The organism is Agaribacillus sp. DX54 (assembly GCF_056858335.1).
The window spans coordinates 1-57,671 of sequence record NZ_JBXEQE010000006.1; the positions used below are offsets into that span (position 1 = coordinate 1).

At 39.3% G+C, this 57,671-nt stretch carries 47 protein-coding genes and 1 pseudogene (1 of these 48 running past the window's edge); 35 read left to right on the forward strand and 13 right to left on the reverse strand.

What is annotated here, in order from left to right; translation table 11 throughout:
* The 21 genes from AC04NP_RS08800 to AC04NP_RS08900 form a co-directional block, all read left to right on the forward strand.
* A partial coding sequence (locus AC04NP_RS08800) for a hypothetical protein (protein ID WP_482859223.1) occupies positions 1-446 on the forward strand: 446 nt, incomplete at its 5' end.
* Positions 447-473: 27 nt separating this feature from the next.
* Entirely contained in the window at positions 474-806 is a 333-nt protein-coding gene (locus AC04NP_RS08805) for a hypothetical protein (RefSeq protein WP_482859224.1), read from the forward strand.
* Positions 807-944: 138 nt separating this feature from the next.
* Complete coding sequence (locus tag AC04NP_RS08810; protein ID WP_482859225.1) at positions 945-1,952, forward strand: 6-bladed beta-propeller; 1,008 nt, start codon at positions 945-947, stop codon at positions 1,950-1,952.
* A gap of 260 nt (positions 1,953-2,212) precedes the next feature.
* Positions 2,213-3,748, forward strand: a complete 1,536-nt coding sequence (locus tag AC04NP_RS08815) for a hypothetical protein (protein ID WP_482859226.1) — start codon at positions 2,213-2,215, stop codon at positions 3,746-3,748.
* A 59-nt stretch (positions 3,749-3,807) separates the two neighbouring features.
* The gene (lepB, locus tag AC04NP_RS08820) at positions 3,808-4,974 is read left to right on the forward strand and encodes a signal peptidase I (RefSeq protein ID WP_482859227.1); all 1,167 of its coding nucleotides are present in this window, start codon (positions 3,808-3,810) and stop codon (positions 4,972-4,974) included.
* A 13-nt stretch (positions 4,975-4,987) separates the two neighbouring features.
* A complete protein-coding gene (locus AC04NP_RS08825; protein WP_482859228.1) occupies positions 4,988-5,392 on the forward strand; it encodes a hypothetical protein in 405 nt (134 codons plus the stop codon).
* Positions 5,393-6,273: 881 nt separating this feature from the next.
* On the forward strand, positions 6,274-6,582 hold the full coding sequence (locus AC04NP_RS08830) for a hypothetical protein (protein ID WP_482859229.1): 309 nt from the start codon (positions 6,274-6,276) through the stop codon (positions 6,580-6,582).
* Between the two features lie 646 nt (positions 6,583-7,228).
* Positions 7,229-8,212 carry a glycosyltransferase gene (locus tag AC04NP_RS08835; RefSeq protein WP_482859230.1) on the forward strand — a complete coding sequence of 328 codons (984 nt, stop codon included), beginning with the start codon at positions 7,229-7,231 and terminating at the stop codon, positions 8,210-8,212.
* A 9-nt stretch (positions 8,213-8,221) separates the two neighbouring features.
* A complete protein-coding gene (locus tag AC04NP_RS08840) occupies positions 8,222-9,547 on the forward strand; it encodes a hypothetical protein (protein WP_482859231.1) in 1,326 nt (441 codons plus the stop codon).
* A gap of 53 nt (positions 9,548-9,600) precedes the next feature.
* Positions 9,601-10,017 (forward strand): glycosyltransferase, encoded by a 417-nt coding sequence (locus tag AC04NP_RS08845; protein ID WP_482859233.1) that lies wholly within the window; start codon positions 9,601-9,603, stop codon positions 10,015-10,017.
* Positions 10,018-10,021: 4 nt separating this feature from the next.
* Positions 10,022-10,375, forward strand: coding sequence for a hypothetical protein (locus tag AC04NP_RS08850; RefSeq protein ID WP_482859234.1), 354 nt, complete (start codon positions 10,022-10,024; stop codon positions 10,373-10,375).
* Between the two features lie 203 nt (positions 10,376-10,578).
* On the forward strand, positions 10,579-11,088 hold the full coding sequence (locus AC04NP_RS08855) for a hypothetical protein (RefSeq protein WP_482859235.1): 510 nt from the start codon (positions 10,579-10,581) through the stop codon (positions 11,086-11,088).
* A gap of 60 nt (positions 11,089-11,148) precedes the next feature.
* Positions 11,149-12,330, forward strand: coding sequence for a 6-bladed beta-propeller (locus AC04NP_RS08860; protein ID WP_482859237.1), 1,182 nt, complete (start codon positions 11,149-11,151; stop codon positions 12,328-12,330).
* Positions 12,331-12,431: 101 nt separating this feature from the next.
* Positions 12,432-12,764 carry a DUF2304 family protein gene (locus AC04NP_RS08865; protein ID WP_482859239.1) on the forward strand — a complete coding sequence of 111 codons (333 nt, stop codon included), beginning with the start codon at positions 12,432-12,434 and terminating at the stop codon, positions 12,762-12,764.
* Positions 12,765-12,811: 47 nt separating this feature from the next.
* Positions 12,812-14,296, forward strand: a complete 1,485-nt coding sequence (locus tag AC04NP_RS08870) for a hypothetical protein (protein ID WP_482859240.1) — start codon at positions 12,812-12,814, stop codon at positions 14,294-14,296.
* Positions 14,297-14,310: 14 nt separating this feature from the next.
* On the forward strand, positions 14,311-15,798 hold the full coding sequence (locus AC04NP_RS08875; protein ID WP_482859241.1) for a hypothetical protein: 1,488 nt from the start codon (positions 14,311-14,313) through the stop codon (positions 15,796-15,798).
* Positions 15,795-16,976: a signal peptidase I gene (gene lepB / locus AC04NP_RS08880; RefSeq protein ID WP_482859242.1), complete on the forward strand. Its 1,182-nt coding sequence runs from the start codon at positions 15,795-15,797 to the stop codon at positions 16,974-16,976. Before AC04NP_RS08875 ends, lepB (AC04NP_RS08880) begins: the two co-directional genes overlap by 4 nt.
* Positions 16,977-16,991: 15 nt before the next feature.
* The gene (locus AC04NP_RS08885; RefSeq protein WP_482859243.1) at positions 16,992-20,141 is read left to right on the forward strand and encodes an efflux RND transporter permease subunit; all 3,150 of its coding nucleotides are present in this window, start codon (positions 16,992-16,994) and stop codon (positions 20,139-20,141) included.
* Position 20,142: 1 nt separating this feature from the next.
* Positions 20,143-21,219, forward strand: a complete 1,077-nt coding sequence (locus AC04NP_RS08890) for an efflux RND transporter periplasmic adaptor subunit (protein ID WP_482859244.1) — start codon at positions 20,143-20,145, stop codon at positions 21,217-21,219.
* A gap of 40 nt (positions 21,220-21,259) precedes the next feature.
* Positions 21,260-24,292 (forward strand): efflux RND transporter permease subunit, encoded by a 3,033-nt coding sequence (locus AC04NP_RS08895; protein ID WP_482859246.1) that lies wholly within the window; start codon positions 21,260-21,262, stop codon positions 24,290-24,292.
* A gap of 2 nt (positions 24,293-24,294) precedes the next feature.
* Positions 24,295-25,809: a TolC family protein gene (locus AC04NP_RS08900; protein WP_482859247.1), complete on the forward strand. Its 1,515-nt coding sequence runs from the start codon at positions 24,295-24,297 to the stop codon at positions 25,807-25,809.
* A 76-nt stretch (positions 25,810-25,885) separates the two neighbouring features.
* Here AC04NP_RS08900 and AC04NP_RS08905 read toward each other — a convergent pair whose 3' ends face one another.
* The 6 genes from AC04NP_RS08905 to AC04NP_RS08930 all read right to left on the reverse strand — a co-directional run bounded on the left by AC04NP_RS08905 (position 25,886) and on the right by AC04NP_RS08930 (position 33,220).
* Positions 25,886-26,509 (reverse strand): RNA polymerase sigma factor, encoded by a 624-nt coding sequence (locus tag AC04NP_RS08905; RefSeq protein ID WP_482859248.1) that lies wholly within the window; start codon positions 26,507-26,509, stop codon positions 25,886-25,888.
* A gap of 303 nt (positions 26,510-26,812) precedes the next feature.
* Positions 26,813-27,976, reverse strand: a complete 1,164-nt coding sequence (locus AC04NP_RS08910; protein ID WP_482859250.1) for an alpha-hydroxy acid oxidase — start codon at positions 27,974-27,976, stop codon at positions 26,813-26,815.
* Between the two features lie 82 nt (positions 27,977-28,058).
* The gene (locus AC04NP_RS08915) at positions 28,059-28,811 is read right to left on the reverse strand and encodes an SDR family NAD(P)-dependent oxidoreductase (RefSeq protein ID WP_482859251.1); all 753 of its coding nucleotides are present in this window, start codon (positions 28,809-28,811) and stop codon (positions 28,059-28,061) included.
* 86 nt (positions 28,812-28,897) lie between these two features.
* Entirely contained in the window at positions 28,898-31,225 is a 2,328-nt protein-coding gene (locus AC04NP_RS08920) for a glycoside hydrolase family 95 protein (RefSeq protein WP_482859253.1), read from the reverse strand.
* 154 nt (positions 31,226-31,379) lie between these two features.
* A complete protein-coding gene (locus AC04NP_RS08925; protein ID WP_482859254.1) occupies positions 31,380-32,252 on the reverse strand; it encodes an AraC family transcriptional regulator in 873 nt (290 codons plus the stop codon).
* A gap of 692 nt (positions 32,253-32,944) precedes the next feature.
* A complete protein-coding gene (locus AC04NP_RS08930; protein ID WP_482859256.1) occupies positions 32,945-33,220 on the reverse strand; it encodes a hypothetical protein in 276 nt (91 codons plus the stop codon).
* A gap of 462 nt (positions 33,221-33,682) precedes the next feature.
* Between AC04NP_RS08930 and AC04NP_RS08935 the strand changes: the two genes are divergently transcribed.
* Positions 33,683-34,165 carry a Fur family transcriptional regulator gene (locus AC04NP_RS08935; protein WP_482859257.1) on the forward strand — a complete coding sequence of 161 codons (483 nt, stop codon included), beginning with the start codon at positions 33,683-33,685 and terminating at the stop codon, positions 34,163-34,165.
* A 19-nt stretch (positions 34,166-34,184) separates the two neighbouring features.
* On the opposite strand, the gene AC04NP_RS08940 is transcribed toward AC04NP_RS08935, so the two are convergent.
* Complete coding sequence (locus tag AC04NP_RS08940) at positions 34,185-35,816, reverse strand: M1 family metallopeptidase (protein ID WP_482859259.1); 1,632 nt, start codon at positions 35,814-35,816, stop codon at positions 34,185-34,187.
* A gap of 213 nt (positions 35,817-36,029) precedes the next feature.
* On the opposite strand from AC04NP_RS08940, the gene AC04NP_RS08945 reads away from it, so the two are divergent.
* From AC04NP_RS08945 to AC04NP_RS08955, 3 genes are all read left to right on the forward strand, one after another.
* The gene (locus tag AC04NP_RS08945; RefSeq protein WP_482859260.1) at positions 36,030-36,521 is read left to right on the forward strand and encodes a Spy/CpxP family protein refolding chaperone; all 492 of its coding nucleotides are present in this window, start codon (positions 36,030-36,032) and stop codon (positions 36,519-36,521) included.
* 628 nt (positions 36,522-37,149) lie between these two features.
* Positions 37,150-38,874 carry a GMC oxidoreductase gene (locus AC04NP_RS08950; protein WP_482859261.1) on the forward strand — a complete coding sequence of 575 codons (1,725 nt, stop codon included), beginning with the start codon at positions 37,150-37,152 and terminating at the stop codon, positions 38,872-38,874.
* A 12-nt stretch (positions 38,875-38,886) separates the two neighbouring features.
* Positions 38,887-39,522 carry a gluconate 2-dehydrogenase subunit 3 family protein gene (locus AC04NP_RS08955; protein WP_482859262.1) on the forward strand — a complete coding sequence of 212 codons (636 nt, stop codon included), beginning with the start codon at positions 38,887-38,889 and terminating at the stop codon, positions 39,520-39,522.
* Positions 39,523-39,787: 265 nt separating this feature from the next.
* Here the strand turns inward: AC04NP_RS08955 and AC04NP_RS08960 are convergent, their stop codons facing one another.
* From AC04NP_RS08960 to AC04NP_RS08970, 3 genes are all read right to left on the reverse strand, one after another.
* Positions 39,788-40,801: a hypothetical protein gene (locus AC04NP_RS08960; protein WP_482859263.1), complete on the reverse strand. Its 1,014-nt coding sequence runs from the start codon at positions 40,799-40,801 to the stop codon at positions 39,788-39,790.
* Positions 40,802-41,042: 241 nt separating this feature from the next.
* Positions 41,043-42,359: a tRNA (N(6)-L-threonylcarbamoyladenosine(37)-C(2))-methylthiotransferase MtaB gene (mtaB, locus tag AC04NP_RS08965; protein WP_482859264.1), complete on the reverse strand. Its 1,317-nt coding sequence runs from the start codon at positions 42,357-42,359 to the stop codon at positions 41,043-41,045.
* 67 nt (positions 42,360-42,426) lie between these two features.
* Positions 42,427-43,086 (reverse strand): HAD-IA family hydrolase, encoded by a 660-nt coding sequence (locus tag AC04NP_RS08970; protein ID WP_482859265.1) that lies wholly within the window; start codon positions 43,084-43,086, stop codon positions 42,427-42,429.
* Positions 43,087-43,234: 148 nt separating this feature from the next.
* Here AC04NP_RS08970 and AC04NP_RS08975 point away from each other — a divergent pair, with 148 nt between their 5' ends.
* On the forward strand, positions 43,235-45,397 hold the full coding sequence (locus AC04NP_RS08975; protein WP_482859266.1) for a glutamine synthetase III family protein: 2,163 nt from the start codon (positions 43,235-43,237) through the stop codon (positions 45,395-45,397).
* Between the two features lie 45 nt (positions 45,398-45,442).
* Here AC04NP_RS08975 and AC04NP_RS08980 read toward each other — a convergent pair whose 3' ends face one another.
* The gene (locus AC04NP_RS08980; protein ID WP_482859268.1) at positions 45,443-46,162 is read right to left on the reverse strand and encodes a hypothetical protein; all 720 of its coding nucleotides are present in this window, start codon (positions 46,160-46,162) and stop codon (positions 45,443-45,445) included.
* Between the two features lie 320 nt (positions 46,163-46,482).
* Here AC04NP_RS08980 and AC04NP_RS08985 point away from each other — a divergent pair, with 320 nt between their 5' ends.
* Together AC04NP_RS08985 and groL are read left to right on the forward strand one after the other, a co-directional pair.
* Positions 46,483-46,761 carry a co-chaperone GroES gene (locus tag AC04NP_RS08985; protein WP_482859270.1) on the forward strand — a complete coding sequence of 93 codons (279 nt, stop codon included), beginning with the start codon at positions 46,483-46,485 and terminating at the stop codon, positions 46,759-46,761.
* A 51-nt stretch (positions 46,762-46,812) separates the two neighbouring features.
* A complete protein-coding gene (gene groL / locus AC04NP_RS08990; protein ID WP_482859272.1) occupies positions 46,813-48,450 on the forward strand; it encodes a chaperonin GroEL in 1,638 nt (545 codons plus the stop codon).
* Between the two features lie 80 nt (positions 48,451-48,530).
* Here the strand turns inward: groL and AC04NP_RS08995 are convergent, their stop codons facing one another.
* Positions 48,531-48,920, reverse strand: coding sequence for a DUF1987 domain-containing protein (locus AC04NP_RS08995; protein WP_482859273.1), 390 nt, complete (start codon positions 48,918-48,920; stop codon positions 48,531-48,533).
* Positions 48,921-49,218: 298 nt separating this feature from the next.
* Here AC04NP_RS08995 and AC04NP_RS09000 point away from each other — a divergent pair, with 298 nt between their 5' ends.
* The 6 genes and pseudogenes from AC04NP_RS09000 to AC04NP_RS09025 all read left to right on the forward strand — a co-directional run bounded on the left by AC04NP_RS09000 (position 49,219) and on the right by AC04NP_RS09025 (position 56,012).
* The gene (locus AC04NP_RS09000; protein ID WP_482859275.1) at positions 49,219-50,700 is read left to right on the forward strand and encodes a sodium:solute symporter family protein; all 1,482 of its coding nucleotides are present in this window, start codon (positions 49,219-49,221) and stop codon (positions 50,698-50,700) included.
* Positions 50,701-50,829: 129 nt separating this feature from the next.
* A complete protein-coding gene (pckA, locus tag AC04NP_RS09005; RefSeq protein WP_482859277.1) occupies positions 50,830-52,446 on the forward strand; it encodes a phosphoenolpyruvate carboxykinase (ATP) in 1,617 nt (538 codons plus the stop codon).
* Positions 52,447-52,754: 308 nt separating this feature from the next.
* Entirely contained in the window at positions 52,755-53,087 is a 333-nt protein-coding gene (locus tag AC04NP_RS09010) for a hypothetical protein (RefSeq protein ID WP_482859278.1), read from the forward strand.
* Positions 53,088-53,171: 84 nt separating this feature from the next.
* Positions 53,172-53,342, forward strand: a pseudogene (locus AC04NP_RS09015) (fused response regulator/thioredoxin-disulfide reductase); the annotation flags it as partial.
* Between the two features lie 152 nt (positions 53,343-53,494).
* On the forward strand, positions 53,495-53,659 hold the full coding sequence (locus AC04NP_RS09020) for a UBP-type zinc finger domain-containing protein (protein ID WP_482859279.1): 165 nt from the start codon (positions 53,495-53,497) through the stop codon (positions 53,657-53,659).
* 112 nt (positions 53,660-53,771) lie between these two features.
* Positions 53,772-56,012: a M1 family metallopeptidase gene (locus tag AC04NP_RS09025; RefSeq protein ID WP_482859281.1), complete on the forward strand. Its 2,241-nt coding sequence runs from the start codon at positions 53,772-53,774 to the stop codon at positions 56,010-56,012.
* A 55-nt stretch (positions 56,013-56,067) separates the two neighbouring features.
* Here the strand turns inward: AC04NP_RS09025 and AC04NP_RS09030 are convergent, their stop codons facing one another.
* Positions 56,068-56,613, reverse strand: coding sequence for a DUF192 domain-containing protein (locus tag AC04NP_RS09030; RefSeq protein WP_482859282.1), 546 nt, complete (start codon positions 56,611-56,613; stop codon positions 56,068-56,070).
* A gap of 182 nt (positions 56,614-56,795) precedes the next feature.
* On the opposite strand from AC04NP_RS09030, the gene AC04NP_RS09035 reads away from it, so the two are divergent.
* Positions 56,796-57,671, forward strand: partial view of a DNA polymerase III subunit alpha gene (locus tag AC04NP_RS09035; RefSeq protein ID WP_482859283.1) — the 5' portion only. 2,169 nt of this gene lie beyond the right edge of the window; 876 of the gene's 3,045 nt are visible here — the first part of the coding sequence; its start codon is at positions 56,796-56,798; the stop codon falls past the right edge of the window.

Here is a 57,671-nt window from a genome sequence, read left to right on the forward strand (position 1 = left end):
ATATTGCAAAATTGGCAGATTACGAAAAAAAACAGGGATTTACCGGGTTAAATGAAAAAGGCGAGTCAACAAGGACCTTTGGTAATTATGAGGGGATGTGGGGAATACATAATTATCATGAAACAAATAGCTTTATTTATTTCCAATACATTACACTTAAAACTGCCGTTGTAAGCGTTTTTGTTAATAAATCAACCTTAAAGGCAAAGAAGGCATATCTTAAACAGGATATTCATGCAAACCTGTTGTTTCCCAATTTTCTTAGTTCAAACCAGTCATATTTTATCAAGCAATTTCATCCCGGCAGCGGTTTGGATAAAATAGAAGATTTTAAAAAAATGGTAGAATCTTATACGGGAGTATGGCAAAATCATGATATAAAAAAACGGCTTATGGCAATAGATGCCGAAAGCAATCCCGTATTGATTTTTTATAGGGTGAAATGATCCATATCAGATTTAAACAATTAGAAAATGAAAACTAAATTTAAAAACAAGCTGAGGTATGTTGCAGCTGGTATATTCCTGCTCGGTCTGATTGCCAATGTAAGCCTTTCGCTTACCGATCCTTTTGTACATGTAGGTGCTGATTTACTGGCACAAGCATCGAGTAGTAGTAGTAGCAGTGGTACCAGTGGTACCGGTCAAGTTGAACTTTGTTCAGCTACAGTAAGCTGTTCTCCCCACCCACTACCTGCTTCAGTATCATGTAAGGGTTATGACCGAAGGTTTTCATGCATAGCAAACCAACTTCAGCTTTTTGTTGAATGTGATGGTAATAGAAGCTATTGTCAAGTATTACGTTAAAATTTAAATAAAATGAGGCAAAGTAAAGCCTAGGCCCTGAAAATTTTTAAAACAAAAATCTCATATAAGACGCCCAAATAGTCGCATACTGTTTAGGCTTTGACTGCCTCATTTTATCAACATTAAAAGCAAATAATAATGGAAACATTAAAGAAATATTTACCTGTGCTGCTTATTTTTTTTTCCTGTAGCAACAACAAACCCAAAGAAAAAATATCTCAGATAAAAATAATTGATATACAACCAACTTTTGTTTTATCGAAATTAAATGATAGCACCTTTTTGTCCAATAATATCGGCGCTGTCAGAAAAATAAACGACACTTATATCATTTCAGATGTCGGCTCTCAGAAAATATACATTCTGAATGAACATTTAAAACTGATACAAACTATTTCAAGTTATGGTAAAGGGCCGAAGGAATATATCAACCCAACAGGCATGTGCTTATGGAATTCCAAATTATTTATTCTAAGTTCGGGGACATCCACATTGAAAGTATATGATTTTAACATGGAAAAGGGGGAATGGAACCACCATAATAATATTTCCTTCACCAGTCAAGATTATGGTTATAGAAACAGCATGTTTGTCAACGACAGCACTATTTATCAAACATCTGTTGGGGATGATATCCTCCAAAAATCAGATTTTGATAACAATATTATTGAAGAATTCGGCCGTTTTGAGATTGATAATATCAGCAGAAAATTCATGCACATAATCAGGGGAGAAGATTTTTACTATCTTATTGGAATTTCAGAGCCTGTAATTTTTAAATATGATTATAATGATTCTTTAATTAATAAAAAACAATACTATGATCATCTTGTGTTTAAAAACTCGTTAGAGCAACAGCATAAAATATATCGGGAACGATCTCAAAATACCACCGCGATTATGACAAGCGATGCATTTGTGTTAAACGATAAACTTTTCATTCTTTTTTGGGATAGAAATAAAAACATCATCAAATCAAAAATAATTGTGATAGATAAAAGTGATCTGATCATTACTCATTTGTTAGAGCTTCCAACAAGGCCGCACGTTAGCTTTTGCCCTTCAATAGACAGTAATCATATTATTACTTACAATAGTAACAAAACAACGTTGGAAAAATACAATATAGAGGCTCTCTTTGACTGATGGGTTGATAGTTTTTTCTAAAACGGTCGCTTCTTCTCATAGAAGATCATTAAGTTGCCTTTAGATTTACAAAATATAACAAACCAAACGGATGGCAATTAAAAATATTATCAATAACCGAAAAGATAGGCAAAATATCTGGGTTCATAACATGAAAATGGAATATTATGAACAGAAATAATAACGTATTACAACTAGAGTACCAGGCAATCATTTAACCATTAAAAATTTTGGCTTGATCCTAAACAACCTGTTCATCTATGAAAAAGCACCTTGAAGAAGCGCCGGTTCACGCAGAACAAACCACAGAGAAACTTTCCCATAATCCGAGATCTAAATTGGCTTTAAATTGGCTTTTACCGTTTATTATAGCGTTTTTTTTACTTGCTACATTTTTTATCATCGCAAATGATTACCACGACTGGGGAGGTGATTTTTCACTGTATATTAACCAGTCAAAAGCTTTACTCAATGGAAGCGTAGCTCAAATACATGCTATCAATAAGTTTGGACTGGAAAACTCCACACTTGCCGACCGTTCATACACGCCTGAGATGTTTCCCTGGGGTTGGCCAATATTGCTAACTCCAGCCATAAAATTGTTTGGCCAGGATTATTTTTGGCTGAAATTGTACATGATGTTCTTTTTAGTGGCAATAATTGGAGCTTCTTACGTCTTGTTTCGAAAAAAAATAGGTACAATGTACAGTTTGATAATTGTCCTATGTATTACTCTGAATCCGGTATTGATCAACCAAACTAAGCAAGTACTTTCAGGCTTTCCTTATCTTTTTTTCGTCTTGGTTTCATTAATCCTGCACAAACAAGTAACCAAATCTCAAAATTGGGGTTTTTGGAAGCTTTTGTTAATGACTTTTGTTTTTTTTCTCGCATCCATCATTCGCACAGAGGGCATTTTACTGGTGGGAGCCGTCTTTGTAACCTATTTCGTTAACTGGGCCAAAACCCGTTTCAACAAAGCATATTTGATCGGAAACCAGTGGATACTTATTTTTTTTAGTGGATACTTATTTTTTCAAATTATTTATCAGTACACGCTACCTTCCGGTACCCCCTCACATGCCGAACATTTGAGGTTTGTTTCCATAAATCGTGTTCATAACAACTTCCTGGCGTGTTTAAACAGTGTTTCAAACTGCTTTAGTTCATTCCTGGGTACAACATTTGCGTTCATATCACTTCCTTTTGCTTTTCTGGGAGCCTACAAGCGAAGAAAAAAGGATTTGTTGTTAGTAATTTATTTCTTCATGCACCTGATTATACTATTGATTTGGCCCTATCACGATTCAAGATACATTTATATGATCATTCCATTTTACTTTTATTTTTTAATGGTGGGGCTTCTTAGCTTGAAACTGGATATTCAACTTAGAAACACCAAAGTTTCATTAGCTACTATTTCATTCATTGCCATAATTTCCCTGTTGTGTATTGATTATTATAACAAAATCATCCCACAGGCATGGCAATCGGTAATTGTAGAAGGACCGGAGACTGGCGATGCAAAAGAAATGTTTCAATACATTAATACCCACACAAAGAACAAAGACATTATCGTATTTTTCAAGCCGAGGGTTATGAGCCTATATACAGGAAGAAAATCCTTAATTGTACATGACAATCCTAAAAAAATAAAAACACTGGGCGACTATCTTATCCTACATAAAATGTTTGGAGATTATCTCCAGCAATCATCTTTATTGTTCAGAACCCCTGAATGGCTTAATCTAAAATACGAGAACAGTCGGTTTCTGGTATATAAGGTTGAAAAATGATTTGATAAAATCCCAAATAATGAACCTTTAATACGTCAAAATAAAACCTCATGACCAACATGAAAAATAAATTTCTCCTGCTTACCGCCATCTCAATATTCCTACTGGTACTTACATTGTATTGGTTGGCTATGGGCTTTTGGGTCATAGGATGCATCTTCTTATTGTTCAGATCTGACCTTCGCACTTTTGTATGGATCAGGGAAAGGGCCTGGATCTACTTGATTTGTTTGATCATCGGATTTGTTTCACTGGCCATTGTCATTCGTGTTTTTGTTTTTGAGGTTTTCAGCATCCCTAGCGGATCTATGGAAGACAGTCTGTTGACAGGCGACAAGGTGTTTGTAAGCAAGCTGCACTATGGTCCTAAAATTCCCGGATCACCATTTGAAATCCCCTGGGTAAACTTGCTGTTTTACATAAACAAAGAAGCCAGGGCAGGTATGGATTCCACCTGGTGGCATTACCGAAGATTAGAGGGGTTGTCTGAAATAAAATCGAACGATGTAGTAGTATTTAATCACCCGGATCAAAGTAAAATATTTTATGTCAAACGTTGCGTTGGCTTGCCAGGAAGCATCCTCACAATGCAAAAAGGGATAATATACAATCATGGGAAAGAACTGCCTTCTCCGCTGTCTGTTAAAAATGAATATACCTTCTGGCCGGGAAATACAGATGTATTTCAAACCTTGCTGGATAGCCTGGAAATCAATAGTGCGCTGCTAAACGATAAGCCTAGCGTTTTGAAAACAAAACTGGTACTCAACGGGATTCAATTCAAGGCTTTGTCAGAATCCAAAAGTGTGGATTCTACAAAAGTTTCCCATTATCCGGCAGATTCGGTTCCCCGGTCTTTTCCCTACCACGAATCTATGTTGTGGTCTATCGATAACTGGGGGCCTGTATTGGTCCCTAAAAAAGGAAAAACGATACGAATTAACCCCCGAAATTATGCACTTTATGAAGGCATTCTGAAAAAATTTGAAAAAGTTGATATCCGGGAAACCAATAATAGATTTTTGCTTCATGAAAAAGAAATAACACATTATACTTTCAAACATAATTACTATTTCATGATCGGGGATAATCGGCACAACTCAATCGATTCAAGGTATTGGGGATTTGTACCTGAGCAATACATTGTGGGAAAAGCATTTGTGGTGCTCTATTCTTTTCATAAAGGCCATGTAAGATGGGCAAGGATGTTAAAATCCGTGGAATAAAAATATTAGAAAATTGAAAGCTTCTTCTTTTTCCATATTAATTATATTCGCCGTAGCCAACATGCTAGGTATTTTTGTTGCCCCAAGACTAGCGGTAAAGATCAATCCTTCTTACCAGGAATTTCCCGGGATTCCTGTGTCGGTGGGCATTATTACCGATAACAGCATTGTAATGGTGGATCACCTGTCTCACCAGCGTAACCGCAAAGTATTTCTGGCACTGCTAGCATCAACCGTTACTACTATTGGCGCATTGAGCATTATCTTTTTCTTAAGCGAAAAACTCGTTCTCAACATGCTTGACTTTGCCCTGGTCATTGTAATGAACCTGTCGACTTCCTTGTTTATAGCGCTGTTCCTGATACCTGCCCTTATGGAAAAATTACCCCTGAAACAAACGGGCAAATACAAAATTTAGCGCAAAAGAAAAAAACGCATTGTTCGGATTTCTTCCTAGTATTTGAGGAGTATGATGTTTGTACGACGGTTTAAAAAGTATAATAATGAATTTTTGTATTTGACTATAGCGGCAATCTTAAAGGCCATTACACTTTTGATATATCTTTAGCAAGCATCACTGTGGATGAGCAGACAAAAAAGTTTTATGGGATAACCTTCGTAGATAAATATCCAAATATCGTCGAATTTGACTTTTAACTTCTTAAATTGATTCTGTTTAGAGCTTCTTGAAATGCTGTTATTATCCTTGAAAAGCCATTTCACAGTGACTTGGGAAAAAAGAAATACAAGTAGATAAAATAATGTTGAATCCGGGTTAAATTTAGTATTCCTGAAGTTTGACAAAACTTGTAAATTACGGAAGATTATCAGCTTAATTATAAAACTCATAATGTTTTTTTGTTAACTTTAGTAAGAATAGCTTATCCAATCTGGCAGCGAATATTAGCAATAATAAGTTTGGAGAGATGAGATGATAGACAAAAAAACACTTCAATGGTATGTTTTTCGATTTAGAAAATTGTGCTTTATTCTATTTTAGTTTTTCTGGAGAAGGTATTTTACCCATATTCTATTCCAAAGAGAAACAAAAAATTATAAAGTTATAAGAGTTCACGATTACCTGTTAAATGGTTTCTTTTCTTTATTGACAAGTATTGAGGGCAAAGAACCAGTTACTGTGATTAGTCCAACTGAAACTATTTCAGATAGTCGTTTTCTTCAAAAAAATGGTGACCTACAAAAGACCAAAGAGCTTTTTGAAGGGTCGACATCTAATGGCATTCCTGTAGTCTCTTCACATACAATTAAATATATAAAACTATCATGAATTTTTATACAATGAAAATCAATTCCCCCAAAAAATTGCACACCTTAAGAAATAAGATTTTTCTTTGTCTATTAGCCTTATTATTTCTGATGGGGTGCAATCAATCACCAAAAAGAATTTATGAATATAAGAAGGGTTATATTCTATTAGATCTTAAAAAAGCTGGAATGTTTAAAATTTCTAAAGGACATATAAAGATAAAAGTCTATGATGATTGGGTAGAGTTCGAACAATTGAATGTGATAGAAAATGAAAAAGCTAAGCATCGGCCAACGCATTGGGTCATTCCGAAGGAACAGGTTGTTTATTTTGGAGAATAAAGCATTTTATGAGATCCATTCCCTTATTGGGTTATTCACAACATGTTAAAATCGACAAATAAAGTTTAAAAATATTTTCTTGTTATGACCATATCAAAACAAATTAGTCGTAAGGAAATCAATTTTGAAGTTAAGGCAAATGATTCATCTGATATGGAAGACACCATAGAGAAAATTAGCTTTGATTATTTTATGTTCTCCCAAGTTAAATTATTAAGACGGGATCAGATGAATAAAATTATGAACCTCTAATTTTTGTGGTGCAAATTTATAGGCATCAATTGTAAAAATTGTATTGGTTTAAATTATCCAAAAGAAGTATATTTGATCTTTGGTGAGGATCGATCGGCTATTTTGCAAATTAGTTCATCAGCATAGGATGAGGACAAGCAATATATAAATTATACTTGCTCTAATTATTTATCTGGTCTTGCTAGGTATCGCTGTGAGTCAATACAGAAATTAGTAGAGTTGAATTGACTATTGATCTTTGATATACAAATTTTGAATTTAATGAATCTTACGCAATATCTGTGTAAACGCAATCAACATTTTTATCCAATTTGTTTGTAGAAACTGTGCCAATTTTTAAATGAAAAGAACCGGCTTAATAAATCGATTTTTAAAGAATTATTAAAGAAACGCTGTGGTTCCTGGAAGTTCAATACTGGAGTTAGGTTGTGGAACGGAAGAACTGCTGCATGCCATGCAGCCTGCCATTGGAATAGGAATTGATTTTTCGAAGGAAAAGATAGAAAAAGCGAAGCAAAAATACCCACATCTTTCTTTTCAATATGCTCATGAAGAAAACATTTCGCTCAATGGTAAGTTTGATTATGTAATACTCTCCCACTTGTCTGGATTATCAGTAGACATTCAAAATGTTTTTAAAACTCTGAAAAAGTATGTTCACCGACGTACTCGTATCATTATTTCCTCCTATAATCACCTGTGGCAACCAGCATTCGAAATGATGGAGAAATTTGGTTTTAGAAAAAGTAGCTCGAAATATAACTGGCTTTCTATTCAAGATATGGAAGGGTTGCTAGGCCTGGAGAGTTTCGAATTAGTCAAAATCGACCGAAAGCTATTATTTCCATGGTATTTCCCATTTGTTCACTTTGGGCTGAATAAGTTTTTGGCAAATCTGCCTGGGATTCGAAGATTAAACCTGATCCAATTCACCGTAGCCAGATACATGGCTCATAAGAATTCAGAATATTCGGTTTCGATAGTTATACTTGCCCGTAACGAAAAAGGGAATATAGAAAATGCAATACTTCAAACACCGGTATTTGGCTCTCATCAAGAGTTTATATTTATAGAGGGTGGTTCTTCTGATGGAACCTATCAGGAAATGCTCAGAATATTAGACAAATACTCTGATAAGGATATCAAAATATTGAAGCAAACCGGCAGAGGAAAGGGTAATGCAGTAAGAGAAGCTTTTGATAAGGCTTCTGGTGATATATTAATGATCCTGGATGCAGCTAAGCTCAACCTAAAAATAGTAGAAGTGATAGTACGTTACAGAGGAAGGCGCTATGGTAGTACTCAAATCAACCGATTCAAAGATAGATTTCTTCTTCTGAAAATGAGTTATAAGGCTGCCTTTAAAAATCAAATTTAATGGTTAAGAATGAAAATTGTAATTAAATACCCTCTTTTTGTACTTTTGGCTATTACAGTTATCTGTTTTTCTCCAACATTATTCAATGGTTTTCAAAAGGAATGGGATGATACCTGGCAGGTATTGGAAAACCCTTTCATTTCTGACCAATCATTTCCAAACATGTCTTTTCACTTTACTAATTTCTACCGTGGACAATATTCCCCAGTTAATACCTTGATGTATATGCTGGTTTATAGATTATCCGGATTTGACCCACTTATCTTTCACTTAGCCGGCCTATTGATCCATCTGACTAATGTTTCAATGGCCTTTTATCTCATTCGCAACATTGTTAAAACCGCAAAACAATCTTTTAACTTTGATCGAGTACAGTTGTATGCTTTTTTTTGTGCGTTGATTTTTGCCATACATCCATTACAGGTAGAGTCAGTGGCATGGATAAGTGCCTCAAAGGTGTTAATGTTTTCATTTTTCTTTTTTCTTTCCTTTTTATGCTATATCAAGTACATACAAACAAGCAAAATTCTTTGGATGATTATCGTTTCAATCTTGTATTGCTTAGGGTTCGCCTCCAAAGAACAGGCTATTATTCTACCACTTAACCTATTAGCACTGGATTATATCTATGGTAGATTAAAATGGAAGAAGTCACTTTTATCATTTTTTAAAGAAACTGCACTATTGGAAAAAGTGCCTTTTATTTTGATGGCTTTATGTTTTTGGTATTTTTCCTCGTCCAACAATCTTGGACTTATAGATCTGGGCAGTTATCCCACACACCACAGGATCATGTTTGGGTTTCATAGTGTAATGGAGTATATTTTTCGAGCCGTTGCTCCAGTCAAACTTTATTTTTTTTATTTTTTCCCCATGCGTATTGGTGCTCCATTGCCATGGTTTTACTGGGGATATCCCATTTTGGTTTCGATCTTAGTTCTATTCGGCTGGTACAATATCAGTCGGCATAACAGACTCGTAATTTTTGGCCTTCTTATTTTCATCATCAACTTACTTCTGGTGTTGCACATTTTACCTTTGCCAAGGCCAAATATCACTGCAGATAGATATATGTATATAAGTATTATTGGCTTGGCCTTAATAGCGATAAGGCGTGTTGATTATCTGCTAATCAAGTTTAAATCCTATAGAAACCCAATTCTGTCAGTTATAATCGTTTATTTCCTTTTTTATAGTGGACATACTTTTTATAGGACCATGCAATGGAAAGATAGTAAAACTATGAAAAAGAATGTAACAAATCTAATAGAAGAAAGATTAGATGTGAGAGATTTCGCAGAAGAATACTTGTTAATTAAGAAGCATGAAAAATGATTTTTTGCTGACTGTTGTAGCGCCTTGCTTTAATGAGGCAGAAAATATTCCATATGATAGCAATACAGCTAAAAAAGGTCTCTAGGGATATCGAATATGAAGTTATCCTGATAAATGATAGAAGCACTGATCATACTCAGCAAATGATCGAATTAGCAGCAATAACTTACAAAAATATTGGGTATATCGGACATCAGGTCGCCATCAAAGCAGGTATAGACTATGCCAAAGGAGATCGTATGGTCACCATGGATGCTGATCTTCAACATTCTCCAGCGACCATAAATGAAATGATCCATTTATTTAATATTGTAATAGCTATACGCAAAAGTACAGGAAAAATCAGTTGGCTTAAAAAAAGCACTCCTACATTATTTTATTGGCTGTTATCTAAGCTATCGGATATTAATATTGTCCGTTATGGGGCCGATTTCAGGCTTATAGATAGGAGAATAACTGATATAATATAGGAGCATGAATGAGCAGGATTTGTATCTACGAGGTATTTTTTCTTGGATTGGTATCAAACAAACCACATTAACCTACGAAGAGCAAGATAGGGACTCCTTTGGTAGGATGCTTCAGCTTGCTTTAAGTGGCATTACTTCATTTAGCACTAAACCTCTAAAGTTGTCTCTGCTGGTAGGTGTGTTTTTTGCAATACTTGCTTTTATGTACGGTATCTATGCTATTGTGGTACTAGCTCTGGACCTTGCACTATTTGGATGGACTTCCATCATTGCCAGTGGACTTTTTTTATCTGGTGTCCAATTAATTGTTGTGGAAGTTATGGGAGAATATTTAGGGAAAATGTATATATCGCCCTAATTACATTGTAGACATTGCTTCTCTAGGATTGAGAGAAAAAATAGAATACATGTGTCACTGAAAAACAAAATTTGCCTATGGATTAAATCACAAAAAGTATCTAAAAATTCCCCGTTCTGGTCAATTGTATATCGACACAGAACAGGGGGCGTGAGCCTTTAAGGCCACGACAAACAATTATTTAAGACAAAATTAAAAAGAAAATGCAAATTAAATTTAAAAACAAATTTAAGTATATCGCAATTGGTGTATTTATGATTGGATTAGTAGCAAACGTGAGCCTGTCACTTACTGATCCATTTGTAGAATTAGGAAAAGAAATGCTAGCTCAAACATTCCCTACAGGGAAGTGGATCGTAGATTTTCAGTCAGGAAAAATCTCTTTCTCAACAGGTGAATCATCACAAAATGACCATTGGGGATTTAATGATCAAGGTCAATTTGCTCAAAGGTACTGGCAACAAAACCCTGTTATGTGTGGTGAAATAACAAGTATGTCTTTTGATAATAATCAACAAACTTCATGGAATAATACTATTGAGGCAGGAGGATCAGTTTCTATGACCGGAGGCGAAGTACATCTTAATGCAAGTAATAGTCAAGGTGGTCAAACTGCAACTGGCAGAAGTGTTAATACTATACCAGCAACTAAATTTGAATGTGAGCAAACACCGACAGGAACAACAACTTGCTTAAGCAGAGATTGTCAATAATTTAAAAAAATGGTTGGGCCGGTTTTGGTCTGACCATTTTAAAACTAAATAACAATTAGAATGAGATTGAACCATATATTAATTGTGGTGATAGGATTAATGAGTTGCTCAAAAAAGGACAATATTATATATGTGTCCAAAGATACCATTAGAACCATTTCTGTCGATTTATCTAATGCTAAACCCATATGGACATCAGAATTAATAGATTCTGTAAAATATATACCACTGGAAACTACACCAGAATCTCTTCTATCAGAATTAAAGAATGTATATGTACATGAGGGTTTTGTATACTTACTTGATGATAACTATTCTTTGTTGAAATTTGATGTAACTGGTAAATTCATTTGTAAAATAGGGGGACAGGGCAAAGGACCAGGGGAATACTTGTCGTTGCAGGACTTTACCATTTGGGATAACAAAATTTGGGCTCTCAATAATGGCGTTGTTTATATCTATAATTTAAATGGGGATTTCATAAAAAAAATTGGGACAATAGCAGAACGTAGTTTAAGTGGGTCTGGTATTGAAGTGACTACGGATGGAATATATATTTATAACATATACAAAGATTATAAAAGTGAGACAGGTCAAAATGGATATATTATGTTCCTGGATCACGATGCCAATATCAAGCATGGATACATAAAACACAATCCTGAGATTGATTTTAATTTAATGCTTTCAACAGGTAATACATTAAACAGATATGGAGAAAATATCCTTTTTGGCAAACTTTTCAGTGATACCGTTTACCTGATAAATTCAGAAAAAATAATAAGGAAGTATGCCTACGATTTTGGAGATAAATCGATGACCATGGATGAAAGGATCAAATTGCAAGAAGCCAATATCAATGTTGGAACTGAAGCAATGCCGTTTACACCTCCTGAGGGAGACATTCTGAAAATAAGGAGTAAAGTACAGGGGGTTGTAAAATCATTTCTTTTTGATAACTCAATTTTAACTTGCTTTTTATATAATGGACAGCCCATATTTCACTATAAGAGTTTCACAACCAATGAAGAATTATTATTTGATAAAGTAATAGATAACAAAGGCTATGGGATGAATTTCTACAAATTCTTCGCTAGTGATGGTAAATTTATATCATACATTCCTGGTTTGATTCTACACAAACATTTGCCAAATGGTAATGTAGAGTTGGCTGAATTACAACGCACAAGAACTATTGATGATAATCCTATTATTTTGGTTTATAAATTAAAACTTGAATAAAGATTTGAAATGTATCATTCAATTAATTATTGCATGATATTTTGAAAAAACAGATATGGTAAGTAATAAACAGATTTGATCTTGAATAAAATCATGAAGCAATGACACCGATTCAAATTCTTTTAATCATAGCTCTATCATTTTGCATTCTTCTATTTTTTGTAAGAATGAAGCACACTTGGGTATTAGCTATTATTGTTACATGCTCATATATTTTTGGAATCACAATTATTATAAAACCATCTATTACTCAAGTAATTGCAGGTTATATGGGGGTAGGAAGAGGTGTTGATTTAATCTTTTACCTTAGATTTGTTTTTTTTATGATACTTCATCTCCTACTATACTCACGCTATAAATCTTTGAAACAGATTGTTACGGATTTAGCCAGAGAGATTACACTAATGAAAGCTAAACAACCCGATCAAAAATAACTGCTTTAATTATAAAGTTGTCACTCCTAAAATAAGCCGATATCTTAATGAAAAAGATTCCAGAAAGTAAAAAATTTGCTACAGTTTCAAACTATTTTATCCATATTGGATTTGCTTTCATTTTACTTGTCACATCACATCACATTGTCAATAAATATCATGATTGGGGGGGAGATTTTTCACTTTATATTAGTCAGGCCAGGGCACTTATTGATCATAATCTCGAACAAATCCTAAAGATTAACGGCTACGGAGTAAAAAATTCCACTTATCCTTATTATTCACCGGTTTTAGCTCCCTGGGGATGGCCTATTTTACTTGCATTACCAGTGAAAGTAGTAGGGTATAATTATGTCTGGCATAAGTTTTATGTAATGTGCTTTTTTATTGGGATTGTGAGCTTATCATTTGCTCTACTCAAAAAGAAGATAGGTGTAATTCCTGGTTTTCTTATATCTCTATGTTTAGGTTTAAATCCTATATTGATATTCCATACACAAAGTATACTTGCAGGATTCCCATATTTATTTTTTTTATTACTTTCAATACTCCTATATGAATATCTTGAACAAAGAGCAGGGGTTAAAATCTGGATGTCAATTCTGGCTGCATTCGTATTTTTTTTCACCTCTATTATTAGGTCAGAAGGAGTTTTATTAATTGGAGCAGCAACTATAGTATTCATTCTTGGATATATAAAAAGTGGTTATAACAAGCTTTATTTTAAGAAGAATAGTTGGTTTTTGATACTAGGTTTGGCATTCTTTGTTTATCACACCATTTATAGTATCATATTTCCCACAACTCCCACCTCCCATATTGAACATTTCAAGCTTGTTAATTTAAATACCATTCTTTCAAATGTAATGAACTGTGTTAATAGTATATCACATTGCCTAAGCTCTTACCTCGGTTTTTTATTTACTTCTTTATCTATCCCACTTGTGCTAGTCGGTTTGTATACTCGTCGAAAAAAAGACGTTTTGATTGTAATTTATTTAATAATGCATTTGACGCTTTTAATAATTTGGCCACATCATGAACCTCGATATATTTATATGCTCATACCATTCTATTTTTATTTTTTGTATGTGGGACTTCTATCATTAAAGATGAAGATCAAATTCAAAGATTTCAAAATTTCCTTTGCTGTTGTTTCGCTCATCATTTTGTCCTCGTTGTTAAGCATTGATTATTACAAAAACATCATTTCAAAATCATGGAAATCAAAAATTATTGAAGGGCCTGAGACCAAACATGCAATAGATATGTTCTCCTTCATCAATGCCAATACAAGCATGAATGATGTCATAGTATTTTTCAAACCCCGCGTAATGAGTTTGTATACCGGAAGAAAATCATTGATTGTTCATAACGAAGTTTCAAAAATAAAAGAGAAAGGAAACTATGTTGTAATACACAAAGGAATGGGGGATAATCTTCAACTATCAACTTTAATAAACTCTCCTCCAGATTGGCTTAATATGAAATATGAAAATAATCAATTTCTAGTGTATAAGGTGGAATTATAAAGATTAAAAAGTTTATGATAAATAAATTAAAGATAATCAACTATAGGAAGTTAATCCCTTACATTTTATTTATCGTTCTCACGATATTTATAATTGCTACGTTTTTAATCATTTCCAACGGTTATCATGCTTGGGGAGCAGATTTTGCATTGTATATCAATCAATCTAAGGCTCTTTTAAATGGTAATGTATCAGGAATTCATGCCTTAAATAAGTTTGGGTTAGATAATTCAACGTTAATCAATTATTCATATACACCAGAAATGTTTCCCTGGGGATGGCCAATACTGTTGATGCCAGCTTTGCAGCTCGTTGGTCAGGATTTCCACTGGTTAAAATTATATGTGATTCTTTTTTTTCTAGGTGTAATTTTTCTTGTTTATTTTCTTTATTCAAAGAAAATTAGTAAAGCTCAATGCTTAATGATAGCTGCGTGCATCGGTATAAACCCAATATTAATAAATTATACAAAGCATATTTTATCCGAATTTCCTTATATCTTTTTCGTTTTAATCTGTTTGATTTTACATGATTCTATCATTAAATCCAGAAATAAGGGTTTTGGAAAATTAATGTTAATGACCTTTTTATTCTTTTTTGCATCCATAATCCGGACAGAGGGAATTTTGCTCGTGATAGCGGTCTTTATAACTTATTTTATTCACTGGATTAGGCAAAACAATAGAAGGGAATATTTAACCAAAAATCAATGGATTTTCACCTTCTTTCTAGGATACTTATTTTTTCAATTGATCTATCAAATTGCCCTTCCATCTGGTATTCCTTCACATTCGGAGCACCTAAAATTTGTTTCACTTCAACAGGTATATAATAATTTCAAGGCTAGTGTAAATAGTCTTTCATACTGTTTTAGCTCTTTTTTTGATCATATATTTATTTTTTTGACTATTCCTGTCGTTATATTTGGAATAGTTTCTAATATAAAGAAAGATACATTAATTGCGATCTATCTTTTATTGCACCTGGCTATTCTTTTAATTTGGCCTTATCATGAGTCCAGGTATGTGTACATGATCATTCCTTTCTATTACTATTTTTTAGTAGTCTCACTATCAAAACTAAATATTCAGATATCCAAAATAAAAACATCTTTTGCAACTGTATTTCTTATTATTCAACTTTCCTTTTTAGGTATTGATTATTACAATACAATTATTCCACAAGTGTGGCATCAAATTGTTAATGATGGTCCGGAGACACCTGAAGCACAGGACATGTTCTCTTTTGTCAGAGGTAAAACCAAGAAGGAGGATGTTATCGTTTTTTTTAAACCAAGGGCAATGACTCTGTATACCAACAGGAAATCTCTAATTGTTCATCTTGATATGAATAAAATTAAATCAAAGGGTAATTATCTTGTTTTACATAAGGAATTTGGAGAATATCATCAAATGTTATCATTATCGAGTAATCCTCCTGAATGGTTAGAACTCCAATTTGAAAATAGTAAATTCCTTATATACAAGGTTCAAGGATCATGATTAGAAAAAATAATAAATTCAAACTTATTGGTCTTTTAACGATACCAATATTTCTATTTGTTTTCACCTTATATTGGCTAAGTTTAGGTTTTCTTTTAATAGTTGGAATATTTTTCCTGTTTAATTCCAGATTTCGTTTCTTCGTGTGGTTAAGAGCTAAAACCTGGCCTTATTTATTTTTTATTATTGTAGTTTTTGTTTCTCTAGCCATTCTTGTTCGTGTTTTTTGTTTTGAGATTTTTAGCATTCCTAGCGGATCCATGGAAAATAGTTTGCTGAAAGGAGATAAAGTATTAGTAAGCAAATTACACTATGGGCCTAAATTGCCTCAATCACCATTTGAAATTCCTTGGATAAATCTTTTTTTCTACATCAATAAAGAAGCCAGGGCAGCTATCGATTCTACATGGTGGGACTACCAGAGGTTGGAAGGTTTTTCCAAAATTAAAACCAATGATGTGGCAGTCTTTAACCCTCCCCATCAAAACAAAGTGCATTATGTGAAACGCTGTGTAGGCTTACCAGGAAGTAAGTTAAAACTGGAAAAAGGAATATTATTGAATATGGGAAAATTGACAAAAGTATCTGGAACTGTTAAAAACCCTTATAGAATATGGGTAAATGACATTGATTCATTTAATAATTTACTTAATGATATTAGGTTAGAAAAAATATCAGAAAATACAGCAAAAAATCAATTAGATATAGATCTTCTATTGACAGTTGAGCAATATGAAATATTAGCTGAGGCAAATTGCTATGATTCTATAAAACTGTTAGATTTACCAATTAATACGATTCCAAGATCATTTCCAAATCATCAATCAATCCTATGGTCCATAGATAACTGGGGGCCAATACATGTACCCAAAAAAGGAGAAACCATAATACTAAACCAGTCCAATTTAATCATCTTCAATAATATTCTAAAAAAATATGAAAATATTCATATTGAAGAGAGAAACAACCAATATTGGTCTGAAAACAGCCCTATCACTCATTATACCTTCAAACATAGCTATTATTTTATGCTAGGAGATAACAGACACAATTCTATCGATTCCAGATATTGGGGTTTTGTACCAGAACAGTACATAGTAGGAAAAGCGGCAGTGGTGCTGTATTCTTTTCACGCGGGCAGTATGAGGTGGGCAAGAACCTTAAAATTAGTGAAATAAAAAAATATTAGAAAATTGAAGCCTTCTTCTTTTTCCATATTGATCATATTCACCGTAGCCAGCATGCTAGGCATTTTTGTTACCCCCAGACTAGCGATAAAGATCAATCCCTCTTACCAGGAGTCCAATATTTATGTCAACTGTTCCTGGAGCAACTCAAATGCCGAAACCATTGAAAAACAAGTAACTTCCGTATTAGAAGGCGCATTCAATACCATCAAGGGCATCAAATCTATGGCTTCCCAAACCCGTAAAGACGCCTGTGGCATCACCCTGACTTTCAACAAGCACACCCATATGCAAACGGCCTTATATGAAGTCAATTCGGTCATTCGCAATATTTATCAGTCATTGCCCAAGGAGGTCTCTTACCCCAATGCTTACATAGGGGGACAGAGCACCGAGCATATCCCATTCCTGACTTATTCGCTTGTTTCATCATTACAGCCTTTTCAAATTCAAAAAATGGCACAAGATGAGCTATTACCCCGACTGACCGATCTGCAGGGTATTCATGATGTCCGGATTTATGGCGCCAACGGAAAACAATGGCATGTTAAGTTCGATCAACAAAAACTTAAGTCATTAAACATTGACTACAATGAACTGATCCAGGCTATCTACAGCCTGGAAAAAAAGGAAAAGATGGGGATAGGAAGTTACAAGGAAAACGAATACAGTGTAGTTATCAGCAATTTTAATCCTGAAGAATGGAAATGGGAGGATATTCCAATAAAAAAAAGCGGTGAAAAAATAATTTACCTGAAGCAAGTGGCCAAAGCAACCCTGGAAGATATAGCACCCGGAAGCTATTATCGAATCAATGGACTGAATACCATCAATCTTACCATCACTCCTTCGGAAAAAAGTAACCAGGTAAAACTGGCCAAACAAGCGAAGGCCATTATCGAGCAGGTAGAAAAAAAATGGCAGGGCCAGGTCAGGTTTGTTTTGAAAAAAGATGATAGCAAATTCATCCAATCCGAAATAAAGAAAATTGTTTCACGATCAGTTCTTACTTTCTTCATGCTCCTTTTATTTGTCTGGCTGGTCTCCTTAAATTTCCGCTACCTTTTTATCATATTTCTTAGCATTCTGGCTAATTTATCTATTGCATTTTTGATCTATTACTTCTTAGGTGTGGAGCTGCATCTGTATTCCTTTGCAGGTATTACCGTGTCGATGGGTATCATCATTGACAATAGTATTGTCATGGTGGATCATCTGTGGCACCAGCGTAACCGTAAAGTATTTCTGGCATTACTGGCTTCAACCGTTACCACAATTGGCGCATTGAGTGTCATCTTTTTTTTAAGTGAAAGGCTGGTTCTCAACATGCTTGACTTTGCGTTGGTCATTGTGGTGAACCTGTTGACTTCCCTGTTTATAGCGCTGTTCCTGATACCTGCCCTCATGGAAAAAATACCACTTATACAAGGCGGAAAGCACAAAATATGGCGCAAAAGAAAAAAACGCATTGTTTGGGTTTCTTCATGGTATTTGAGCGGTATTGCTTTTGTGAGTCGATTCAAGTGGGCTTTTGTCGTAGCGCTTATCCTGGCATTTGGCCTGCCGGTACAGTATTTACCTGACAAACTTGGCAAGTCTGATGAAGAACTTAACCTTTGGCAAAGCATATATAATAACACCATCGGTAGTGAGTTTTATGCACAACATTTAAAAAAATATGTCAATTATACCTTGGGCGGTACGCTAAGGTTGTTTACCGACGAAGTAAATCATAGTAACTACTATCAAAGCAATGAACGGACTAATCTGGTCGTTTCAGCGCAGATGCCAGTCGGAGCCAGGACCGGTCAAATGAACGATGCCTTTATCCTGCTCGAAAAATACCTTCAGCAATTTAAAGAAATTGAGCAATTTGAAACCTTTGTCTATGGGTATAACAATGCACGTATGGTTATTTATTTCAAAAAAGCATATGAGTCTGGCTATTTCCCCTACTTATTGAAAAACCTGCTTATCAGCAATGCTTTAAGTGTCGGTAGCGCCGACTGGCAGGTGTATGGTTACGGACAGGGATTCAATAATTCACTGAAGGAACAAATCGGCTCTTACCGTATCAACCTGTATGGATACAACTATCAACAATTGTACCGGTATGCCGAACAACTCCGCGATACCCTGCTCCGAAATCTACGGGTAAAAGAGGTAAACATCATGGGGCATAATGCATGGTACAGAAGTGACAATTTTCAGTACGTGTTAAAGGAAGATCCGGAAAAAGTTAATTTGTCCGGTGGTAATTTAATCAACACGTACAATGAAATGAAAGCTATGTCTCTGACCCGGCAGCAATTGACATATATCAACCAAAGTGACAAAAGGTATCCGGTAGTTATTTCGGCGCAATCAGCTCCTGTATTCAACATATGGGATCTCAAACACAGTCCACTCACTGCCTTCCAGAAAAGCTACAAACTGAATCATCAGGCCGGAATACAGAAGGAAAGGCTGCCTTCTGCTATTTCCAGGATCAACCAACAATACTACCTGCTGCTCGAGTATGATTTTATTGGTTCCTGGCAACTGGGCAGACATCACTTAAAAAAGACCATAGAAGCCTTTTCGGAAAAACTGGCCGTAGGTTACCAGGCAAAAACAAGGGAGTACGATTTTTCAAGTTCGGGAAAAGAAAAAAATGAACAAATATATATGATATTGGTGGTTATTCTCATTATTTATTTTGTTTGCGCCATTTTGCTGGAATCACTTTGGCAGCCCCTGGCAATCATTTTCATGATCCCTATTAGTTTCATGGGCGTGTTTTTATCCTTTTATCTTTTTGAATTAAACTTTGATCAGGGAGGGTTTGCGGCTTTCATCTTATTAAGTGGACTTACAGTGAATGCCGCATTATTTATCATCAACGATTTCAATAACCTGAAAATCAGAAAGGGTATCGGTAGGTCGGATGCGATGGCACGGCATTATATCAAAGCTTTTAACACCAAAATTATTCCTATATTACTGTCAATATCATCAACCATTATAGGGTTGTCGCCATACCTGTTTTCAGGACAAAAAGAAAACTTTTGGTTTTCATTGGCAGTAGGTTCCAGTGGTGGACTGGCATTTTCATTGATTGCTATTTATGTGTACCTACCCATTTTTTTTGTAAAAAAAACAATCAAACAGCGTTAATATGAACTTCATCAATATGAATCAACCCCGCTTTTTAATGTGCTTGCTGTTTTTTCTAATATGTTGCAAGTCCGAGAAAGATCCACAGGATCAGAACCAGGATGAGACCACTATCCGAGAGGAAATTCCACCGATTGAAGTAGGCATTGAGGTGTTGGACTCGATAGATTTTTATCAGGAAATTATCAGTAATGGAAAGTTAGAAGGGCACAAAAAGTCTGAAATGCGGTTTAAGATCAATCAAAAAATAACAAACATATACGTCAGTAACGGGCAATATGTTCAAAAAGGCCAACTACTGGCCCGCCTGGATAATTACGAATTGGAAAACAGATTATTGCAAAGCAAGGTAAGTCTGGAAAATGCCAAGCTTACACTTATGGATTACCTTATCGGGCAGGGTTATGCTCTGAAAGATTCTGTCGATATACCTGAGAACATTCTTTCTATTGCAAAAATAAAAAGCGGGTATACCAAAGCGGAAATGGAATTGGCTTTGGCACAATTCAATATGGAACAAACCATCCTGAGAGCAGCCAGTAATGGTTTCATCGCTAATCTCACCGTTAAAGAAAGCAATTATCCTGACGGCGAGAAGCCTTTTTGCCTTATTATTGATAATTCAAAATTGGAAATCAGGTTTCCGGTTATGGAACCGGAGGCCCATCTGGTGGAAAAAGGTCGACCTGTAAACATTGTACTTTATTATAACGAAAAAGAAATCAGTGGCAGGGTAAGCGCTATTAACCCTTTTATAGATGAAAACGGGCAATTGGAAGTCACTGCCATTATAGCGCAACCCGGGACAGGTTTATATGAGGGGATGAATGCCAAAGTATACTTAAAAAAGAATATTGGTAAAGCGCTGGCTGTTCCTAAAGAAGCTGTTACACTCAGGAGCGAACGGCCCGTCGTCTTTGTTTACGAAAATGGGCTGGCTAAGTGGAATTATGTGGAACTTGGAGAAGAAAACAGTAGTCAGGTAGTCGTCAAAACGGAACTGGTTCAAGGAGACTCAATTATTGTAAAAGGAAACCTTCATTTGGCCCATGAGTCCAAAGTGCTATTAACCCTTTAAAATTACCGGAAAAATGCCTCAAAATTAATCACATATATCTATGGTAAAGTTCTTGCTACCTAGACCTGTCGCTACCTGTATGACCTTTGTTGCCCTGTTTATATTAGGTGTTATTTCCTACCGGCAATTGCCCGTATCTTTATTACCAGACATCGATATACCGGAAATCACGGTCAGGGCTTCATATCCTAAATTTACTGCCAGGGAAATGGAAACCCACATAGCCTATCCTCTCAGGAATGCTCTCCAGCAATGTACCGGTTTAAAAAGCATCCAAAGCAAATCCTCCAATGGAAGAACCCTCATCAAAATGAGATTTAATTATGGTGTCGACACAGATTTAGCGGCAATAGAAGCCAATGAAAAAATTGACAGACAATTCTCATCGCTTCCAAGAGATCTGCAAAGGCCTAATGTAATAAAGGCCAGCGCAACGGATATTCCGGTGTTCTTCCTGAACATGAGTTTTGCGGATGAAGACAAGCAAAATGCGGGATTCCTGGAGCTAAGCCGTTTTGCACAACATGTGATTAAAAAAAGGATCGAGCAGTTGCAGGAAGTGGCGTTGGTAGATATGTCTGGGATAGAGCGCCCCCTGATCAATGTTGTACCGGATCTTGCCAAGCTATCTTCGTTTGGTTTGTCCTATCAACATATCGAGGATGTAATCAGCAGAAACAACTTTACGATTGGAAATATTACGGTCAATGAAGGATACTATCAATACAGTATCCGTGTTTCCTCCCCTATGAGATCTATCAAAGAGATACAGGCATTGCCTCTAAAAACCGGTCTTAATACTGTAAGGCTGAGTGAAATTGCCAATATTTCTCTCCAAGCGAAAAAAAAAGACGGTTTGTTTGTGAATGGAAGCAATCAAGCCATCTCTATGGCAGTAATTAAACAGGCAGATGCCAAGATGCAGGATCTGAAAAAATCGGTTCACGAAGCCATTAAAGTCATCATAAAAGATTATCCCCACCTGCATTTTGATATAGCACAGGATCAGACCAGGTTGCTGGATTATACCATTGGAAATCTCAAACAAACTTTAATACTGGGCGCTATCCTGGCTTTTATTGTTTTGTTTTTGTTTATCTCAAACATCAGACTGCCATTGTTAATGACCATAACCGTGCCCGTAGCGCTGGTTGTGTCGATCCTTTTTATGCTGTTCTTTAATATTTCCATTAACATCATCTCATTATCCGGGCTGGTGTTGGGTATTGGGCTAATGATTGACAATTCAATCATTATTATCGACAACATAACCCAATTCAGGGAAAAGGGAGAGAAAATATTATCTGCCTGCGCAAAAGCAACCAATGAAGTCATCAGGCCACTGTTAAGTTCTGCCCTTACAACATCCGCGGTTTTTGTGCCCTTGATCTTTGTAAGCGGTATAGCCGGGGCACTCTTTTTCGACCAGGCAATCACGGTAACGATTGCATTATTATTGTCTTTTGTTGTGTCTATCACACTGTTACCTGTGTTGTATTTATTATTGATCAAGAACAAAAATGAAAAAAATAATACAAAAGCCAACCCGCTTATTAATGTGTTAAAACCCTATGAAAAAGGGTTTTACATAGTTATGAAGCATAAAACCCTGTTCACAATCCTGTTTTTATTGCTTTTACCCTTATCCGTCTTTCTTTTCTATGAGATAAAAAAGGAAGGTTTTCCTGAACTTCATCAAAACGAACTCATTGCGGCTATCAAATGGAACGAAAATATAGATATAAACGAAAACAGGAAAAGAATGGAAGCGCTTACCGTACAAGAGAGGCAAAAAGCGCAACAGGTCAATATGTGGATTGGCTTACAGGACTATATATTAAGTAATGCTTATGAAGTTGATCGGAGTGAAAGTAAAATCTATATGTCTTTCAATGAAGAAGACCATATTTCAAAGTCTAAAGGTAATTTGCAGAATTATCTGAAACACAATTACCCAAATGCAGAAATTTCTTTTTCTACCCCTGACAACCTTTTCACGACAATATTTGCTAAAAACACACCTCCAATCATCCTCAAATTAAAACCAAAAGATGAATCGGCACATAACCATTCCATTGTAAAAGTGATCGAACAACTCGATAAAATACTGGGCAAGGAACACATCAATGCATTGGGGCAATATACTTTTGTTAATTTAACCTATGATAGGGAAAAGCTCATCCTATACAATGTTTCAGAACAAACACTTATCGCAACATTAAAGACTGCCTTTAACGAAAATCAAATAGGCGCCCTTAACACATCCAATGAGGTATTACCTATGGTAATGGGAACAGGTTCGAATGATCTGAATGAGATTATCCAAACCACTACTGTAAAAAGTGAGAAAGGCGCAGACCTGCCGCTAAAGTTTTTCCTCAACATAACGGAAGAAGAAGATTTTGAAATTGTGTATGCCGGTAAAGATGGTGTGTTCATTCCGGTGCATTATGATGCCACTCAAAAGTCCAGGTACGAAATAGAAAAGAAGGTATCATCATTCATAGTCAGAAATAACCTGCCCTTTAAACTTGAATGGACCGGTGCATTGTATGATTTCGATAATCATCTAAAAGAGCTGATAGGCATTCTGATCATTTCAATCTTACTCCTTTATTTTATACTGGCCATCCAATTTGAGTCCCTGCTTCAACCACTTATTGTATTGATTGAAATCCCATTGGATATTTCAGGAGCCCTCCTTATGCTTTTACTTTTTGGGAGTTCTTTAAATATTATGTCAGCCATCGGTATTATCGTAATGACAGGGATTATCATTAACGACTCGATATTAAAAATCGACACCATCAACAGGTTGTACAGGACTGCAAAACTTTCATTATTGGAATCAATACATCAGGGAGGCAGTCGGCGGATCAGGCCCATTATCATGACCTCTTTGACTACTATTTTAGCGCTGGTACCATTTCTGGTTGGTAAAGGACTAGGGGCAGCTTTGCAAAAGCCACTGGCGCTGGCCGTTATCGGTGGGCTTGCGCTGGGTACCTTCGTTAGTCTTTACTTTATCCCATTATGTTATTGGTGGATCTACAAAAACAAAAAAGAAATATAATCATGTCCGCATATTACTCAAAAATAGGTTTGCTTGCCATATTATCGCTTTCTTCCCAGTGTATTTCGTTCGGACAGGTGAAAAAAGATACATTATCATTATCACTGCAAGAAGCTATCTCTATAGCGCAAGATAGTTCATTGGAAGCATTTATTATGGAAAATAACCTGATTGCATCTTATTGGCAGTACAAAAACTATCAAGCTGCCAAATTACCGGCTATTGGTCTTAATACCCTTCCTTTCACTTTTAACAGAAACATATCACAGCAATTCGATATTACTGACAATAGTTTTAGGTATTTCGAAACGCAAAATCTGAACTCCTACCTTCAGTTGTCCATGACTCAGAATCTGCCATTTTCAGGAGGCAGCTTAAACCTGGACTCTGATGTAGGACGATTAGTGAATTTCGGAGATCTCGAAAATACACAATTTTCAGCTACTCAAATAAGAATTGGGCTCAGACAACCACTTTTTGCCTATAACCCGTTTAAATGGGATAAAATATTGGAACCTCTGAGGTATGAGAAAGCAAAATTAAACTATGTCCAATTTGCCGAACAAATCGCGCTTACAGCATTAAGCTATTTTTTTGATTTGGCAAACGCTGAATTGGATATGCAAATTGCAAAGACCAATATGAACAATGCCGATACTTTATACAGGATCGGGGAAAAACGCTTCGCTATTACCGCAATCAAAGAATCCGAATTACTAAATCTCAAACTCGAATTCCTCAACAATAAGACAGCTTTTACCCAGGCTAACAATAATTACATGAGAGCTGCCGCCCGGCTGAAAAGCTACCTGAATATTGAACCTCCCAAAATCATTTCTGCTGGTTTATCTTTGGAAATTCCGGAGATATTTATTTCTCCGGAAAAAGCCTTGTCAGTTGCCCAAAAAAACAACCCTGATTTCCTGGACTTTAAAGAGAGTGTATACCAGGCAGAAAGTGATGTAGAAAAAACAAAAAAAGATAACAGGTTCAGTGCGAATCTTGATGCAAGCTTGGGGTTGAATCAAAGAGGGAACAGTTTAAGAAAAGCTTATCGCAATCCACTTGAACAGGAGAGACTTAATGTTAGCATTTACTTTCCAATTGTTGACTGGGGTTTGGCAAAGGGCAAATATAAACTTGCCCAACGCGAAATGGAAACAACACTTATTTCTATCAAACAAAAAGAAATTGAACTGGAACAAGAGATCATCATGACAATCCTGGAGTTTAACCTTAAATCAGAAATACTGCAGAATTCCAGAGAAGCAGCTTCTGTAGCGAAACAAGCCTATGAAATTAGTAAAGATAGATTTATCGAAGGCCTGATCAATGTAAACGAACTGGTTATTCAACAGCAAAAAAGGGATAATACCCGAAAAAATTATATGGTTGAACTGGAATCATTCTGGAGGTTGTATTATCAAATCAGAAGCCTTACATTATATGATTTTTATTCTGAAACCAACCTTGTAGACATGATGTCGAATCAAATAAACAGATTGGAATTCAATTAGTAAATCTTTACCAAGATTGATAAAAAAATCATCAATTAAAGCCATTCAACTGTAGTAACTTCGACGGTTATCCAAATCAGAGACCGGAAACAAACAACCATAAAACAAAACTGATAAACTGTTTTAATTCTTTGCGCAATACCTTCATAGCCTTCCAAGCCAGGGTATAAACCGAACGAAGGTTAATATTCATAATATTGGAAACTTCTTCATAGGAAAACCCCTGGTAGAACAATAAATTGATTACCTGATTTTGCCTATCCGATAATTTCTCAATGGCCTGACTTAATTTCTTGCTTTTCATAGAATAATCTTGCTGATCTATCAGCCTTTGCTCAAATGGAAGAGCTATCTTATAAGGAATATGTTCAGGAAATTCGTCCAACGATAGATTCTTTTTTCTCTTTGCTAACTGGTCCAACATTCTTCTAGTCAAGGACTTAAACAGGTAGTACTTTATATGGCGAACGTCACCTAAATGAGATCTACGAATCCATATGTCTAAAAACAGATCATGCAAACAGTCTTTAACTATACTTCTTTCAGGTAAAAGATGACATCCAAAATTAAAAAGATCTTTAAGATATCTCCTGTAAATAGTTTGAAAAGCAGCCCGGTTTCCCTGCTTTAACAAACCCCATAATTCCAGATCGGAAAGATCATCTAAGGACTTTACTTTATCCGGGTACAACATTCTCATAAATTAACAGCATTAGGGCTTAACTACCAATTTCCCTACTCTTTCCTTGGATACATTCATTTTGTATCCTGTTACTATTTAAAAGTTATTGAAAATTTGCAAAAAAAAACATCAATATCTCCTACATTTTTTGCATAAGATAATAGTCGTTTTGCATTTGTTATTTGCCAGCTAAATCCAACATGCAGAATCTTTTGTCGGAATAAAACCTACAGGAACCCATGAGGTAACAAGCCATTGTTTAATGTTAAATTCAGGTTGTATTCGCTGTTTTTTTCAACCTCGGTAATATCCCCTTTTAATTTAAGGTATCAGATGATCGGGCAAATCCTTCACATTTTCACACCCGAGCTGTTCCATCACCTGTTTAAATTGTGTTTTAAAAAGATTAATGACCTGGTGCCCTCCTTGGGTACCTAATGCGCCCGTGCCATACATGAACGGCCTTCCCATAAAGGTCAGCCTGGCACCGCTGGCCAGGCATCGGGCGATATCGGGGCCTGATCTGATACCGCCATCCATCATTATTGTAATTTTATCGCCATACTTATCCGCCAGGCGTTTTAATGGCTTAATGGTGGACTCTCCCGCATCTAATTGCCTCCCTCCGTGATTGGATACGATGATGCCATCAGCGCCACAGGCTATCGCTTTTTCCATATCATGTTCGTTGACAATACCTTTAATCACCAGCTTACCTTTCCAGAGATCCCGCAATGCTTTTATCTTTTGCTCACTGAGTCTTCCATCGAAGGTGTCATTCATAAATTTGCCTAATTGACGAAGGTTTAGGTGCTTAGGCATATAAGGTTTAAGCGTGGCAAAATTGGGTTGTCCGTAGTAAAGGGTTTGCATGGCCCAAACAGGCTTGGCTATGATTTGAAGAATATTTCTTAACGACATTTTTGGCGGCATGGCAAGCCCGTTTCGAACATCTTTGTAGCGGATACCAAAACTCGGTGTATCAGCCAGGGCTACCAATACCTGGCAGCCGGCCCTTTCTGCCCTGAGCAACACATCGTCTCTTACTTTGTCTTCAGCCGGATGGTAAAGTTGAAACCAGAATTTTCCTCCTGTGATATCTCCGATGCGTTCAATACTAGTGGTGGTGACTGTGCTCAAAATAAAAGGTATGTTATGTTCTGCGGCTGCTTTCGCCAATATTTCAGGGGAATTAGGCCATATCAATCCTTGCAAGCCGATAGGCGAAATACCAAACGGGGCATCATATTCATGGTCAAACAACTTTGTATCGGTCTTGCAAGAATCAAACGCTTTCAGGTACTCAGGCATCAATGTTATCTCCTGTATATCGGATTTGTTTCTGGCGAGGTTGATCTCTTCGTTGGCCCCTCCGATCAGGTATTCAAAAGCAAATTTCGGGATTCGCTTTGAAGCTTTTTTTTTCAAATCATTCACGGAAGGATACCTTGTATCTATTAACGGATTGCTTTTTTGTTTACTCATAACTAAAAGTAGCAAAATATATTGATTGCCTTGTTACAATTCTTTTCATTGAGATTTAATTTTTCAGACCCATAGCCAGCTATCAAGTAGCCAGAAATCCGCCGTCGATGATAAAATAGCTTCCTGTTACCCAGGAGGCAGTATCACTTAGCAGATACAATACGGCATTGGCAATATCCTCTGGTGTACCCAGTCTCTTGAGCGGTAACCTTTGCGCTGTTTGCGCTAAAATTTCAGTGGGATTCTCAAAGGCTTGTACCGAACTATCCAGCAGTGGTGTTTTTACCTGGGCCGGACAAATGAGATTAATTCTTATTTCCGGTCCATAATCCAACGCAACTTGCCTGACCAATGCCGGTAAGGCCCCTTTGGAGGCAGTGTAGGCAGGGTGATTGGGAAAACCGTGAAATGCTGCGATCGAACCTATAATTACAATACTGCCCCCACCGTGCTTTTGCATCGCAGGAATACCATATTTCAGCAGGTAAAATACCGCATGGAGATTAGTCGCCATTGTGTCATGCCAATCCTCAATCGCCAACGTGTCAATTTTCCCTATCCCAAGCTGCCCTGCCGAAAGCACCATCATGTTCAATGCACCATAGTGGGCCAGCGCCTCTTCCACCAGTTGAAAATTAGTTTCAGCGTTTTTGACATCACCTGCCACAAAATGTGCCTGACCGGACAATTCATTCATCAGTTTGTGCCCTTTTTCCGAATCCCTGCCATTAATTATCAACCGGGCTCCTTCGTTGCTCAGCGCCTGCACAATGCCTCGCCCAATACCGCTGGTACCACCGGTTACAAGAGCCACTTTATCTTTTATTCCATACATTTTTAATCATAATTGTGTTATTACTTCAATGTAGCCACAAAAATGCGCTACCGGTTTTCTGCCTTGTATATAACCAAAAAGCCACACTAATCAGCTTGAAGTTTTCTCAAGTTGGCATCAAGAAATATGGCATCGCCTTTGGCAAGTTCATAGGTCACCACTTTGGCACCGTAACGTACCTTTACCGGATTTCCCAGTCGTGAGACGATCCTGCTATCTTTCAGCCTTCCGTTTTCCCAGGTTATGTTCACTTCAAAACCCCCTCTGGCCATCAGACCTGTAATTTTTCCGGAAGGCAAAGCGCCGGGAAGGGCCGGTAACAGATGCACTTCCCCTGCGTGTGATTGTAACAGCATTTCTGCAATGGCTGCCGTGGCACCATAATTCCCGTCAATTTGAAATGGCGGGTGGTTATCGAACATATTGGGGAGTGTCGATTTTGCCCAAAGCGCATTGAGGTTCTCCCATACTTTCTCACCGTCCATTAAACGGGCATAGAAATTTAACATCCATGCGCGGCTCCAGCCCGTATGGCCACCGCCATGTGCCAATCTGTACTTCAGTACCTTTTCAGCAGCCTTCATGTATTCCGGGCTGTTATTCCAATTGTACTCATTGGAAGGATAAAGTCCATAAAGATGAGAGATATGCCTGTGACCTGGTAAAGCCTCCTGTAACCGCTCATCTGACCACTCGAGTATACGGCCATCATGACCAATCATGGCCGGGGTTAAATTGTCGAGCTGAGATTGAAGTTTTTTGCGAAATGTTGCGTCTGTGTTTAATATTTCAGCAGCTTTAATACAACCGTTAAAAAGATGACGGACGATCTGCAGGTCCATAGCCGGCCCCTTTGTTACTGACGACCGTTGGCCATCGGGGGCGATAAATACATTTTCCGGAGACATGGAAGGACCTGTTACAAGCTTTCCGGTTTCAGGGTGTTTAACAAGAAAGTCCGACAGGAAAAGTGCCGCTTCGCGCATTACCGGGTATCCATAGGATCTGAGAAAATCCAGGTCTTCGGTAAAAAGATGATGCTCCCAAATATGGGTGGCCGCCCAGGCAGCCCCCATAGGCCATAATCCATATTGTGGCTTGCCGAAGGAAGTAGTAAAATGCCAAACATCGGTGGTATGATGGGCTGTAAATCCTCTGGCGCCATAAATTTCCCTGGCGCTTTTTCTGCCATTTTCCCTGAGCCTTCCAATAAACTCGAGAAAAGGAATGTGCAACTCCGACAAATTGGTAAGCTCAGATGGCCAGTAATTCATCTGGATGTTGATATTGATATGGTAATCCGAATTCCATGGTGGATTCAGGCCGTCTGCCCAGATTCCCTGGAGATTTGAGGGCAATGTGCCCGGGCGTGAACTACTTATGAGCAAGTAGCGGCCAAATTGAAAATAAAGTGCTGTCAAGGACGGGTCGTAAACGCCCCTTTTTTGTGCGTCGATCCTTTCATCGGTGGCAAATCCAACAGCCTCGGACACCGGCAATTCCAAATCAACGCGGTTAAAATATCGCTGGTAGTCGGTAATATGATCTTTAAGGATTTCTTCATATTGCCTGCCATTCGAATGGCTTTGATACTCATCACAAAGTTGTTCCGGATTTCCTCCAAAATAGTCCGTGCCGGCCACCAACCTAATTTCCATACTATTGGCATTATTCACCACCAGCTTTTTGTTTTCAACACTTACCGTTCCTCCCTCGGTAAAGACGGTAACCCTGGTTTCAAACTTCACCCCTTTTCCATCACTAAGGTGATGTGTCATCAACAGCATCCTACCTGCAACCTTTACCACTTCTCCTTCTCCGGGACGGGTAAGCTCAAGGCTGCAGGTAATCTGGCCCGGTTGACTGGCAGTGGCCCGCATAACGATTGCCTGATCAACGGCTGTTGAAAAAACCTCCCTGGTGTGCCATGCTTCCCCGGTCTTAAACCGCGTCAGCACAGTGGCGTCATAAAGATTGAGCTCCCTGCGATAATCGGTATAATGATCGATGCCTTCGAAGTCCATATAAAGATCACCAAGGGTCTGATAAGTATTGGTGCCGGATGGGAGTCTCTCACTCATAAGTTTTTCAACTGCCATTTTTTCAGCTTCCTGGTATTTGCCCTGAAACAGAAGGCTTCTTATCCGATCCACATGCTTGTGTCCCCCCTTTTTGTCCCGGTATTCATCACTTTTACTCCAGATGCTCTCCTCATTAAGCTGAAGACGCTCCTGCCCAACTCCGCCAAATGCCATAGCGCCCCATCTGCCATTGCCTACCGGAAGCGCTTCGTTCCAGTTGGCAGCCGGACGCTTAAACCATAACTTAAGGCTGTCAGCAGGTGTGGCGAAAGTGCTGCCGGTAATGACAAGCAAAAAACAAAAAATGCAAATGAAGGTTAAAGTCTTTTTCATAGTAAAGCGCTTGTATGAAAAAAATATCTCACTAATGTATTAAAAATGTAGAAAAATTACTTCCTCCTAATTCGCGTATGATAGTATTAGATTTGCCTAAGTGGCATAGGCTGTCGATAAAGCGCAACACTTCGGATAAGGTGAACAGCCGCCATCAAACAATTGCGGCATACTTATTCCTATAGCCGGAAGGAGACAAACCCATGATTTCTTTGAATTGCCTGTTGAAGTTTGAGATATTTTTAAAGCCGCTTTCGAAGCATATTTCCGAAATATTAAACTGCCGTTCCAGCAATAGTTTACAAGCGTAGCCAATACGAAATTCATTGATATACAGGGTTAATGTTTTATTATGTACCTTTCGAAAATAACGGCAAAATGATGATTTATTCATATTGGTCAGCGATGCGATTTTGTCCAGGGATATTTCTTCCTTGAAGTTATCGATGATGTATTCATAAACAATATCCATCCTTTTATTCTCCCCTTTTCCGAAGGCATTGACAAAACCGGGACTACAAAGGGGTTGGCACGTATCTGCAGCACTTAATGACTTCAGTATGTTAATTAACTCCATCACCCTTTGAAAGTTATCCATTTCAAGCATCTTATGAAGCCTTTGCCTGATTTTTGTTTTTATAGATCCCTGAAATTCAATACCATAACTTGCTCTTACCAGTAAATCGTTCACAGATTTCATCTCAGGTATCTGAAAAAAATCAGTACCGGCAAAGTTACGGTCGAAATGCACTACCAGTGCCCGGGCTTCTAAGGTGGAAGACTTCCTGAAGTATGCATGGTCGTTCAACCAAAGGTGGGGTACATGCTCACCAATCAAAATCAAATCATCCGGTTGGAACTTTTTAATACTGTCTCCGATAAACCTGGTCCCCGAACTGGCGACTATAGAGACTAATTCTATCTCAGCATGATAGTGCCAGACTTTTAAAAAATGGGGGTAACAATGTTCTTCTACATTAATAGACTTATACAGATGCGTGCTTCGATCAATAAACTTAGGTTTCATATAGTAAATTTGCCAATTAAATTCCGGTTTATATAATTATGCAAACAAACTATCGGATTCCATAGGCTTGTCGATAAAAATCTAACACTATTTTTTTATCTATCCGGATTTGGCCCTGAAGAATTTTATGTTCAGCCGGTAATAGTAATATACGGCAATACATGCACCGGGTCTGACTTCCGGCAAGATCGGGGATTCAACACACAACATCAGAAAAACAACCCTGCAATAAACCGGGAAAAAATATGTTTATTGCTTTTCATGATCAAAATCGGAGGTATTTAAAGTGAAAGAAGAATTGACCGGATCGCTTGCAGTGCGGCTCGCATGAACGTTGATTACGAACTTATACCGGTCAGCTTCCGATTCTTGTGATCACTTCATAGTCAACTACAATACGATAGTGAGCTACCATTGGCCATTTGTAGCCCTTGCAGACTACTAAGAATGGTAGTTTTTGTTTAAATAAATGCCTGATAGCATACTTAAAACACCTAGCCTGTCCAATAACAAGTGACAGCATGACAAATTCTGCGCTTATTAGAGCTAGTTATCGAGTATATGACAAATTGAAAAAATGCCGCCGATGACAAAAAAATCTATAGTAAACCTGTTAAGGCGCTATCACTTACCTCTTGTCATTAGCTAAGACATATGAGGGAAAATCCCAAATCCCGAAAATATCCCAGGGTTTAAACTTTCTCTATCCGCTTTATTCTGGCTCGCTTTCTCTTAACCCTGATGCCGTTTTCCTCAGCAAATTTTTTTACTATCTGCTGGATGTCATCCCGCATAAATTGTGGATAGGCATTTACCTTGTAGGTTCTGCTACCCTGTGTTTCATCCACCTTCTGGTATCGAATGTCTTTCTCCTTGGCAAAAGCTACTATCTGATGACCCAGTTTAGAGAGTTGTTCCTGTGATAATTTCAGGCCTAAAAATTGTACCGTTTTGTGCAGGGTGATCATTGTCAATAAATTTTATTCATTAATCCTTAATAATTACTTGAAGTTGTAGGCAATATAATACATGTCATTTGAAGTATCAATTTCTGCGCAGTAATCAGCCTGTTAATTTACTATCCTTGAACGAGTTTTTAACATAAAAGGCGAAAAACATTTTGAAAATATTACTTCCCGGTTTCCAAAGGGTTTTAAATAAATTCACAAAATGCAAGTGACACAACAAATTTTCAAAACCACTTAGTGTTTAATGTGACGTGTTTCTTACCTCCATAAGATCAACGTAAATATAAAAATTATGTTTACAACATTTTTTATTTTCTCCGGGTATTCAATTGAATGGCTATAATTCATAATTATTTGTAATAGTTCTAAATAGCCTTGGTTCTACTGTGGCAATTATTTAATTTCACACTGGAAAGTTAGTGAATAACTCGATGACTAATTTGGAACTAAATCTTTAAGGATATGGCTTTACCTCCTAATTATGCGGATATAAAAGAGAAATTTACACAATATCTAGGTACGAAAGGATTGCGTAAGACACCGGAACGGTATGCTATTTTGGAAGAAATATACAGCAATGACGGGCATTTTGATGTGGAATCATTGTATGTAAACATGAAAAACAAAAATTACCGGGTGAGCAGGGCAACTGTGTATAATACCCTGGATCTGTTACTGGATTGCAGCCTGGTAACCAGGCATCAATTTGGTCAGAATCTTTCTTTGTACGAAAAATCTTATGCTTACCGGCAGCACGATCATGTGATTTGTACAAAAACAAATCAAATTTTTGAATTTTGTGATCCACGGATACAGGCCATTCAAAAATTGGTGGAAGAGACTTTTGACTTTACTGTAGTAAGTCATACCCTGTATTTTTACGGCTATTGCAATAATGCAAAAGAAAAACAGCCCGAAAAACAACTAAAAACGGTGAAAACTTAACAGGGCTTTGGCTGTTGGATCAATAACATCTCATACTGCCGATGTAGAAATTCCGGTCCGGTGCTATTTCCGGATCATTAGATACTGCCGCTACAGTCGACCATTGGGTAGACGGGCTGATCCATTTTTCTTGCTCATCAATCCATACCTTCACCGGCATTGCAAAGTTCCCGACAACATTACTCCATCGCGCAAACAACTGGCCATCCTTTACAAAATACTCCAGTATCGGGGTTTGGGTGGTTCTAAGGTATTGGTCAAAAAAGCCATCGAGCGGCCTTCCTATCTGCTGGCTGAGATAGGCTTCAATTTGTTGCGTTGTCACTGTCTGGTGATAAAACTGCTCATTTAACCCCCTCAAAATTTGCCTCCACTTTTTGTCATTATTTACAATTTGTCTTAGTGTGTGCAAGATATTGCCCCCTTTATAATACATATCTGATGATCCTGCATGATTGACATGGTACACGCCAATTATAGGCCTGTCATTTTGAATTCTTTTTCTCGTACCAATGACATAATCCGCCCCGGCCTGCTTACCATAATAATATTCGACGAACAGGTTTTCCGAATAATTGGTAAAACTTTCGTGAATCCACATATCGGCGATGTCTTTATAGGTAATATTATTGGCAAACCACTCATGCCCTGACTCATGCACAATGATAAAGTCAAATTTCAAACCCCACCCCGTTTGGCTCAGGTCCTCTCCCCTGTAACCATTTCGATAGTCATTTCCATAGGTTACGGAACTTTGGTGCTCCATCCCAAGATAGGGGGCTTCAACCAATTTGTAACTATCTTCATAAAAAGGATAGGGACCGAACCAATGCTCAAATGCCTTTAACATCCGCGGCACTTCAGCAAATTGCTTCCGGGCTTTTTTGAGATTATCGCGCAATACATAATAGTCGATATCCAATTCGCCCTTTTCACCTGAATACTTTTCGCCAAAATGTACATAGTCTCCTATATTGATATTGACGCCATAGTTATTAATAGGATTAGACACATACCAATGAAATGTTTTGGTGTTATCACTAAGGGTTTCGACTTTTCTCAGCCTGCCATTAGAGACATTGATCAAGTTGGCCGGAACGTTGACGCTGATCAACATACTATCCGGTTCATCGTACATGTGATCCTTACACGGCCACCATACACTTGCTCCGATTCCCTGACAGGAAGAAGCTACAAAAGGCAATCCGCGTTTATCCTGCCTCCACGTAATTCCCCCATCCCAGGGCGGTCTGACCGCCACCTTCGGTGCACCCCCATAGTGTAATTCAATCGATTTAACGGCACCTACCACCTGTGACGCTGCCAATTGGATAAAATGGGCATTACCATCATGTATAATCTCCAGCGCTTTGCCATTTTGTATGGCCTTCGTGAGCTGTAAAGGAGACTGAAGGTCAATCTGCAACAGGTCGCCACTTTTTAATACCTTGTAATGAACCGTGTTGGTTCCATGGATGGTCTTTTCCGCAGGATCTACTTTAATGTCCAGGTGATAATAGGTCAGATCCCACCACGCCCGCTCCGGCGTGATGCTTCCCCGTAAGGTATCTTGTCTTGTAAAATCTGTGTTCTGAGAGAATGTCTGAAAAACGACTAAAGCCGAAAATAGCAGGGTGGTAAGATGTTTCATCTAAAAATTCAAATTTTGTGTAAAAATATCCGTAATATATCAAATATTTTCCTTAGCCAGTCATAGTATGGCTCAAAGCCATATTAGCACTCAAACGACCGGGTATCTCCAACTACTATCCTAAATTTTTTCAAAAAAAACACAAGCTGCGCAAGTTTTTATAACCAATGACATCAAAACAGGAAACAAGTATTCACAGTTAAAACGTATAGTATGAAAACTCAAAATTTAAAATACGTCGCATTGGTATTATCACTGCTGTTTAGCGCCGTTAGCTTGAACGCAATGGCACAGGAAGATCAGGAAAACGAAAGCAGGCAGGGGCCCCGAAAACACTGGCGCAGCCACAGGGGATCCGGTGATGGTGAATTCCGAATATTTAACATTCTGGGACTTACAGATCAGCAAAAAGAGCAAATCAAAAAAATAAGACTGCAAGCACAGAAAGAAGCGCTTCCCGTCAGGAATGAGGTGCATGAAAAAAGGGCACGGCTTAACACACTTCGTACCACCGAGAAAGCAGACTTGAATGAAATCAATAAAGTGGTGGAAGATATCGGCAGTTTACAAACCCAACTGATGAAAAACCGTGAAATGACCAGGCAGCAGGTCCGGAACCTTCTTAATGAGGAGCAAAGACTATTTTTCGACTCACAAAGGCATGGTTCGCGTCATGTTAAACACAGAAGACATGGCAGCATGTAATAAACGATAAAAAGGCATTAAGTAAATAAAATAGATGTATCCTGAGTGGCCCCTTGGACGGATTTATTCCGGTTGAGGGGCATTTTTTTATGTCGGCTTTTTGTAAGGAGGCAGACCATCCATCTAAATCATCTCATCTGACATTTTGCCATTTATTGCGCATATGTACTGTATATCAACCCACAAACCAAACGGGTAGATCAATTCCTGTCGGCGGTATTGGACTTTGGGGTAACAGCCCTCTTGCTAATGAAGATGGCATAGCAAACTGTTCATGAAATTAAGGTTCCGGCTTTCCGCAAATATATTCCGGCAGATTGGGATGGTCATATCAAAGGTGAAGATTGGGCTGAAAATCATTATAAAAATGTGAAATTGAACAATGGTTTTACGAAAGATCATGTTTAAGTCACCTGCAACCGCCCCGGGAGTTTGACAAAATAGTTAAGTAATTAGACGTTATCCGACCTGCTGAAAGCGCTGTCAAAAGCCAAACTCAACCCTTCAAAGGGATAAGAGTAGAGACTTTTGACAGCTTTTTTCATATACCTGGCCAATTGGTTACCAATCCCCTTTGCCGTTTATAAGGATATAATTATCTTGATCGGAAGAAATAAGTAGAAATTCTATGCAAATAAAAGAAAACGCAAAACAGTATGACGTATGTATCGTTGGTTCAGGAGCCGGCGGTGGTATGGCTGCCAAGGTTTTAACTGAGGCCGGTGCCAAAGTGGCATTGCTGGAAGCAGGACCCGATTATGATTCGGCCAAAGGAGACATGTTTAAATGGCCTTATCAATCTCCCAGGCGTGGGGCCCCGACACACCGTCCCTTTGGAGAATTCGATGCCTGTTATGGTGGTTGGGAAATTGAGGGTGAACCTTATACGGTATCGAAAGGTACGCAGTTCGACTGGTTCAGGGCCAGGATGCTGGGTGGTCGTACTAACCATTGGGGGCGCATTTCATTACGATTCGGCCCGCTGGATTTTAAAAGAAGAAGCCTGGATGGACTGGGTGACGATTGGCCAATCGGCTATGATGATATAAAACCTTATTACGATAAAGTGGATAAACTCGTAGGTATTTTTGGCACCAAAGAGGGGATCTTGAATGAACCTGATGGTATCTTCATGCCACCTCCCAAACCCAGAGGTTACGAATTATTGGTTAAAAGGGCTGGTGACAAACTGGGAATCCCTGTTATCCCGTCACGCTTGTCGATTTTAACACAACCACTGAATGGCAGGGCAGCATGCCACTACTGCTCCCAATGCGGAAGGGGATGTTCTACCCACTCAAATTTTTCTACCCCTTCAGTACTGTTGCCACCCGCGCATAAAACCGGCAACCTGGATCTGATATTACATGCCATGGCCAGGGAGGTGCTGACCGACAGTGAGGGATTGGCGACGGGTGTATCATACGTCAACACGCTGGATGGCCTGGAATACCAGGTAAATGCCAAAATTGTGATTTTGGCCGCCGGTGCCTGTGAGTCGGCAAGGTTGATGTTAAACTCGGTTTCTGACAGACACCCCAACGGGCTTGCAAATTCCAGCGATGTAGTGGGCAAATATTTATTGGATAGTACAGGCACCGACATGGCAGCGATCGTACCGGACCTGATTGACGGCATTCCGCATAACGAAGATGGAACGGGTGGTATGCATGTATATGTTCCCTGGTGGCTAAATGACAAAAAACTTGATTTTCCCAGGGGTTACCATATTGAAATCTGGGGCGGACGACATATGCCGAGTTACGGATTCATGGGTAGCATTCATAAAGTCAACAAAATACTCGGGGTGGTAGACGGCAAACCCAGGCCCAGTGGCGGTGGCTATGGTAAGCAGTTGAAAGAAGATTATCGACGGCTGTACGGCTCGGTCGTAGGATTCGCCGGCCGTGGTGAGGCAGTAGCCTTCAAAGAGAACTACTGTGAAATCGACCCCGTGGTAGTGGATAAATATGGTATTCCCGTACTTAAATTTCATTACAAATGGAGTGAACATGAAATCAATCAGGTGAAGCACATGCATGATACCTTCGAGGAAATGTTCGGGGCGATGAACGCCATCCCGCTTTGGCCTAAACCAGGCAAGGAAGATGACTATGGTATTCTGACTCCGGGCAGGATTATACATGAATTAGGAGTAGCCAGAATGGGAAATGATCCCAAAACCGCACCCCTGAATAAATTCTGCCAGGCTCACGAGGTGAAAAACCTTTTTGTAGTAGACGGCGCCCCCTTTGTTTCCCAGGCCGACAAAAACCCGACCTGGACCATCCTGGCTCTGTCTATGCGTACCTCGGAATTTATTATCGATGAAATGAAAAAACAAAACCTTTAAAAAAGTATTGTCATGTCACAGATTTCAAGAAGAGATTCTTTAAAATACATTACCCTGGCTTCCATTGCCGCAGGTACGGCTGTTGGCTGTACCCCGACAGAAAAAGGAGACGATTTGTCTCATCATGGCCACACTGTCGATCAAAGTGAGGCGTTTAAAAACCTGTCAAAGGAAGACCTTGCTTTACTTGAGCAAACGTTTTTTACTGAGGAAGAGCGGGAAACCGTACGAGTTCTGGCCAATATTATCATTCCCGAAGATGATAAATCAGGCAATGCCGAAGCCGCCGGGGTTCCCAAATTTATCGAATTCATGATGCTTGACCAACCCGAACACCAAACGGCCATGCGAGGAGGCCTGAAATGGATCAATGTCCAGGCCACAAAAAGGTACAATAAAGTATTCATCAATTGTACGGAACCTGAACAATTGGCCATAGTCGACGATATCGCCTATCCCGATACCGCCGCCCCAAAGTTCTCCCAGGGTGTCAACTTCTTCAATCAATTCCGGGACTTTGTAGCTACCGGCTTCTTCACCAGCAAAATTGGCATCGAAGATCTCCAATATATGGGTAACCGCCCTTCAGTCTGGAATGGCGCACCTCAGGAATGGTTGGATAAGTTGGGGGTTAGTTATGATGGGTAGTTGGTTCCGGGTTCAGGGTTTGAAGTTTTACAGGTTGCGGGGTTTTAGGGGGCATATTGACAGGTTGTACATTCGGTTTTAAAGCATGGCGCAAGCGTCCCGCGGCTATTACACAACGCAAACATGTGCCTGTATTTTTATTTTATCAGCGAAAACCGCTGTGTCCCTTTGTGTCTTTGTGCCTCTGTGGTTAAAAAAAGTACACCACAAGTTCCCCAAGGTCAGACAATTGACCAAACATCTAACAAAAATTCCTGAAAATAAATTATCTGCGAAGTCTATTTGCCAATTTCTGTGGGATTACGGCAAATACTGAAAGGGAGATCACCGGTTGAATATGATCGTTAAACGAGCTTAAATAATTTCTGGAACGTTCGCCCTGTTCAAGGATAACATTCTGCAAAGGTTGGGTTAAACCCATTTCGAAAGACATCCACAGCCAATCATGGATTTCCCGCTCGAGGCCAACATTAAAAGAAAGCTCGGTTCTTCTGATTTCCAGATCACTGACTTCCTGATAAATTCTGTCTGCAAAACTGTAGTTAAAATTATTAGCCTCTATAGCACTGTAAAAATAGAATTTATTAGACATCAGGTGACGATAAGTAATACTTCTCGGTAGCAGGGCATCGATAAAGTTTCTTTGGTCAATTCTTTTGCTAAAAGCTACCACAGGACTTGCTGAAAATCTTCCCAAGTTTACACCGGAGGCAATGCCAAATCCTAATTTGTTGTAATCCCCATATTCCTTACCGACCACCACACTGGCCCCAAAACTATTGGGGGAGGGCATGTTTTTGAAGCTGGTTTTTTCAGAGCGGCTTGAGCCGGAAACAACGCCTAATAGAAATTTATCGTTTTTCAGTTTCTTTTCTCCAATCAGTGTAAAGCCCAGCTTTTGAAAAGCTACGTTCCCAAAATCACCGGCCTCTTCCGGGATATGAACCCTTTCGTGCTGGTATCCAACCTGTCCGATTAACTTAAATCCGGAGGATAAGATCATGGGAAAACGCAGGCTGGTTTTTATTACGTGGCCTTCCCCCTCTTCATCTAAATTAGATTCCCCGCTGGGGTTGGCATTTGCATAAGGATAGTTACGGTAGGTTAATTCAAAAAACTTAGCTCTTGGAAACATCAGGTCTATCCCGTTATCTGCCGCTTTTTTCTTTTTCGCAGCCTTATCACCCGGATCATCATCGTTGTTAATCAGTGAAGCAAAACACGGACACTGGGTAAAGGAGAATACCACAAAACAGATAAGTGATAGTTTTTGTTTCATTTAGAAGTAACTTGAATAAATAAAAATCAACCTTAGTAATTATTACTTCATCGAATAAATTTAAGTGCAGAGTTTGTTACGAATAACAAAGATGTGCATTAATTCTTATTTTTTCCATTCATTTTTGCCATTTTTATTACAAACGACCAGTAAATCACCCGCAAAATGAAGCATGATTTAAACTATATCAATAATCGTGCAAATTATTTGTATAGCGTTATAAAATTTTCAAAAATACGGGTCATACCATAATTTCCTCTGTTAATTCCGATACCTCAACATAACCTTTGGCATTAACGTTCGCCAAATTCACTTTTTTTAACGAATTAATGAGTAATGGGTCATATTTAGCCGTGACACGAATATAGTTTTCGGTGAATCCGTGCATCATTCCGCCCTCTATATCATCTTCAAAAAGCACAGTAGCTTGTCGCCCAAGGTTATCTTCATAAAACCTTCTCCTCTTTTTTTCCGAAAGACTTCTCAACATGCTCGATCTGTGATGCCTGACAGCCCCAGGCACTATTTGCGTCATTCTGGCAGCTTCCGTATTGGTTCGCTCCGAATAGGTGAATACATGTAAATAGGAAATCTCCAGTTCATTTAAAAAATGATAGGTTTCCAGAAAGTCTTCCTCAGTTTCACCCGGAAAACCAACAATAACATCCACGCCAATACAACAATGCGGCATCAGGGATTTTATGCTGGCAACCCGGTCCTGATAAAGTTCGCGCAGGTAACGCCTTTTCATGGATTTAAGGATTTTGTTTGATCCGGATTGTAAGGGAATATGAAAATGGGGCACAAATCGTCGGGAATTGGCCACAAGTTCAATAATCTCATCTTTCAACAGATTCGGTTCGATCGATGAAATCCGGATTCTTTCAAGACCTTCCACCTGATCCAGGGCCCTCACCAGCTCCGGGAAGGATTCCTGCTTTTTACCATTTTGCCAGCCAAAATCCCCGATATTCACCCCCGTCAATACAATTTCCTTTACCTCCGTTTTTGTGATCTCCTTTGCGGACGCCACAATACTATCGATACTATCACTCCGGCTTTTGCCCCTGGCCAATGGAATCGTACAAAAAGTGCACGAGTAATTGCACCCGTCCTGTACCTTGAGAAAAGTCCTCGTGCGGTCTTGGGCAGAATAGGCATGGTAAAAGCCGGTAGCCGCTGCAATTTCAGAAGCCAAAACCTGGGGTCGGTCTTTTTTGACAAAACCATCAAGCAGGTCAATCAGTTGAAACTTCTCCGCTGCGCCTAAGACCGCATCTACCCCCGGTATTTCCGATATCTCCCTGGGTTTTAGCTGGGCATAACACCCAATAATAGCAATATAGGCCTTTGGGGAGACTTTAAGCGCCTCCCTGACCACTTTTCTGCACTTCCTGTCTGCATTGTCGGTTACCGAACAGGTATTGATTATGAAGATATCAGGCTTATCCGTGAAATCCACTTTTTGATATCCCTTCTTCTCACACATACGTGCAATGGTCGAAGTCTCTGAAAAGTTCAGTTTACAACCTAACGTATAAAAGGCAACTTTCTTCATCTTGAATTATTCCTGTCAAGCCACAAATTTAATCAAATATTTTTTCCGGACTCAATGGCCAATACTTTTAATTCATTCCCCTTCCGGAATTGACTGACTCCAGGACCACGCTGATTTCCGAAGGGTTGTCAATCAAAAAATCGGGGTTACAGGATTTAAGGAGATCCCTGGTGTGGAAACCCCAGCTTACGGCAGTGATAACGATGCCGCATTTACGTGCCGCCTCGATATCGCGGCTTTCATCACCTATGAGCATCACCTGGCTTTTGTTCAATCCCTGCTTTTTCAGGATGGACTTGATGGCTTTTGACTTTTGAAACAGCTTCACCCCGGAGTCTACAAACCGGAAATACTGCTCCCACTCATTATTAGTCAGGAATTGTGTCACATTTTCCTTTGAGTTTGAAGTGAGGATACCCATGTTGAATCCCTTTTTCTTCAGGAGGCTCAATTCTTCCTGTATCCCGTCAAATGGGAGCAACTCACCAAGTCTTTCCCTCATGGCTTTTCTGAGACGCCTGACCAGAAAGGGTAACCTGAAATATGAAATACCCAGTTCCCTGATTATTTCCCGGCTGCTCAACCCCCGGTAATGCGGCAATGCTGATTTGTCCACCTTCTTGTACTTAAACTCATCGGCCAGGCTGTTGGCAATCTCGAGACCAGTGGAAATACTATCGGCAATGGTGCCGTCAAAGTCAAAGATAAGTGTTTTAACCGGTTGCAAGGTCAGGGTAAAGTTTAGCGCGTTTACACATTGATTTTTAAAAATTTCATTACACAATTTGGAAAATATAATTTGAAATATTAATTAGTCGGTATGATTATTTTATCTTTTACATCGTCAATAAAATCGTAGATAAACAGTTTATTCAATGGCAAAGTTAAGATTTAAGGCTTTAGAGGAAGTTCAAAAAAGAAGTAAGATCAATGTCAACATACCGTCTGACAAAATCTCGGATTATTTCGCGCAGCATTCCTTTGATTTGGCCAAAATGAGGGAAAACCTGGCGCCTGAAACCTACAAAAAAGTGGAATACGCCATTCAGAATGGTAAAAAAATCGATGAAGCAACCGCTGATGCTGTAGCCTCAGCAGTCAAAAACTGGGCAATCCCCAAGGGAATCACCCATTATACCCACTGGTTCCAGCCACTTACAGGTGCCACCGCAGAAAAACATGATACATTTTTCGATGCTTCCACTTCACTGGAAAAATTCAAAGGCAGCGCCCTGGTACAACAGGAACCTGACGCTTCGTCATTCCCCAGTGGCGGTATCAGAAGTACTTTTGAAGCCCGGGGATACACCGCATGGGATCCGAGTTCACCGATTTTTGTCTGGAACGACACCTTGTGTATACCTACTGTTTTTGTAAGTTATACCGGTGAAGCACTTGATTACAAAGCCCCGTTATTGAAGGCAATAGAAGCGGTAGACAAGGCCGCCACCTATGTTTGTAAATACTTCGACAGGAATGTTGCGAGGGTTAACGCTTCATTGGGTTGTGAGCAGGAATACTTTGTGGTCGATAAGGCGCTTTACGCCTGCCGGCCTGATTTGGTGATGGCAGGAAGAACGGTATTCGGGCATAACCCTGCCCGCGGTCAGCAATTGGACGATCACTATTTCGGCTCTATCCCTCCCAGAATTTATACTTTTATCAAGGATTTTGAGGTAGAAGCCCTCAAATTAGGTATTCCTGTAAGTACCAGGCACAATGAAGTGGCGCCCAGCCAGTTTGAAGTAGCACCTTTGTTTGAAGATCTCAACAAAGCAACAGACCACAATCAGTTGCTGATGGATGTCATGCAAAAAGTGGCTGAAAGGCACCAATTAAAAGTATTATTTCACGAAAAGCCTTTTGCAGGGCTTAATGGCAGCGGCAAGCACAATAACTGGTCACTGATTACCAATACCGGCGTGAATTTATTTGCCCCCAGCAGCAGCGCGCGTGAAAACCTTCAGTTTCTTACTTTTTTTGTCAACACCATGAAAGCCGTCCATGACCACGCAGACCTGTTACGTGCCAGTATTGCCTCCGCAGGAAATGACTACCGCCTCGGGGCCAATGAGGCCCCTCCGGCTATCATTTCTATTTTCATCGGACAGCAACTTTCCAGCGTTTTGGATGAGTTTGAAAAAAGTGGCAATGTGAAAGTTGAAAAAGGCGATAATATGTACATGAAACTGGGAATTGACAAAATACCTGAAATAATTCTGGACAATACTGACAGAAACAGAACTTCACCGTTTGCTTTTACAGGCAATAAGTTTGAGTTCAGGGCCGTGGGGTCAGATACCAACGTAGCCAATCCTATGACTGCACTGAATCTGATTGTAGCCGATCAGTTGAAGCAATTTGCCAAAGAGGTGGATCAACTGATCGACAGCGGCAAGGAAAAAAAGATTGCCATCGTGGAAGTTTTGAGAAAATATGTAAAAGAGTCCAAGGATATCCGGTTTGAGGGGGATGGTTATTCCGAGGCGTGGGTTAAAGAAGCTGAAAAACGCAAACTTTCCAATTTAAAAGACACCCCCCGGGCCCTGGAAGCATATACATCGAAAAAAACAAAAGAATTGTTTGCCAAGCATAAGGTGCTGTCTGAAGTCGAACTGGAAGCCCGGAAAGAAACGATGCTGGAAAACTATATCATGAAGATACAAATCGAGTCACGGGTAATGGGTGATCTGGCACTTAACCATATCATTCCTACCGCCATTGCCTATCAAAGCAAGTTAATCGACAATGCCAATGGCCTGAAGGGGCTGGGAATAGACAATTCCTCCATCATAAAAAACATCAAAAAAGTTTCACAACATATAGATACTGTGAGGGAAGGTGTGCTGGAAATGATTGAAGCAAGAAAAAAGGCCAATAAAATAGAAGATACTGCCAAAAAGGCAGCCGCCTATTGTGATGAAGTGAAAGAAAAACACTTTAACAGCATTCGCAGGTCTGTAGATAAGCTCGAACTTTATGTAGACGATGAAGACTGGCCACTGGTTAAATACCGTGAGCTATTGTTTTTGAGATAAGATTTTATTGATTTCGAAATAAAACCGTATACCGGGAGGCTGCCTTTAAGCAGCCTCCAAACTCAGATGTTTTACCAAAAGCCGCTTGGCAATAGGCATAACTGTCTCCTCAAGGGGGCATGAAATATCTACGTTAATCAGGAATGTAGCCGGATTGGGAAAATCCTGCCGGTCTTTGACCAGTTCAAGCTTTATCTGTTCAAATGTCTTTCCAATTTTATTTCTGACGTCTTTGATGAAAATCGTATTTATACCCCTGTATTTTTCGTTGGCACTCTCGAATACCGTAATTTGGTATTGAAAAATCTTGGTCTCTTCTTCAAAGGTTTGGTTAAGAAAAAAATAGCCTTCCTGGTTATATAACGGCGTTATTCCGACTGACTCAATAGACACATTTTCTTCCACATTTTCATATATGTCTTTTCCTTCTTCTATTAAACCTTCCATTTTAGGCATGGCAAAGGTCAGAATTTGCTCTATAAGCGCCATTAACTGATCATCTTCGACCAGTTTCTTGTAATGGATCTTCAGTTTTTTAAATTCCGCCTTGGTGATTTCTTTCGGAAAATTCTGATAGATAAGGGATTTATTCGATTTCAATTGCATCAGGTTTTTATGATGAAATGCCAGATCAGATAAAAAGGGATACAATTTCAAATCATTGAAGTTTTGCTTTACTTTCTGCAGGTATGCCAAAAGAATATATTTCTTGTATTCAAAGTCCATTAATCCTTTTGTCAACCAGTTTTGTTCCAGTAACTCCATATCCAAAAAAAGTTGATTTTATACAAATAACGACTGTTATCAGGAAAATTATTTCCACATGATTGTTTAAAGTAGTTAATTTTTCAGGGTAAGTCAAATGTATACTTACCTAAAAATCAACAAGCTGTTTATGACAATAATAAAGAATATGCAGTAATTATGTCAGTCACAATTGGCAACTTTTATGATGATGTAAGAAAAATACTGTAATTTTGACGGCAATATGGCAACATGACTTGTCATATTTAAGATGGCACGGGAAATGCTACGCTGAATTCAGAGTTTATTAAATGTTAAACATTAAAAATAACTTATAAACAATGTCAAAATTAAACTTTAAACCATTAGCGGATAGAGTGCTTGTCGAGCCGGCCGCAGCAGAAGAAAAAACAGCTTCCGGAATTATCATTCCCGATACTGCTCAAGAAAAACCTCAAAAAGGTGAAATCGTTGCTATAGGTACTGGTAAAAAAGATGAGCCGTTTAATGTAAAAGTGGGCGACAACGTACTTTATCGTAAATTCGCCGGTCAGGAAATCATCATCGAAGGCAAAGAATTTCTCATTATGAAAGAATCAGATATCTTAGGAATTGTCTAGTTTTAACCTTACTAAGTAAAATCAAAATTCAAACTTTAAAAAGATTTAAAAATGGCTAAAGATATTAAATTCGATACCACAGCAAGGGATGGTCTTAAAAAAGGAGTCGATAAACTTGCTGAAGCTGTAAAAGTGACGCTCGGCCCCAAGGGAAGAAATGTCATCATCGATAAAAAATTCGGCGCACCGACCATCACCAAAGATGGTGTTTCAGTGGCAAAAGAAATTGAATTAAAAGATGCCATCGAAAATATGGGTGCTCAGTTAGTAAAAGAAGTAGCTTCCAAAACTGCCGATGATGCTGGTGATGGAACCACTACCGCTACGGTATTGGCACAATCTATTTTTAATAACGGTATTAAAAACGTAGCTGCCGGTGCCAATCCAATGGACTTAAAAAGAGGTATCGACGCGGCAGTAGCAGCGGTTGTTAAAGAACTTAAAAACCAATCAAAAACTATTTCCAACTCCAACGAAATCGAGCAGGTTGCCAGTATTTCAGCCAACAACGATACCGAGGTCGGTAAAATGATCGCCGATTCTATGAATAAAGTCGGAAAAGACGGGGTGATTACAGTGGAAGAAGCAAAAGGTACTGAAACCGAAGTGAAAACTGTGGAAGGTATGCAGTTTGACAGGGGTTATCTTTCTCCTTACTTCGTCACCAATACCGAAAAAATGGAAGCAGAATTAGAAAGTCCGTATATTTTAATTTACGACAAAAAAATATCTGCTATGAAGGAGTTGCTCCCTATTCTCGAAGCAGTAGCTCAAACAAGTAAGCCTTTGTTGATCATCTCCGAGGACGTAGATGGAGAAGCTTTGGCTACCCTGGTGGTGAATAAAATCAGGGGTTCATTGAAAATTGCTGCTGTGAAAGCACCGGGATTCGGTGACAGGAGAAAGGCTATGCTGGAAGATATCGCTATCCTGACCGGTGGTACCGTTATTTCTGAAGAAAGAGGTTACAAACTGGAAAGTGCTACCATCGATTATCTCGGTACTGCTGAGAAGGTGAACATTGACAAAGACAACACTACTGTTGTTAACGGAGCCGGTGATAAGAAAGACATACAGGCGAGGATCAACCAAATCAAACAGCAAGTTGAAAATACAACTTCTGACTATGATAAAGAAAAGCTGCAGGAAAGACTCGCCAAATTGTCAGGTGGCGTTGCCATTCTTTATGTAGGAGCCGCTACCGAGGTAGAAATGAAAGAGAAGAAAGACAGGGTAGACGATGCTTTACACGCTACCAGGGCTGCGGTTGAGGAAGGTATCATCGCCGGTGGTGGTGTTGCTTTCATCAGAACCGTGGAATCCCTCGATAAAGTAAAAACAGAGAATGAGGATCAGGCTACAGGAGTTAACATCGTAAGAATTGCCCTGGAAGCTCCCCTGAGAACTATCGTTGAAAATGCCGGTGGTGAAGGCTCTGTGATAGTTCAGAAAGTAAGAGAAGGCAAAGATGATTTCGGATACAATGCCAGAACCAACGGTTTCGAAAATATGTTCGGTGCCGGCGTTATCGATCCTACAAAAGTTACCAGGCTGGCCCTGGAAAACGCAGCGTCAATTGCCTCCTTGTTGCTGACCACAGAATGTGTTGTCGCTGAAGAGCCGGAAGATGAAAAAGCAGCGCCTGCTATGCCTCCTATGGGTGGCGGTGGCATGGGTGGTATGATGTAATCTTTATCTCCGTCTATAAAAATAAAAAAGACCGTATGGTAACCATGCGGTCTTTTTAAATTTCTATCCGTTTAAGCTGCCTATTCCTTGGCTCCGTTTATCAGCACCATCTCGATAGGGAGCTTCATAATTTCTTTGAAATCTTGCCCTGACTCCAGAATATCCTCGTCCTCTTTTTCATAATACCAATCTATTCGGAGGTTCTGGCCATTTTTATGTAATTTCTCCATGCGCCTGAATATCTCCACCAAGCATTTGGAAGAACTTGTGTTGAAATATTCCAATATGATTTTCAGGTGGGTTTCTTCTTTAGGCTCTTTAATGTATTCATCCAAACATTTCAACAATGGCCTGTAAAATTCTATGGAATTCTCGGGAATTGAACGCCCGCTGATCTCAAAAACTCCCTTGGTAAAATCAAAATTCAACTCAGGGGTTTTATGAGTTGCACTTAAGTAGTAACTGTCCATTGTTACATGTAAAGATTGATCCACTTCCGTAATACTTTAAATTTAAAACATGCCTTTAAATTAACCTAAATAATCACGTTTAAATCGACAAATTTTATTGAAATAAGCTGGCTGTAATATTTTTTAATTATTTGCTCTTTTCATATCGTCCACAGTCCCTGTTACTTTCGGTTTCATACCACCGGCATCCGTGTACCCCATGATGAAACGATTTGATGTTACCCTTTTGAAATCATGTAATTTTATTTAGATTTGGCAGTTTATTTTTTGTTTGACTGACAGCACAACCTGATTGCACATGATCTACACTACTGTTACCTTATTATATCTGGCCATATTGATTGGCATTATTGTTTACAAGAGCAGGTCGGTAAAAACCGAGGATGATTTTGTAGTGGCTGGCAGATCGGTGCCGATATACCTTTTGGTAGGTACGCTTGTTTGTACCTGGATAGGTTCGGGAAGCTTGTTCGGTACCGCCGGTCTTACATTCAGAACCGGATTTTCGGAATTGTGGTTTTCCATGGGGGCCTGGATAGGCATTGTCGTCATCTATTTCATCGCCGCCAGGGTAAGAAAAATCAGCCAGTATACCCTGACTGACCTCCTCGAAACACGGTATAACAAAACCGCCCGGTTGTTGGGAACTATCACGATCATTGTGGCCTATATCATTATTGCCGGCTACCAGTTCAAAGGTGGGGGCAGATTCATTAATATATTATCAGACGGTAGCATCGGCCCTGAAACAGGTATGATCATTGCTGCGGTCGTCATTATATCTTTCACCGCACTGGCTGGAATGGTATCTATTGTTTCGATCGATATTTTCAACGGCATTGTTATGATTCTTGCCATGTTTATGGCCTTGCCGTTTGCCATCCGGTCACATGGAGGCTGGGGAGAAGTGGTAGCGACCATCAATGACAAAAACCCCGAGTATTTGTCCATGTTTGAAGGGCATGACGCTTTTTGGGTGTTGGGCATACTGTTGCCCACTTTTTTATTGTTGATGAGTGAAAGTAGCATTTATCAGAAGTTTTCCTCTGCCAAAGACGCCACCTCAGCGCGTAAGGCTGTATTGGGAATGCTTATTGGCGTAGTGGTCATTGAATTTTTAATGTGTACCATCGCAATTGTAGGTTACGCCATTTACGCTGAAGATGCCAGGTTTTTCCTGGCCGATGGTTCGATTAACGAAAGTATGTCAGAAGAAATAATTTTACGCATCGGATATGAGCAAATGCCCGCACTTGCCGGCTCACTACTATTTGCCGCCGGTGTAGCCATCATTATTTCCACAGGCAATACTTTTTTGATGGTTACATCCACCAATGTGGCACGCGACCTTATTCAGCCTTATGTGTTAAAGAATAAAGATGCTAAAACCAACATGCTGGTACAAAGGGTCATAATTATCGTATTGGGAATTTTGGCTTACCTGCTTGTAACACAATTCACCACCATACTGGAAATGGCATTTATCTCTTATACAATGATCGGCGCTTCACTGGCTCCGGTCTTGCTGGCTTCGTTTTTCTGGAAAAGGGTCACGCCGGCCGGTGGGGTAACGTCCATCCTGGCAGGTATGATTGTACCTGTTATCAATAAGATTATGGAAGTCAGCGAAGTTACCTTCAGTATTTTTGGCATCTCATTTCCGTTACATACCGATTATATCGCCATCCCTTCTTTGGTCATGTCACTGCTAATGCTGATTGTTGTCAGCTTGTTGACTCCACCCTCCGGAGAAGAAAAGTGGAAACCCTTCTTTTCGTAGCTCCTCTTTACATAGTCGCTCCTCTTTATATAGCCCTGATAATACATTGACTATGATATTGAGATTTAATAATTTTCTTACCTTTGCGCCATCTTAATCATTAATTTAAATAGGAATAAACCCATAGAAATGACAGAAATAGGATTGAAATCCGAGGCTTCAGGAGTCGATACTCTTGGAATCGAAAACGCCAGAGATGTATATTGGAATTTAACTCCGGCAGAGCTTACGGAAGAAGCAATAAAAAGAGGGGAAGGTTTCATGACCAGCACAGGCGCCCTGATGTGTGACACCGGAGAGTTTACCGGCAGATCACCCCAGGACCGGTTTATTGTCGAAGATGATAAAACAAAAGATACCGTTTGGTGGGGAAATATCAACATGCCATTCTCACCTGAAAAATTCGACAACTTATATCAAAAAATGATCAGACACCTGGAAGGTAAAGACCTGTTTGTGAGGGATGCCTATGCCGGTGCCGATAAAACTTACAGATTAAAGCTAAGGGTGGTTAACACCATGGCATGGCAAAACCTGTTTTGTTATAACATGTTTTTACGTCCTGAGAAGTATAAACTCGAAAGGTTTCAGCCCAATTTCACTGTCATTTGCGCCCCTGAATTTAAAGCCGATCCGGAAGAAGACGGGACAAGACAAGCCAATTTCGCCATAATTAATTTTACAAAAAGAATGATTATTATTGGCGGAACAGCCTACGCGGGAGAAATGAAAAAAGGTATATTTTCAGTCTTGAATTACCTGTTACCCATTGAAGATGGTGTTTTATCCATGCATTGTTCTGCCAATATTGGCAAAATGCATGACAGTGCCATCTTTTTTGGTTTGAGCGGCACAGGTAAAACCACCCTGTCGGCAGATCCTGAAAGAGAGCTGATTGGTGACGACGAGCATGGCTGGACCGACAAAAATGTATTTAACTTTGAAGGCGGGTGTTATGCAAAGGTAATCGATTTGACCAGGGAAAAGGAGCCACAGATTTACGACGCCATCAAGTTTGGGGCTATTGTAGAAAATACCCGCTTTTATGAAGGAACAAGACACGTTAATTATAATGATACATCAGTCACGGAAAACACCCGAAGCTCCTATCCCATCCACCATATAGCTAATGCGGTATCTCCCTCTATCGGTGGTATTCCAAAGAATATTTTCTTTTTAACCTGTGATGCCTATGGTGTGCTGCCCCCGATCTCAAAGCTCACCAAGGGATTGGCCATGTACCACTTCATTTCAGGATACACGGCAAAGGTGGCTGGTACGGAGGCCGGGGTTACCGAACCGCAAACTGTTTTCAGTGCATGTTTTGGAGCGCCTTTTCTGCCCCTTCATCCCACCACATACGCTGAAATGCTCGGGAAAAAAATGGAGCAATACAATGTCAGGATTTGGCTTGTTAATACAGGCTGGTCAGGAGGCCCTTATGGGGTCGGATCAAGAATCCGGCTCACTTATACCAGGGCTATGATTACCGCTGCCCTGAATGGCACGCTGGAAAATGTCGGTTACCGCACACATTCTATCTTCGGCTGTGGTATACCCCTCACCTGCCCCGGCGTGCCTTCAGAAGTGCTGAGTCCAAGGGAAACCTGGAAAAATGATGTAGGGTATTACAGAATGGCGAATAAACTGGCGAATGAGTTCATCAAAAACTTCAAGAAGTTTGAAGACTACGCCAACGACGAAATCATGGCCGGTTCCCCCAGGCCACGTAAAGATTATTTCTAGGGTGTTCCTTACCTCAACATCCGACGAGTCAACAGTGAGCTAGCATAGTCATAGTATGACTCCAAGTCATACTATGACTAGAATCGTCATCACCCCACGCTCAAACAAACCAGAAGTCATACTATGATTCTAGTACCCTAAATAGCGCAAGCATCTCGTGGCTGTCCCACAACGTCTTCAACAAAATTCTTTCCTCTTTTTGTTATTAAATTCGCGTTACCGTGTAATCAATTTTTAATTGAAATTAATTATCTTAGTCAACAACCGTTTGAACAATTTTTCAAACATCCGAACCTGTACTACCAAATATGTCAACCCTGATACCTGTCTTGAAAAAAGTGAAGGAATTAGCAGAAGTTCCGGAAGAACAACTTGCCTGGATTGAGGAGCGAGGAGAGTTGTTAACCATCAAAAACGGGGATTTCCTTTTCAAAAAAGGGGACTCGATGGATTATCTTTTTATCATCTTTCAGGGCAAGTTCAGTATAAAGGTCGGGCAGGGCAGCCAGTTCAGAAATGTAGGTGGTTTTGAACCTTATTCTATCACGGGCATGCTCCCCTATTCCAGGGCGGTAGCAGCCAGGGGCTATGCCGATTCAAGAAGAGGGTGTAAAATCTTGGACATTGATGGAAAAAACTGAGCTGGAAGATGAAATTGCCGAGTGGCTGGAGCGGCAGGGGATGGAAGATGGGTATGAAATGGCTGAGAATTTTGCGGACTTCGGTTTCAACGGCGATGGAAGCTGGAAAGAAAACCTTACCTGCTCGAGACCAACAGCCCGGGCATTTTTGCCGCCGGTGATGTGCGGGCCGGTGCCATGAACAGGGTTGCTTCAGCCGTGGGGGAAGGCTCCATGACTATCAAATTTGTACACGAATATTTAGCCGAAAACTAATTTTTACCATGCAACTATATCCTTATGCTAAAAGAAAAAAACTGCGAACACCTGGAAAACCTGAAAGTCAGCAATCCAACCGTATATGCCTGCGAAAAATGTCTTGAAACAGGCGATGCCCGGGTAATCTGAGCACATGCCAGCCATGTGGCATGACGCTTTGCTGTGATTCATCTCCTAATAAACATACTTCCAAACACGCCCTTGCCAATCACCACCCGGTGGTGGTATCAGCCGAACCCGGTGAAAACCGGACCTATTGCTATGAACACAGACAAATTAAGATGAATGTAAGACCGGGTTCAAAACCCCTTTAAAAGGGAAAAACGACCACTTAAATTATTTTTTACTCCTCGGGTGAAGAAATTGAATATATTTGTACAAATTGAAATTCTAACTGACAACAATAACCTGAAGACGAAACACAAGATGAAGAAAATACTATTGATGGCGTTAGCTATTTTTGCCGGCCATATGGTTATGGCCCAGGGAGAATACAACGCAAAATTTGAACAATTAGGTACACAATTGCCAACGCCTAATGTCTACAGAACCGGTGCAGGCGCCCCCGGTACTGAATACTGGCAGCAGCGGGCCGATTACGTCATTCACGTAGAGATAGATGACGAGAAGCAAATACTCACCGGGTCGGAAACCATTGTTTACACCAACAACGCCCCGGAATCGTTGGATTATTTATGGGTACAACTGGATCAAAACGTCAGGGCAAAAAATTCAGATGCCGACAAAATTATGACATCAAGCATCCGTAATGACTCCATTCCCACCAAATTTTTTCAGGCTTACACCATAGGCGATATCGATTATGAAGGTGGTTACAAAATTATGTCGGTAAAAGATGGTTCCGGCAAAAATTTACCCTACACGATCAATAAAACCATGATGAGGGTACAAATACCCAAGCCCCTGAAAACCGGCGATAAATTCACCTTATCCATTGATTGGTCCTACAACATTTATGACCGGATGATGATAAACGGAAGAGGCGGTTATGAGTTTTTTCCGGAAGATGGCAACTACGCTTACACTATTGCACAATGGTTTCCCAGGATGTGTGTATATGATGACTACAACGGATGGCAGAACAAGCAATTTTTGGGAAGAGGTGAGTTTGCCCTGCCCTTTGGTAACTATAAAGTCAACATTACCGTACCTGCTGATCATGTAGTCGGCGCCACGGGTGAATTACAAAATGCCAAAGAGGTGCTATCGAAAGAACAGATAGCCAGGCTCGAAAAAGCTAAAAAGACATTTGACAAACCGGTAATCATTATTTCTGAAGAAGAAGCGGAAGCCAATGAAAATAGCCGTTCTACCAAGAAAAAAACATGGACATACCATGCCGATAATGTCAGGGATTTTGCTTTTGCCAGTTCCAGGAAATATATCTGGGATGCCATGGCTGTTAAGATTGGCAACAACATCCCCCTGGCCATGTCACTTTATCCAAAAGAAGGCAATCCGTTATGGGAAAAAGAGTCAACCATTGCCGTGGCCAATACTTTAAAAACTTATTCCAAATTTACAATCGATTACCCTTACCCTGTGGCCATCTCTGTTCATGCAGCCAACCAGGGTATGGAATATCCCATGATCTGCTTCAATTATGGCCGCCCAAACCCAGACGGCAGCTACTCCGACCGGGTCAGAAGGGGAATGATCGGCGTAATTATTCACGAAGTCGGTCATAATTTCTTTCCTATGATCATTAATTCGGATGAAAGGCAATGGACATGGATGGATGAGGGGATCAATACTTTTGTCGAGCACATGACCAAACGGGAATATTACCCTGAATATGCCAATGGGGCAGCTACGCCTGCAGGCATTACCCGATATATGAAAGGCAGCAAAGAGTTTCAACGGCCCATTATGACAAATTCCGAAAATATTCTGCAATTCGGTAATAATGCCTACAATAAACCGGCGGCAGCCATGATCGTATTGAGGGAAGCCGTCATGGGCCCGGAACTTTTTGACTTCGCATTCAAGGAATACGCCCGGAGATGGGCATTCAAACATCCAAAGCCGGCAGATTTCTTCAGGACTATGGAAGATGCTTCAGCCGTTGACCTGGATTGGTTCTGGAAGGGCTGGTTTTACAGCACAGATCACGTAGACATAGAAGTGGATGAAATACAGTGGTTTAAAGTAGAAAGTGATAAAAAGCAGTTGGAAAAACGGGTTAAAGCCAATAAAAAGGGAGCACTGGGACAGGCAGAAGATAGAAAAAAAACCTCTAAAGCCAGCGATTTCAGCCAGGGTGCCAGGCCTGTTGTTTTGACCGATATGGATCCGAGGTTTTATGGGGAGTTTAAAAACCGGGTAGATGACGAAGCCATCAGAAAAGGTTATGCCGAAGCCAATTTTTATGAGGTTAAACTGAAGAATAAAGGTGGTTTGGTAAGTCCTGTGATCATTGAATGGACCTACAAAGACGGCACCAGGGAAGTAGAAAAGCTACCGGCAGAAATCTGGAGAAAAAATGAAACTGAAATTATCAAAGTATTTTCCAAGTCCAAAGAAGTAGCATCCATCACCATTGATCCGGGCCGGATGACAGCCGATACCGATACGGAAAATAACCATTTCCCTAAAAAGGCAGAGGCGTCTAAATTTGAGCAGTTTAAAGGAAAGGCAGGGAAATGAGAGGGGTCAGGAGTCAGGGGTCAGGGGAGAGGAACTGCAGAGCCCTGACTCCTGATCAACTCGATTTGTCGGCGATTTCGTTTTCTGTAAATTCGATAAAATCACCTTCCTCTACATGATATTTATCACAGAACCCGGCGATGGTTTCCACTACATACAGGGCTTTTTTGAATGATGGGATCGGGTTTTCGGAGTAGGGTTGGGTATGTTTGTAAATGGTGACAATTTCTTTATCCTTATTTACGTACATGATATCCAGAGAGATTAACGTATTTTTCATCCAGAAAGACTGCTCGTCTTCCTGATTAAAAATAAACAACATCCCCCTGTCATCAGGCATATTCGTGCGGTGCATCAAACCTTTGGCGCGTTCTTCGGCGTCGTTAGCAATCTCGATATCAATCCGCCTGAGTGTATCCCGACTCTGTTTTTTGATAAACCACAACTGCCCTTCCTTCACAAATTGAGGTTCGGCTACCCCTTTTTTGGGGATATTCCTTACAGACGTTTTTCCCCCACCGCCATTTGCGCTAAGAAGGTATATGGTTGTACCAATCAGCACCACCAATACTCCCCATAGTAATTTATTATTCTTTTTCACAAACGCTTTAATTTTCTCTTTTTACAGATTCATTACAAAATTATAAAAGCAAAGGTAACCCGTAACACATTATTTTAAAATTTATTCACCCCACCCTGTTTGAAATAAACTTTTTACTAATTATATTTACTAATAAATTTAGTATTTGCTATATTATTTAGCAAATCTGAAACCTCCCCGGCATGTATTTGAATTGTCATACCTTTTTTAGCTTTAAATATGGTACTTTATCGCCCAAAGCATTATTTGAGCAAGCCAGGTTGCACAAGGTAAAAAAGCTTGTACTTACCGATATCAACAACACATCCGCCTATATCGATATGTTGAGGATATGTAACGAAGAAAGGGAAAATTACGATTTGGAGGTGGCAGTAGGAATCGAATTCAGAAGGGATGAAAAATTACTGTACCTGGGAATTGCCAGGAATAATGAAGGTTTTGAAGAACTGAACAGCTACCTTTCCCGTCATAACAATACCGGTCAGCCATTATTAAGCAAAGCACCGGATTTCAACCATGCCTTTGTTATTTACCCTTTTGGCCATCAGCAGCCGGAAGCACTACGGGAAAATGAATTTATCGGGATCAGGATCCGGGAAGTCAATAAGATCATCCGAACCCCATATTCCGGTTTTCTTCACAAGCTGGTGATCCGACATCCGGTTACTTTCCGGGACAAAAAAAGTTTTAATACCCATCGTTTACTTCGTGCCATTGGACAAAACACCCTGTTAAGCAAGCTTGATCCCACTACCCAGGCCCCGGACAATGAAGTAATGGTCCCTGAGGAACAATTAATGACTTATTATGACCGTTACCCCCGGATTATTAAAAATACAAGGCAATTGTTAGATCAGTGTCACATTCATTTTGATTTCAGTACCGATAAAAATATTGCCTGTTTTACCGGCAGTAAGGCAGAAGACCGGGAAAAGCTAAAATCTTTGGCATTGGAAGGGTTTATCCGGAGGTATGGCCCGCAAAATAGAACAGCGCTGGACCAGCTTCATCATGAGTTGGACATCATTGCCCGTCAAAACTTCGAGGCTTATTTCCTG

Excerpts from the sequence above, each read along its gene's own strand:
- AC04NP_RS08805 (WP_482859224.1), top strand. The coding sequence starts at position 474 with ATGAAAACTAAATTTAAAAACAAGCTGAGGTATGTTGCAGCTGGTATA.
- AC04NP_RS08810 (WP_482859225.1), top strand. The coding sequence starts at position 945 with ATGGAAACATTAAAGAAATATTTACCTGTGCTGCTTATTTTTTTTTCC.
- AC04NP_RS08815 (WP_482859226.1), top strand. The coding sequence starts at position 2,213 with ATGAAAAAGCACCTTGAAGAAGCGCCGGTTCACGCAGAACAAACCACA.
- lepB (WP_482859227.1), top strand. The coding sequence starts at position 3,808 with ATGAAAAATAAATTTCTCCTGCTTACCGCCATCTCAATATTCCTACTG.
- AC04NP_RS08830 (WP_482859229.1), top strand. The coding sequence starts at position 6,274 with ATGAAAATCAATTCCCCCAAAAAATTGCACACCTTAAGAAATAAGATT.
- AC04NP_RS08840 (WP_482859231.1), top strand. The coding sequence starts at position 8,222 with ATGAAAATTGTAATTAAATACCCTCTTTTTGTACTTTTGGCTATTACA.
- AC04NP_RS08845 (WP_482859233.1), top strand. The coding sequence starts at position 9,601 with ATGATAGCAATACAGCTAAAAAAGGTCTCTAGGGATATCGAATATGAA.
- AC04NP_RS08850 (WP_482859234.1), top strand. The coding sequence starts at position 10,022 with ATGAATGAGCAGGATTTGTATCTACGAGGTATTTTTTCTTGGATTGGT.
- AC04NP_RS08855 (WP_482859235.1), top strand. The coding sequence starts at position 10,579 with ATGCAAATTAAATTTAAAAACAAATTTAAGTATATCGCAATTGGTGTA.
- AC04NP_RS08860 (WP_482859237.1), top strand. The coding sequence starts at position 11,149 with ATGAGATTGAACCATATATTAATTGTGGTGATAGGATTAATGAGTTGC.
- AC04NP_RS08865 (WP_482859239.1), top strand. The coding sequence starts at position 12,432 with ATGACACCGATTCAAATTCTTTTAATCATAGCTCTATCATTTTGCATT.
- AC04NP_RS08870 (WP_482859240.1), top strand. The coding sequence starts at position 12,812 with ATGAAAAAGATTCCAGAAAGTAAAAAATTTGCTACAGTTTCAAACTAT.
- AC04NP_RS08875 (WP_482859241.1), top strand. The coding sequence starts at position 14,311 with ATGATAAATAAATTAAAGATAATCAACTATAGGAAGTTAATCCCTTAC.
- lepB (WP_482859242.1), top strand. The coding sequence starts at position 15,795 with ATGATTAGAAAAAATAATAAATTCAAACTTATTGGTCTTTTAACGATA.
- AC04NP_RS08890 (WP_482859244.1), top strand. The coding sequence starts at position 20,143 with ATGAACTTCATCAATATGAATCAACCCCGCTTTTTAATGTGCTTGCTG.
- AC04NP_RS08895 (WP_482859246.1), top strand. The coding sequence starts at position 21,260 with ATGGTAAAGTTCTTGCTACCTAGACCTGTCGCTACCTGTATGACCTTT.
- AC04NP_RS08900 (WP_482859247.1), top strand. The coding sequence starts at position 24,295 with ATGTCCGCATATTACTCAAAAATAGGTTTGCTTGCCATATTATCGCTT.
- AC04NP_RS08905 (WP_482859248.1), bottom strand. The coding sequence starts at position 26,509 with ATGAGAATGTTGTACCCGGATAAAGTAAAGTCCTTAGATGATCTTTCC.
- AC04NP_RS08910 (WP_482859250.1), bottom strand. The coding sequence starts at position 27,976 with ATGAGTAAACAAAAAAGCAATCCGTTAATAGATACAAGGTATCCTTCC.
- AC04NP_RS08915 (WP_482859251.1), bottom strand. The coding sequence starts at position 28,811 with ATGTATGGAATAAAAGATAAAGTGGCTCTTGTAACCGGTGGTACCAGC.
- AC04NP_RS08920 (WP_482859253.1), bottom strand. The coding sequence starts at position 31,225 with ATGAAAAAGACTTTAACCTTCATTTGCATTTTTTGTTTTTTGCTTGTC.
- AC04NP_RS08925 (WP_482859254.1), bottom strand. The coding sequence starts at position 32,252 with ATGAAACCTAAGTTTATTGATCGAAGCACGCATCTGTATAAGTCTATT.
- AC04NP_RS08930 (WP_482859256.1), bottom strand. The coding sequence starts at position 33,220 with ATGATCACCCTGCACAAAACGGTACAATTTTTAGGCCTGAAATTATCA.
- AC04NP_RS08935 (WP_482859257.1), top strand. The coding sequence starts at position 33,683 with ATGGCTTTACCTCCTAATTATGCGGATATAAAAGAGAAATTTACACAA.
- AC04NP_RS08940 (WP_482859259.1), bottom strand. The coding sequence starts at position 35,816 with ATGAAACATCTTACCACCCTGCTATTTTCGGCTTTAGTCGTTTTTCAG.
- AC04NP_RS08945 (WP_482859260.1), top strand. The coding sequence starts at position 36,030 with ATGAAAACTCAAAATTTAAAATACGTCGCATTGGTATTATCACTGCTG.
- AC04NP_RS08950 (WP_482859261.1), top strand. The coding sequence starts at position 37,150 with ATGCAAATAAAAGAAAACGCAAAACAGTATGACGTATGTATCGTTGGT.
- AC04NP_RS08955 (WP_482859262.1), top strand. The coding sequence starts at position 38,887 with ATGTCACAGATTTCAAGAAGAGATTCTTTAAAATACATTACCCTGGCT.
- AC04NP_RS08960 (WP_482859263.1), bottom strand. The coding sequence starts at position 40,801 with ATGAAACAAAAACTATCACTTATCTGTTTTGTGGTATTCTCCTTTACC.
- mtaB (WP_482859264.1), bottom strand. The coding sequence starts at position 42,359 with ATGAAGAAAGTTGCCTTTTATACGTTAGGTTGTAAACTGAACTTTTCA.
- AC04NP_RS08975 (WP_482859266.1), top strand. The coding sequence starts at position 43,235 with ATGGCAAAGTTAAGATTTAAGGCTTTAGAGGAAGTTCAAAAAAGAAGT.
- AC04NP_RS08980 (WP_482859268.1), bottom strand. The coding sequence starts at position 46,162 with ATGGAGTTACTGGAACAAAACTGGTTGACAAAAGGATTAATGGACTTT.
- AC04NP_RS08985 (WP_482859270.1), top strand. The coding sequence starts at position 46,483 with ATGTCAAAATTAAACTTTAAACCATTAGCGGATAGAGTGCTTGTCGAG.
- groL (WP_482859272.1), top strand. The coding sequence starts at position 46,813 with ATGGCTAAAGATATTAAATTCGATACCACAGCAAGGGATGGTCTTAAA.
- AC04NP_RS08995 (WP_482859273.1), bottom strand. The coding sequence starts at position 48,920 with ATGGACAGTTACTACTTAAGTGCAACTCATAAAACCCCTGAGTTGAAT.
- AC04NP_RS09000 (WP_482859275.1), top strand. The coding sequence starts at position 49,219 with ATGATCTACACTACTGTTACCTTATTATATCTGGCCATATTGATTGGC.
- pckA (WP_482859277.1), top strand. The coding sequence starts at position 50,830 with ATGACAGAAATAGGATTGAAATCCGAGGCTTCAGGAGTCGATACTCTT.
- AC04NP_RS09010 (WP_482859278.1), top strand. The coding sequence starts at position 52,755 with ATGTCAACCCTGATACCTGTCTTGAAAAAAGTGAAGGAATTAGCAGAA.
- AC04NP_RS09020 (WP_482859279.1), top strand. The coding sequence starts at position 53,495 with ATGACGCTTTGCTGTGATTCATCTCCTAATAAACATACTTCCAAACAC.
- AC04NP_RS09025 (WP_482859281.1), top strand. The coding sequence starts at position 53,772 with ATGAAGAAAATACTATTGATGGCGTTAGCTATTTTTGCCGGCCATATG.